Source organism: Streptomyces laculatispora (genome assembly GCF_017353455.1).
Taxonomy (GTDB): domain Bacteria; phylum Actinomycetota; class Actinomycetes; order Streptomycetales; family Streptomycetaceae; genus Streptomyces; species Streptomyces laculatispora.
This window is the reverse complement of the sequence record NZ_JAFMPZ010000051.1, coordinates 1-53,812: the sequence shown is the minus strand read 5'-3', so window position 1 is coordinate 53,812 and position 53,812 is coordinate 1. Positions and strand designations below refer to the sequence as shown.

47 protein-coding genes, 1 tRNA gene and 1 pseudogene are annotated in these 53,812 nt (G+C 69.7%); 29 read left to right on the top strand and 20 right to left on the bottom strand.

Going from position 1 to position 53,812, the window contains the following annotated elements:
* The 4 genes from J1C73_RS02120 to J1C73_RS02105 all read left to right on the top strand — a co-directional run.
* The coding region (locus J1C73_RS02120) for a carbohydrate ABC transporter permease (protein WP_207314801.1) at window positions 1-929 on the top strand (929 nt) is incomplete at its 5' end.
* Window positions 926-1,801, top strand: coding sequence for a carbohydrate ABC transporter permease (locus tag J1C73_RS02115; RefSeq protein WP_207314800.1), 876 nt, complete (start codon window positions 926-928; stop codon window positions 1,799-1,801). The genes J1C73_RS02120 and J1C73_RS02115, both read left to right, overlap by 4 nt.
* Window positions 1,802-1,839: 38 nt before the next feature.
* Window positions 1,840-2,871, top strand: coding sequence for a hydroxyacid dehydrogenase (locus J1C73_RS02110; RefSeq protein WP_207314799.1), 1,032 nt, complete (start codon window positions 1,840-1,842; stop codon window positions 2,869-2,871).
* Complete coding sequence (locus tag J1C73_RS02105; protein WP_207314798.1) at window positions 2,868-4,775, top strand: DUF2264 domain-containing protein; 1,908 nt, start codon at window positions 2,868-2,870, stop codon at window positions 4,773-4,775. Before J1C73_RS02110 ends, J1C73_RS02105 begins: the two co-directional genes overlap by 4 nt.
* Before the next feature lie 50 nt (window positions 4,776-4,825).
* On the opposite strand, the gene J1C73_RS02100 is transcribed toward J1C73_RS02105, so the two are convergent.
* The 7 genes from J1C73_RS02100 to J1C73_RS02070 form a co-directional block, all read right to left on the bottom strand.
* Complete coding sequence (locus J1C73_RS02100) at window positions 4,826-5,458, bottom strand: LutC/YkgG family protein (protein ID WP_207314797.1); 633 nt, start codon at window positions 5,456-5,458, stop codon at window positions 4,826-4,828.
* Window positions 5,455-6,993, bottom strand: a complete 1,539-nt coding sequence (locus J1C73_RS02095) for a LutB/LldF family L-lactate oxidation iron-sulfur protein (protein ID WP_207314796.1) — start codon at window positions 6,991-6,993, stop codon at window positions 5,455-5,457. Before J1C73_RS02095 ends, J1C73_RS02100 begins: the two co-directional genes overlap by 4 nt.
* The gene (locus tag J1C73_RS02090) at window positions 6,990-7,757 is read right to left on the bottom strand and encodes a (Fe-S)-binding protein (RefSeq protein ID WP_123464644.1); all 768 of its coding nucleotides are present in this window, start codon (window positions 7,755-7,757) and stop codon (window positions 6,990-6,992) included. Before J1C73_RS02090 ends, J1C73_RS02095 begins: the two co-directional genes overlap by 4 nt.
* A 207-nt stretch (window positions 7,758-7,964) precedes the next feature.
* Window positions 7,965-8,696 (bottom strand): FadR/GntR family transcriptional regulator, encoded by a 732-nt coding sequence (locus J1C73_RS02085; RefSeq protein ID WP_124285745.1) that lies wholly within the window; start codon window positions 8,694-8,696, stop codon window positions 7,965-7,967.
* 122 nt (window positions 8,697-8,818) lie between these two features.
* Window positions 8,819-9,862 carry a S66 family peptidase gene (locus J1C73_RS02080; protein WP_207314795.1) on the bottom strand — a complete coding sequence of 348 codons (1,044 nt, stop codon included), beginning with the start codon at window positions 9,860-9,862 and terminating at the stop codon, window positions 8,819-8,821.
* A 51-nt stretch (window positions 9,863-9,913) separates the two neighbouring features.
* Complete coding sequence (locus J1C73_RS02075) at window positions 9,914-10,291, bottom strand: nuclear transport factor 2 family protein (RefSeq protein ID WP_207314794.1); 378 nt, start codon at window positions 10,289-10,291, stop codon at window positions 9,914-9,916.
* A gap of 62 nt (window positions 10,292-10,353) precedes the next feature.
* Complete coding sequence (locus J1C73_RS02070) at window positions 10,354-11,094, bottom strand: class I SAM-dependent methyltransferase (protein WP_207314793.1); 741 nt, start codon at window positions 11,092-11,094, stop codon at window positions 10,354-10,356.
* Between the two features lie 192 nt (window positions 11,095-11,286).
* On the opposite strand from J1C73_RS02070, the gene J1C73_RS02065 reads away from it, so the two are divergent.
* Both J1C73_RS02065 and J1C73_RS02060 read left to right on the top strand, forming a co-directional pair.
* Window positions 11,287-12,180: a DUF2510 domain-containing protein gene (locus J1C73_RS02065; RefSeq protein WP_123464634.1), complete on the top strand. Its 894-nt coding sequence runs from the start codon at window positions 11,287-11,289 to the stop codon at window positions 12,178-12,180.
* A gap of 97 nt (window positions 12,181-12,277) precedes the next feature.
* Window positions 12,278-12,610 (top strand): hypothetical protein, encoded by a 333-nt coding sequence (locus tag J1C73_RS02060; RefSeq protein ID WP_242643574.1) that lies wholly within the window; start codon window positions 12,278-12,280, stop codon window positions 12,608-12,610.
* Here J1C73_RS02060 and J1C73_RS02055 read toward each other — a convergent pair.
* Window positions 12,595-13,173, bottom strand: a complete 579-nt coding sequence (locus tag J1C73_RS02055; RefSeq protein WP_207314792.1) for a tetratricopeptide repeat protein — start codon at window positions 13,171-13,173, stop codon at window positions 12,595-12,597. The genes J1C73_RS02060 and J1C73_RS02055 overlap by 16 nt on opposite strands.
* Window positions 13,174-13,237: 64 nt before the next feature.
* Here J1C73_RS02055 and J1C73_RS02050 point away from each other — a divergent pair, with 64 nt between their 5' ends.
* Both J1C73_RS02050 and fusA read left to right on the top strand, forming a co-directional pair.
* Window positions 13,238-14,239, top strand: coding sequence for a hypothetical protein (locus tag J1C73_RS02050; RefSeq protein WP_207314791.1), 1,002 nt, complete (start codon window positions 13,238-13,240; stop codon window positions 14,237-14,239).
* 573 nt (window positions 14,240-14,812) lie between these two features.
* Complete coding sequence (gene fusA / locus J1C73_RS02045) at window positions 14,813-16,912, top strand: elongation factor G (protein WP_207314790.1); 2,100 nt, start codon at window positions 14,813-14,815, stop codon at window positions 16,910-16,912.
* Window positions 16,913-16,973: 61 nt separating this feature from the next.
* Here the strand turns inward: fusA and J1C73_RS02040 are convergent, their stop codons facing one another.
* A complete protein-coding gene (locus J1C73_RS02040) occupies window positions 16,974-18,419 on the bottom strand; it encodes a glyceraldehyde-3-phosphate dehydrogenase (RefSeq protein WP_123464627.1) in 1,446 nt (481 codons plus the stop codon).
* Between the two features lie 183 nt (window positions 18,420-18,602).
* Between J1C73_RS02040 and J1C73_RS02035 the strand changes: the two genes are divergently transcribed.
* Both J1C73_RS02035 and J1C73_RS02030 read left to right on the top strand, forming a co-directional pair.
* The gene (locus J1C73_RS02035) at window positions 18,603-19,526 is read left to right on the top strand and encodes an LLM class F420-dependent oxidoreductase (RefSeq protein WP_207314789.1); all 924 of its coding nucleotides are present in this window, start codon (window positions 18,603-18,605) and stop codon (window positions 19,524-19,526) included.
* A gap of 144 nt (window positions 19,527-19,670) precedes the next feature.
* Window positions 19,671-20,414 carry a GntR family transcriptional regulator gene (locus J1C73_RS02030; RefSeq protein ID WP_207314807.1) on the top strand — a complete coding sequence of 248 codons (744 nt, stop codon included), beginning with the start codon at window positions 19,671-19,673 and terminating at the stop codon, window positions 20,412-20,414.
* Window positions 20,415-20,472: 58 nt separating this feature from the next.
* Here the strand turns inward: J1C73_RS02030 and J1C73_RS02025 are convergent, their stop codons facing one another.
* A complete protein-coding gene (locus J1C73_RS02025; protein ID WP_207314806.1) occupies window positions 20,473-21,621 on the bottom strand; it encodes an RNA polymerase sigma factor in 1,149 nt (382 codons plus the stop codon).
* 8 nt (window positions 21,622-21,629) lie between these two features.
* Window positions 21,630-22,037, bottom strand: coding sequence for a YciI family protein (locus tag J1C73_RS02020; protein WP_124286136.1), 408 nt, complete (start codon window positions 22,035-22,037; stop codon window positions 21,630-21,632).
* A gap of 441 nt (window positions 22,038-22,478) precedes the next feature.
* On the opposite strand from J1C73_RS02020, the gene J1C73_RS02015 reads away from it, so the two are divergent.
* Window positions 22,479-23,888, top strand: coding sequence for a DEAD/DEAH box helicase (locus J1C73_RS02015; RefSeq protein WP_207314788.1), 1,410 nt, complete (start codon window positions 22,479-22,481; stop codon window positions 23,886-23,888).
* Between the two features lie 247 nt (window positions 23,889-24,135).
* Here J1C73_RS02015 and J1C73_RS35855 read toward each other — a convergent pair whose 3' ends face one another.
* The gene (locus J1C73_RS35855; RefSeq protein ID WP_207314787.1) at window positions 24,136-24,309 is read right to left on the bottom strand and encodes a beta-N-acetylglucosaminidase domain-containing protein; all 174 of its coding nucleotides are present in this window, start codon (window positions 24,307-24,309) and stop codon (window positions 24,136-24,138) included.
* Between J1C73_RS35855 and J1C73_RS02005 the strand changes: the two genes are divergently transcribed.
* The 12 genes from J1C73_RS02005 (at window position 24,288) to J1C73_RS01950 (ending at window position 36,340) form a co-directional block, all read left to right on the top strand.
* Window positions 24,288-24,548: a hypothetical protein gene (locus J1C73_RS02005; RefSeq protein WP_207314786.1), complete on the top strand. Its 261-nt coding sequence runs from the start codon at window positions 24,288-24,290 to the stop codon at window positions 24,546-24,548. The genes J1C73_RS35855 and J1C73_RS02005 overlap by 22 nt on opposite strands.
* 379 nt (window positions 24,549-24,927) lie before the next feature.
* A complete protein-coding gene (locus J1C73_RS02000) occupies window positions 24,928-25,833 on the top strand; it encodes a LysR family transcriptional regulator (protein ID WP_207314785.1) in 906 nt (301 codons plus the stop codon).
* A gap of 422 nt (window positions 25,834-26,255) precedes the next feature.
* Window positions 26,256-27,821: a 4-hydroxyphenylacetate 3-hydroxylase N-terminal domain-containing protein gene (locus J1C73_RS01995; protein WP_207314784.1), complete on the top strand. Its 1,566-nt coding sequence runs from the start codon at window positions 26,256-26,258 to the stop codon at window positions 27,819-27,821.
* A gap of 96 nt (window positions 27,822-27,917) precedes the next feature.
* Window positions 27,918-28,853, top strand: coding sequence for a VOC family protein (locus J1C73_RS01990; protein ID WP_307797585.1), 936 nt, complete (start codon window positions 27,918-27,920; stop codon window positions 28,851-28,853).
* Window positions 28,850-29,602 carry an RraA family protein gene (locus tag J1C73_RS01985; RefSeq protein ID WP_307797584.1) on the top strand — a complete coding sequence of 251 codons (753 nt, stop codon included), beginning with the start codon at window positions 28,850-28,852 and terminating at the stop codon, window positions 29,600-29,602. Before J1C73_RS01990 ends, J1C73_RS01985 begins: the two co-directional genes overlap by 4 nt.
* Window positions 29,603-29,605: 3 nt before the next feature.
* Complete coding sequence (locus J1C73_RS01980) at window positions 29,606-30,028, top strand: cupin domain-containing protein (protein ID WP_207314783.1); 423 nt, start codon at window positions 29,606-29,608, stop codon at window positions 30,026-30,028.
* Between the two features lie 57 nt (window positions 30,029-30,085).
* A complete protein-coding gene (locus J1C73_RS01975) occupies window positions 30,086-31,636 on the top strand; it encodes an aldehyde dehydrogenase family protein (protein ID WP_242643573.1) in 1,551 nt (516 codons plus the stop codon).
* 11 nt (window positions 31,637-31,647) lie between these two features.
* Window positions 31,648-32,049 carry a RidA family protein gene (locus J1C73_RS01970; protein ID WP_207314781.1) on the top strand — a complete coding sequence of 134 codons (402 nt, stop codon included), beginning with the start codon at window positions 31,648-31,650 and terminating at the stop codon, window positions 32,047-32,049.
* Between the two features lie 150 nt (window positions 32,050-32,199).
* Entirely contained in the window at window positions 32,200-33,579 is a 1,380-nt protein-coding gene (locus J1C73_RS01965) for a purine-cytosine permease family protein (protein ID WP_207314780.1), read from the top strand.
* A 96-nt stretch (window positions 33,580-33,675) separates the two neighbouring features.
* The gene (locus J1C73_RS01960) at window positions 33,676-34,272 is read left to right on the top strand and encodes a flavin reductase family protein (protein WP_207314779.1); all 597 of its coding nucleotides are present in this window, start codon (window positions 33,676-33,678) and stop codon (window positions 34,270-34,272) included.
* Window positions 34,269-35,474 (top strand): acyl-CoA dehydrogenase family protein, encoded by a 1,206-nt coding sequence (locus J1C73_RS01955; protein ID WP_307797583.1) that lies wholly within the window; start codon window positions 34,269-34,271, stop codon window positions 35,472-35,474. The genes J1C73_RS01960 and J1C73_RS01955 overlap by 4 nt, the downstream gene beginning before the upstream one ends.
* A 41-nt stretch (window positions 35,475-35,515) precedes the next feature.
* The gene (locus J1C73_RS01950) at window positions 35,516-36,340 is read left to right on the top strand and encodes a fumarylacetoacetate hydrolase family protein (protein WP_207314778.1); all 825 of its coding nucleotides are present in this window, start codon (window positions 35,516-35,518) and stop codon (window positions 36,338-36,340) included.
* Between the two features lie 577 nt (window positions 36,341-36,917).
* On the opposite strand, the gene J1C73_RS01945 is transcribed toward J1C73_RS01950, so the two are convergent.
* Together J1C73_RS01945 and J1C73_RS01940 are read right to left on the bottom strand one after the other, a co-directional pair.
* Complete coding sequence (locus J1C73_RS01945; protein WP_123464614.1) at window positions 36,918-37,253, bottom strand: MerR family transcriptional regulator; 336 nt, start codon at window positions 37,251-37,253, stop codon at window positions 36,918-36,920.
* A gap of 1,692 nt (window positions 37,254-38,945) precedes the next feature.
* Window positions 38,946-39,019 (bottom strand) — tRNA-Pro (locus J1C73_RS01940).
* A 128-nt stretch (window positions 39,020-39,147) separates the two neighbouring features.
* Between J1C73_RS01940 and J1C73_RS01935 the strand changes: the two genes are divergently transcribed.
* The 4 genes and pseudogenes from J1C73_RS01935 (at window position 39,148) to J1C73_RS35845 (ending at window position 42,400) form a co-directional block, all read left to right on the top strand.
* Window positions 39,148-39,849 carry a thiamine pyrophosphate-binding protein gene (locus tag J1C73_RS01935; RefSeq protein ID WP_207314777.1) on the top strand — a complete coding sequence of 234 codons (702 nt, stop codon included), beginning with the start codon at window positions 39,148-39,150 and terminating at the stop codon, window positions 39,847-39,849.
* A 55-nt stretch (window positions 39,850-39,904) separates the two neighbouring features.
* Complete coding sequence (locus J1C73_RS01930; RefSeq protein WP_207314776.1) at window positions 39,905-40,807, top strand: transketolase family protein; 903 nt, start codon at window positions 39,905-39,907, stop codon at window positions 40,805-40,807.
* A 148-nt stretch (window positions 40,808-40,955) separates the two neighbouring features.
* Window positions 40,956-41,591, top strand: a pseudogene (locus J1C73_RS35850) (PKD domain-containing protein); the annotation flags it as partial.
* Window positions 41,592-41,950: 359 nt separating this feature from the next.
* Window positions 41,951-42,400 (top strand): carbohydrate-binding protein, encoded by a 450-nt coding sequence (locus J1C73_RS35845; RefSeq protein ID WP_207314775.1) that lies wholly within the window; start codon window positions 41,951-41,953, stop codon window positions 42,398-42,400.
* A gap of 18 nt (window positions 42,401-42,418) precedes the next feature.
* Here the strand turns inward: J1C73_RS35845 and J1C73_RS01915 are convergent, their stop codons facing one another.
* The 6 genes from J1C73_RS01915 to J1C73_RS01890 form a co-directional block, all read right to left on the bottom strand.
* The gene (locus J1C73_RS01915; protein WP_207314774.1) at window positions 42,419-43,396 is read right to left on the bottom strand and encodes an NAD-dependent epimerase/dehydratase family protein; all 978 of its coding nucleotides are present in this window, start codon (window positions 43,394-43,396) and stop codon (window positions 42,419-42,421) included.
* A 272-nt stretch (window positions 43,397-43,668) separates the two neighbouring features.
* A complete protein-coding gene (locus J1C73_RS01910; protein ID WP_207314773.1) occupies window positions 43,669-45,882 on the bottom strand; it encodes a right-handed parallel beta-helix repeat-containing protein in 2,214 nt (737 codons plus the stop codon).
* Complete coding sequence (locus J1C73_RS01905) at window positions 45,879-47,345, bottom strand: M1 family metallopeptidase (RefSeq protein ID WP_207314772.1); 1,467 nt, start codon at window positions 47,343-47,345, stop codon at window positions 45,879-45,881. Before J1C73_RS01905 ends, J1C73_RS01910 begins: the two co-directional genes overlap by 4 nt.
* Window positions 47,342-49,015, bottom strand: coding sequence for an extracellular solute-binding protein (locus J1C73_RS01900; RefSeq protein WP_207314771.1), 1,674 nt, complete (start codon window positions 49,013-49,015; stop codon window positions 47,342-47,344). The genes J1C73_RS01905 and J1C73_RS01900 overlap by 4 nt, the downstream gene beginning before the upstream one ends.
* Before the next feature lie 52 nt (window positions 49,016-49,067).
* The gene (locus J1C73_RS01895; protein WP_207314802.1) at window positions 49,068-49,928 is read right to left on the bottom strand and encodes a carbohydrate ABC transporter permease; all 861 of its coding nucleotides are present in this window, start codon (window positions 49,926-49,928) and stop codon (window positions 49,068-49,070) included.
* An 82-nt stretch (window positions 49,929-50,010) separates the two neighbouring features.
* On the bottom strand, window positions 50,011-51,024 hold the full coding sequence (locus tag J1C73_RS01890; protein WP_123464576.1) for an ABC transporter permease: 1,014 nt from the start codon (window positions 51,022-51,024) through the stop codon (window positions 50,011-50,013).
* A 341-nt stretch (window positions 51,025-51,365) separates the two neighbouring features.
* Between J1C73_RS01890 and J1C73_RS01885 the strand changes: the two genes are divergently transcribed.
* Window positions 51,366-52,352, top strand: coding sequence for a hydroxyacid dehydrogenase (locus J1C73_RS01885; protein WP_207314770.1), 987 nt, complete (start codon window positions 51,366-51,368; stop codon window positions 52,350-52,352).
* Between the two features lie 62 nt (window positions 52,353-52,414).
* The gene (locus J1C73_RS01880) at window positions 52,415-53,509 is read left to right on the top strand and encodes a LacI family DNA-binding transcriptional regulator (protein WP_123464572.1); all 1,095 of its coding nucleotides are present in this window, start codon (window positions 52,415-52,417) and stop codon (window positions 53,507-53,509) included.
* The last annotated feature ends 303 nt before the right edge of the window (window positions 53,510-53,812 follow it).

The following is a 53,812-nucleotide window of genomic DNA, read 5'->3' as shown; positions in this document are numbered from 1 at the left end:
CCACACCCCCGGGCACCCCCCGCAAGTCCGCCAGACGTCGTGAACTCGGCGCGGCCGGCGCCCTGATGACCCCCTTCTTCATCCTCCTGGTGACGGTCTTCCTGATACCGGTCGCGACCGCCGTCTGGCTCAGCTTCTTCAGCGACGACCAGCCGGGGCTCGGCTTCGGTCCGGAGCGCACGGTCTTCGTCGGGCTGCGCAGCTACACCGCCGTGCTGAGCGACCCGACGTTCCTCAGCGGCCTGGGCACCGTCGTCCTGTACTGCCTGATCTACATCCCGGTGATGGTGATCGGCGCGCTCGCGCTGGCCCTGCTGCTGGACTCCGGAGTGGTGCGGCTGCGCTCCTGGGCGCAGCTCGGGCTCTTCCTGCCGCACGCCGTGCCGGGCATCATCGCCGCCGTCATCTGGCTCTACCTCTACACACCTGGGCTGAGCCCGGTGATCGACCTGCTCGGCAAGGCGGACATCACGATCGACTTCCTCGGTGTGCACACGGTGGTGCCGTCGATCGTGAACATCGCCCTGTGGAGCAATCTCGGTTACAGCATGGTGGTCTTCTACGCCGCCCTGCAGGCCGTGCCGCGCGAGGTCATCGAGGCGTCCGTCGTCGACGGTGCCGGACCGGTCCGGACCGCGCTCCAGGTCAAGACGCCACTCGTGCGCTCCTCGGTCGTGATGGTCGCGATGTTCACCCTGATCTTCGCGCTCCAGCTCTTCACCGAGCCGATGCTGCTGAGCCAGTCGACCCCGATGATCAGCTCGCGGTTCTCGCCCAGCATGTACATCTACGACGCCGCGTTCACCCGTAACAACTACGGCCTGGCCGCCGCGGCCTCGGTTGTCCTGCTGGTCCTCACGATCGCGCTCTCCTACGGCGTGACCCGCTGGACCAACCGCTCCAACGCCCCCGAGGAGGACGTCCGATGAGCGCGACGAGTCCCGGCCGCACGGCCGCCGTCCTGCGTCCCCGCCTGCTGGGCCGCTCCGTCGTCAACCTGGTCGTCGGCATCTCCGTGCTGTACACGCTGCTGCCGGTGCTGTGGCTGGTGCTCGCCTCGTCGAAGGACCGCGACGCCCTGTTCGGCAGCGACGTCCTCTCGCTCGACCACTTCTCCTTCGCGCAGAACCTCAAGGACCTCTTCGCGATGGACGGCGGTGTGTACGGGCGCTGGTACGGCAACAGCCTGCTGTACGCGGTCCTCGGCGCGGCACTCGGCGCGCTGATCAGCATCGCCTGCGGGTACGCCTTCGACAAGTACCGCTTCGCGCACAAGGAGAAGCTGTTCGGCCTGGTCCTCGCCGCGGTGATGGTGCCGCAGACCGTGCTGGCGCTGCCGCTGTACCTGATGGCGTCCGGCACCGGACTGGTCAACACCTTCTGGTCCGTGTTCATCCCGGTGCTCTTCAACCCGTTCGGCGTGTACCTGGGCCGGATATTCAGCCAGGGCTACGTGCCCGACGAGGTGCTCGAAGCGGCCCGGGTGGACGGTGCCGGGGAACTGACGACGTACTTCCGGGTCGCGCTGCGGATGCTCGGGCCGGGTCTGGTCACCGTGTTCCTGTTCCAGCTCACCGCGATCTGGAACAACTTCTTCCTGCCCATGGTGATGCTCTCCGACCAGGACCTGTATCCCGTCAGCCTCGGTCTGTACATCTGGAACAGCTCCGCCACGGTCTCGCCCGAGTACTACCCCGTGGTGATCATGGGTTCGCTGCTCGCGGTCCTGCCGCTGATCCTCGCCTTCGCGCTGCTCCAGCGCTTCTGGAAGTCGGGGCTCTCCGCGGGCGCCGTCAAGTAGCCGTACCGCCTCCACCTCATCCCCGGACCAGGAGAAAGATGCCCACCACCACCCCTGCCGCGCGGCGCCGGCCGCGCGCCGCCGTCGCGATGAAGCCGGATGCCGCGGCCGCCCTGCTGGACGCCCGGTCGCTGGACGCGCTCTCGGAGGTGTGCGACCTCGCGCCACTGCCCGTCCTCGACGACTTCACCACCGACCGGGCCCGCGCCGTGCTCGCGGACACGGAACTGCTGGTCACCGGCTGGGGCTGTCCGCCCCTCGACGAGGCGGCACTGACCGCGGCGCCCCGGCTGCGCGCCGTCGTGCACACGGCCGGAAGCGTCCGCGGGCACATCACCGAGGCCTGCTGGGAACGCGGCATCGAGGTGTCGTCGGCCGCCGCCGCCAACGCCCTGCCGGTTGCCGAGTACACCGTCGCGATGATCCTGCTCTCCGGGAAGCGGACCCTGGAACGGGCCCGCGACTACCGGGTCGAGCGCCACCGGGGCAACTGGCTGGCCACCTCCCCGCAGGTCGGCAACTACGGCCGGACCGTGGGCATCCTGTCCGCCTCGCTCATCGGCCGGCGGGTCATCGAACTGCTGCGGCCCTACGACCTCCGGGTGCTGCTGCACGACCCGTACGTCTCCGACGCCGAAGCGGCCGCGCTCGGCGTCCGGCCGGTGGGGCTCGGTGAACTGTTCGCGCTGAGCGACGTGGTGAGCGTCCACACCCCGCTGCTGCCCGCCACCCACCGGCTCGTCAGCCGTGAGCTGCTGATGTCGATGCGCCCGGACGGTGTGCTCCTCAACACCTCGCGCGGCGCCGTCGTCGACCAGGACGCGCTGACCGACGTCCTGCTGCAGAACCGTATCCGGGCGGTCCTCGACGTCACCGAGCCCGACACCCTGCCGGCCGGCCACCCCCTGTGGGACTGCGAGAACGCCCTGATCACCCCGCATCTCGCCGGCTCCCAGGGCAACGAGTGGCGGCGGCTGGTCGATCTGGCCGTGGGCGAGACCGAACGCTGGGCCGCGGGCGACGGATTCGCCCATCCCGTACGACGCGAAAGGCTGGCATTCCTCGCATGAACCGACCGCACCCGAACTCCCCGGTGGAGCTCCCCGCCGACGACCGGTCGACGAGCCCGGTCACCGGATACACCCGCGCGCACTGGGAGGCGGCGGCGGACGGACTGCTGAAGGCGGCCTGGCAGTGGGCCACCCCCGGCAGCGCGCTGCTCGACCTGCCGGGACGCCCCTCCGCGTCCGGGGTCCGCTCCGACGGCCTCGAAGGCTACGCGCGCACCTTCCTCGCCGCCGCCTTCCGGGTCGCGGGCGCGGGCGGCAAGGACCCGCACGGCTGGCTCGACCGGTACGCGGACGGGCTCGCGGCCGGAACCCGTACGCCCGGCCGGGACGACACCGAGTCATGGCCGCTGATCCGCGACCACTCCGTGTTCGGCCAGCCCATGGTGGAGTCCGCCTCGGTCGCCATCGGGCTGCGGCTCACCCGGCCATGGCTCTGGGACCGGCTGGACCCGGCGGTGCAGGACCGCGCCGAGGAGTGGCTGCGCGGCGCCCTGCGGCACACCCCCGCGCCGAACAACTGGTACCTGTTCCCCTACTCGGTGGCCGGTTTCCTGGAGTCGGTGGGCCGCGGCGACGCGGAGACGGCCCGTGCGCGGGAGCGGGCACTCGACCTGCTGGAGAGCTGGTACCGCGGTCAGGGCTGGTACGCGGACGGCGACGGCCGCGCCTTCGACCACTACAACGGCTGGGCGCTGCACCTCTACCCGGTACTGGACGCCCATCTGTCGGGTGACTCCGAGCTGTCCGCGCACTACGGGGCACGGCTGCGCGAGCACCTGGAGAGCTTCTCGCTGCTGTTCGGCGGGGACGGTGCGCCGATCCACTTCGGCCGTTCGCTGTCCTACCGCTTCGCGGCCGGTTCGGCCGTCGGACTCGGCGCGCTGACCGGGCACACCCCGCTCGCTCCGGGCACGTCGCGGCGGGTGATCAGCGGGGCGCTGCGCTACTTCCTGGACCGCGGCGCGACCGGCACCGACGGGCTGCTGAGCCTGGGCTGGCACGGGACGCACGACGCGACGCTCCAGCCCTACTCGGGTCCGGCCTCCCCCTACTGGGCGTCCAAGGCCTTCGTCTCGCTGCTCGCCCCGGCGGACCACCCGCTGTGGACGGCCACCGAGGAGCCGGCCCCGAGCGAGGGGCCCGACCGGGTGCTCGCACTGCCCGCGCCGGGACTGCTCGTCCAGTCGACGCGGGCGGACGGGATCGTCCGGCTGCACAACCACGGAAGCGACCATGTCCGGCCGCACGAGGGCGAGTCGGCGGTGCAGGACGATCCGCTGTACAGCCGGCAGTCGTACTCGACGGTCACCGGCCCGACGGCGCGCGGGAACGCTGCCGACAACCATCTCGCCGTCGTCGTCGACGGGGCCCGCAGCGGCCGCCGTGCCATCCGCCCGCTGGGCGCGGGCGGCGGCGACGGCTGGGGCTGGGCCGCCTCCTGGCACCGCCCCGTGTTCGCCGGCGGTGCGCCGATGGTGCCGGGGCTGCGGGTGGAGAGCGTGACCGTGGTCCGCGGCCGGTACGAACTGCGGGTGCACCGGGTGCTGGGTGCCCCGCCCGGCGCCCGGGTGGAGCAGACGGGCTGGGCGACCGGTCCCGGGTCCGCGGTGGCGTCGGCCCTGCACGGTCTGCACGGCTGGGAGTCACAGGACGAGGTACGGGCACCGCAGGGCACGGCGTACACGCCCTGGGCGGTGCTGCCCCGGCTGGGGGCGGAGGCGGAGGGCACGGTGCTCCTGGCCGCGCTCGCCTCGCTCACCGCGGAGCCCGGCGCGGCCGTGCTCGACGCGGTGGTGAGCGGGGTGAACGCCGACGGGGACACGGTCGAGGTGTGCTGGGCCGAGGACGCGGCGACGACCCGCATCGGATTCGGGCCGGTGGAGGTGACGGTCGAACACGGCTGAGGACGGAACGGGGACGGTACGGGGGTGCGCGGTGGCGCACCCCCGCCTCCTCATACGTCCGTGCGGATCACGACGGCCAGGGTGCGGGGGCCGTGTACGCCCTCCACCCGTTCCAGTTCGATGTCGGAGGTGGCCGACGGTCCGCTGATCAGCGTCGTCGGCCGCTCGGGCACCAGCTCGGCCACCGCCTCCGGAACGCCCACCCGCACGGTCGACAGATCGACGACACAGACATGGAGATCGGGCACCAGGGACAGCGCGCGACGCCCCTGGTCGGGCGATCCGTCCAGGAAGATGGTGCCGGTCTCGGCGCAGCTGACGGCCGACGCCGTGACGACGCCGTCGAGGGCGTCCAGCCGCGGCGGAGGAATATCGGCGGAGTCCTGCCGCACCTCGCCGTCGTAGGCGGTGAGCCATTGCGGGTCGAGTCCGGCGGGCACCCCGATCCTTTGGGCGCCCCGCTCCCGCAGCACCTCGGCGATGACCTCGGCGGTCCGGTCGGCGGTGCAGGGGTGGACCTGGGCCTTGTAGTCGACGAGCCGGTCGGTGAACAGGGCCAGGCGCTCCGCGTCGGGGAGGGTACGGCCGGTGCGGTAGGCGCGCGGGACCGGGGTGTCGGCGGCGGGCGCGAGGGCCAGGGCGTCCCGGACGCGGCCGAGCACCGTTTCGCGAGCGGTCGTCACTTCTCCTCCTCCTGCTGGTTGCGCGTGTGTTCGTCGGCGGCCGCCCGCATCGTCGCCGCGCCCTCGGCCGAGGAGAGCCAGGAGCGGAAGGTCTGCTTGGGCGGGGCCGGGGTGTCCCGGCTGTCGCTCCAGCCGTTGAACGGCGGCGGCAGGTGGGAGATCTTCTGGTCCCGTCCGGCGATGACGCGGCCGATCCCCGATGCCTTCTGCGCGGCGGTGAAGAGCTTCGGCTTCCTCATCACTCCGGCCGCGGCCTTCATGGCGAGTTTCTCGGCCGTGGTGCCGGACTGCTCGGTGTGCTGGTGGCGCAGCTCGACCAGCAGCGACGGGATGTCGATCTTGACCGGGCAGGCGTCGAAACAGGCCCCGCAGAGGCTGGAGGCGTACGGCAGCGAGCTGTTGGGATCGTCCTTGGCGGCGTGCATTCCGGCGAGCTGCGGGGTGAGGACGGCGCCGATCGGCCCGGGGTACGTCGATCCGTAGGCGTGGCCGCCGGCGCGTTCGTACACCGGGCAGACGTTGAGACAGGCCGAGCAGCGGATGCAGTTGAGCGCCTCGCGGCCGATCCGGTCCGCGAGCGCGGCGGTGCGTCCGTTGTCCAGGAGCACCAGGTGGAAGGTCTGCGGCCCGTCGCCGGGGGTGACTCCGGTCCACATCGACGTGTACGGGTTCATCCGTTCGCCGGTGGAGGAGCGCGGCAGCAGTTGCAGGAAGACTTCCAGGTCCTGGTAGCGCGGCAGCACCTTCTCGATGCCCATGACGGTGATCAGGGTGTCGGGCAGGGTCAGGCACATCCGCCCGTTGCCCTCCGACTCGACGACGGACAGGGTGCCGGTCTCGGCGATGCCGAAGTTGGCTCCCGACACGGCGACCTTCGTCGTCATGAACTTCTCGCGCAGATAGGCGCGGGCCGCGGCGGCGAGATGCGCGGGAACATTGTCCAGCGACGGGTCGACGCCCGGGATCTCCTTGAGGAAGATCTCCCGGATCTCGTCCCGGTTGCGGTGGATCGCGGGCACCAGGATGTGCGAGGGCTTGTCGTGGGCGAGCTGCACGATGAGCTCGGCGAGGTCCGTCTCGTACGGGGTGATGCCGATGGATTCGAGGTGCTCGTTGAGACCGATCTCCTGGGTGGCCATCGACTTGACCTTGATGACCTCCTGACTCCCGGTCTCCTTGACCAGCCGCGCCACGATCTCGTTGGCCTCGGCGCCGTCCCGTGCCCAGTGGACCGTGCCGCCGCGTTCGGTGACCTTGCGCTCCAGCTCCTCGAGGAGCTCGGGGAGCCGGTTCATGGTGTCGGTCTTGATGGCCGATCCCGCGTCACGCAGCTCCTCCCAGTCGGGCAGCTCGCCGGTGACGTTGAGGCGCTTGGCGCGGATGGTGTGGGTGGCCCGGCCGAGATTGCGGCGCAGCTGTTCGTTGCCCAGGTCGTCGTGGGCCGCCGCGGGGAACGTCCGGTCGCCGCGCAGATTGCCCGTTCCGTACGGGGAGCGGGGCGGCGTCGCGGGCATGCCGAGAAAGGTGCTGCTCATCGGGCGGCCTCCATCGGGAGATGCGGCGAGGTGCGGGTGGCGGAGAGGATCTGCGCCAGGTGCAGGGTGCGGGTGCCGGAGCTGATCCGGGAGAGCCCGCCGCCGATGTGCATCAGACACGACGAGTCGCCGGCGGTGCACACATCGGCCCCGGTGGTGGCGATGTTGCGCATCTTGTCCTGGAGCATCGCGGTCGACGTGTCGGCGTTCTTCAGGGCGAAGGTGCCGCCGAATCCGCAGCAGGCGTCGGCCTCGGGCAGCTCGACCAGGTCGATCGAGTCGACGGCCCGCAGCAGCCGCAGCGGCTTCTCACCGACTCTGAGCATGCGCAGGGAGTGACAGGTGGGGTGGTACGTCACCCGGTGCGGGAAGTACGCGCCGACATCGGTGGCGTCCAGCACGTCGACGAGGAACTCCGAGAGCTCGTACGTCTTCGCCCTGACGGTGGCGACACCCGCGCGCAGCGCCGCGTCGCCGTACCGTTCGGCGATGAGCTCGTGCTGGTGGCGGACCGAGCCGGCGCACGATCCCGACGGCATGACGACGGCCTCGATGGAGGCGTCACCGAACTGCTCGGCGAAATTGCGCACCAGCGGGACGGGTTCGCGCTGGTAGCCGGTGTTGACATGCATCTGGCCGCAGCAGGTCTGCCCCGGCGGGAACACCACGTCGTGTCCCAGGCGTGCCAGCAGCACCGCGGTGGATTTCACCGCCTCGGGGAAGAGCGTGTCTCCCAGACAGGTGGCGAAGAGTCCGATGCGCATGGGTCTCCCCGATCATTTCTCTGCGTGATGTTCGGCGCTTTTTATGGTCCGACCATACTATCCTCAAGCCGGAACCGGAAAGAGGCCGACGCGCGCGGCGGACGGCTGATCCCCGCTCGCGCCACTCCACGCAAAAGCCGCCGCGGCGCCCGGGGCAGCGGGCATCGCGACGGCTCGGGTCAGGCGTCAGGCGTCAGGCGGTGGACGTCAGGCGGTGGGCTTCTCGTCGACCAGCGTGCCGTGCAGTCCACGGATGTGCGCCTCGACGGCATCGGCCGCCCGCACCCCCTCGCCCGCGCGCACCAGGCGCAGCAGCTCGATGTGGTCGGCGTTGAGCGCGGCGGCCGTGGCCGGCCAGTCCTCCGCCGCCTCCAGGGCGCGCAGGATCAGCGGCCGGACCGACTCCCGCACCGCGGAGGTGAGGGTGGAGGTCAGCTCGTTGCCGGAGCTGCGGGCGATCCTGACGTGGAACCGGGTGTCCAGGTCGTTGAACTCCGGCACCTCGACATCCGGCTCCCCCATCCGTACGACCAGCGCCTCGGCCTCGTCCAGATCGGCCGCGGAGGCGTGCCGTGCGGCGGCCTCGAAGCTGGACCGCTCCAGGGCCACGCGCGCTTCCAGCACGTCCTGAAGGCTGTAACTGCCGAGGGCGAAGTGGAGTCGGAGCAGCCGGCCGAGGGCGCCTTCGGGGTTACGGACGATCCGCGCCCCGGCGTCCGGGCCCCGGCCCGGCTGGGCCACCAGGACGCCGATGGTCTCCAGCACCCGCAACGCCTCGCGCAGCGCCGACCGGCTCACGCCGAGGACCGGCGCGAGCTCCCGTTCGGGCGGCAGCCGGTCGCCGGCCTTGAGCTCGCCGGCGAACACCCGCTGCTCGATGCTCTGGAGCACCAGCTCATGCGTGCGCGACTGCCGTACCGGCTGCCATTCGACGGGCATCCGTCACCCCCTGCCGCGGCCGGAGCCGTTCCCCGGGCCGGCCGCTCTTGTCCGAATCTCCAACTATGTCACACATGGCATGTGGTCGGACCAGAACAGACGCCGCCCCCTGTGGGCGTCCCTCAGTACGTCACGACGATGCGCCGGGCCACACCGTCCACCCGCACCTGGCCGCCGTAGGGAATGATCAGCTGAGGGTCCGTGTGGCCCAGGTCGACATCGAGGACGGCCATGGTCCCGGGGGCGTACTCCGCCAACGCCCGGAGCACCGACTGCCGTTGCAGCACCCGGTACTCCTCCCCCGCCTCGGCTCCCAGCGGACTGTCGAAGGACCAGTTCTTCGCCCGCGCCATCAGCAGCGCCGGGAACTGCTTCAGGAGTCCCCGCTCCCCCATGTTCCGCAGGATCTGGTAGACCGCGTCGGCACCGGGCATCTCCTCCGACGTTTCGAGGAACAGCACCCGGCCCGCGTACGCGGCCGCGGGCAGTATCTCCCGGTCCGCCATCAGCAGCCAGGACAGGATCTCCAGATTCCCGCCCCAGCTCGCCCCCTGGACCACCCGGCCGGCGTTGTGCCAGATCCAGTCGTCGGCGGGCAGCATGCCGGGTTCGCGGTCGAAGGTCCGCGGATCCTCCCAGCGGTCATTCACGCTGCCGGTCTCCTTCGCCGGGGTGAGCTCGCGGGCATCGTGGGTGAAGAGCGCCGCCCGCAGCGAGTCGGCCGTCAGGGGGTGCATCGCGCCCGGGCGTCCCAGCTCGACCATCACCGATCCGCCGTGGTAGGCGACGATGCCCAGATTCCCGAGGAACACCAGCAGATTGGTGCAGTCGCTGTAGCCGAAGAACGGCTTGGGGTTGGCCCGCAGCAGCTCCCGGTCCAGGTACGGCAGCACGGTGATCTGGTCGTCTCCGCCGATGCTGGAGATGACGGCCTTGATCGCGGGGTCGGCGAAGGCCGCGTGGATGTCGGCGGCCCGCTCCTGGGGCGATGAGCCCATCTTCCGGGTGCTCGGGTACTCCACCGGTTCCAGCCCGTACTCCTCGCGGAGTCTGCGCAGTCCCAGCTCGAACGGGAGCGGAAGGATGCCGGGAAGCCCGGATGAGGGGGACAGCACGGCGACGCGGTCACCGGGCCGGGGCTTGGCGGGATAGCTGGGGGTCGTCATTTCAGGAGCCTAGACGGCACGCCGCCGGTCGGCCGCCGAATACCCGTGTGACTAGGGGGCGTTGACCGGTGTGCCCTGGTGGAAGTACAGCCGCCAGCGCGAATCCGTCCGCCGCCAGATCGAATTGCGCCGCACTGTAAGGCCGTTGCTCTCCGTCGTGAACGTCAGGTGGACGAGGCCGGGGGCCAGCAGTGCGCCGGACATGCCGGTGGCGGCGATCGGGGCGGGGGCCTCCTCGCCGACGGCGGAGGTGACGACGAGGACCGACGCTCTGTCATAGCGCCGCCCGGACGCACCGAACTCGGTGAACTCCTGGTCGAGGAGTTCGGTCACCGCGTCGGGCGAGGCCCGCACCTGCGGATCGAGCAGCCGCAGCTCCCCCTCGACGGCGGCCCGCACGGACCGCTCCTCGTCATCGTTTCCACTCATGCGGAAACCCTAAAGCCCTTCGTCCGGATCGCCGTGGGCCCGCACGGCTGTTTCCGGTGCGGTCAGGCCAGGACCAGCAGGTCCATCCAGCTGACGGCCGGCCGGTCCGGCTCCTGCTCCGCGGCCCGCCGCAGCCGCCGCATCCCGCACGCGAACTCCTCATCAGTGAGGGCCCGGAGCTTCGCATCGGTGTCCCGCCGGATCCGGTCGGCGAAGCCGGACAGGCTCGGTGCACTCTCCTGCGGCACCGCGTGCAGCGCGACCCGGGTGAAACCGGCGGCGCCGAACGCCGCGCAGGTCTGCTCGACGGTCGGATAGCCGTCGACGATGCGCGCGGTCCCGGGGAAGAACCGCACCCGCAGGTCCCGCGTGCACCGGCCGGGAAACGAGTTGCGGATCAGCACCGGCGCCCCCGGCTTCAGCGCCCTGCGTATCTCCCGTGCCGCGGCGGGCAGATCGTCGATGTGGTGGACGACCGAGCCGAGCCAGGCGGCGTCCGCGCATCCGTCCGGCACCGGCAGCGCCTCGGCCCGGCCGTCCAGCACCTCGATGTCCGCGGTCCGCGGGATCAGCGCGCGCATGGCGGCGGCCGGCTCCACCGCCAGCACCCGCACCCCGAACCAGTCGGCGAACGCGGCCGAGAAGGCCCCCGTACCGGCCCCGACATCCAGAACAACCTCCCCCGGCGCCAGCGGTACCTCGGCTGCGACGGCCGCACGCCATGCGGTGAGCCCGTCGCGCGGTATCTCCCGGGCGATCCGGTACTCCTCGGCGAACCGACGGTCTGGAGCAGTCGCTTCCATGTGCCCTCAATCCTGCCGTGGCCGACGGACCGGGCGAACCGCTGCCGCAGGACCACCGCGCTCCGTCGCGGATGCTAGCGAGCTTCGTCATCAATTGTCTAGACCAGAATCAGGTCCGGAGCAGGGCCGGAACCGCTCATCCAGCTCATCCGGTTCATCGGATTCTCACGCAACCCGGCTACGGTGGCTGCCGTGACGCAGACGAGCCCGCCCGGCTGGCATCCAGACCCCGGGTACACAGGATTTGGCCCCATCCAGGAACGCTGGTGGGACGGCAGTCAGTGGACCGATCACCTCCGCGTGCCACCGGCGACCGCGCGCAGCCGCCGGATACGCATCGGTGCCGGCATAACCGCCGGTGTGGTGCTGCTCGCCGCCATCGGCGGTGGCGTGTACCTGCTGGCCGACGACTCCGGCAAGAAGACGGACACGGCCACCGCACCGTCCGCCTCGCCCTCCCCTGCGCCCAGTCGTCAGCCCGGCGCACCGGGCGGCAGCGGTGGCGATGGCGGCGGGAACGAGAGCCCCGAGCAGCAGCAGCCGCAGACCGAGGACGGTTACGCGACGGACCTGGCGAGCGGAATCAGCATCCCGGTCCCTGACGGCTGGAAGGGCGAGTCGGGCATGGGCGCGGGGGTGACCACAGGTTCGTACGCCTGCCCCGGGGACACCAAGCAGAAGTGTGTCCGCGGCGGAGTGTTCTCCGTCCCGGCCAAGGCGCTGAAGCTGAACACCACGACCGCGAGGGCCACGGCCGAGAAGGACATCGCCGCCAACGCGAAGGACTCGTACGGCGAGCAGATCTACGGCGGCATCACCTCGCACCAGGAGCTGAAGTCCGAGCCGGTCACCGTCGCCGGCCAGAAGGGCTACCGGGTGCGCTGGAAGGTCGTGACGAAGAACGGCGACGACGGGTACGTCGAGTCGCTGGCCTTCCCCGCCCCTCGGGCCGAGAACATGCTGGTCGTCGTCCGTTCGGGCTTCGACATCAACACCAAGGCACCGGCCCTGTCCGTCCTGGACGACATCACCAAGGGCATCAAGGCCGCCTCGGGCACGGGTTCCGGCCCCGGCACCACGGCATAGCCACTGCCGCCGGGGCGGCCCGGGTGAGTACCCGGGCCGCCCCGGACTGAGTACGCCGCCCGATCCCGCACCGGTCCGTCGCTGCTCGAATGGGACCATGGCTCCCGACGCACCGCGCCCCCGCATGCAGCACGTCACCAGTGCCGGCACCACGCTGGCCGTCACGCTGGCTCCGCTGGTGATCGGGGTCCTGCTGGCCCGGACGATGGCCCTGGACCCCCATACGCCGGTGAACGCACTGATCACCCGGGGTGGCCGGGGCGCGGGCATCTCGCCCGCCGAGTGGCGCGGCTGCGGCCAAAACGCGCTCCGGCGGTGCCGCAGGACATGGCAGCCCCGAACCGGCCGCAGTCGGCCCGGGGAACTCGCTGCCAGTACCCCGGCGCCGGCCCGGGGGCCCTCCCGCGGCCGTACTCAGCCGATCCGGTAGACGAACGAGGGCCACGGCTCCCCCGTCACCCGCTGCCAGGCCTGCCGGATTCCTTCCGGTTCCCGGGCGCGCGCACGGGCGAACGCGGTGACGCAGGCCGCGTGCACGTCACTGCGTCCGGTGCGCCCGGTGAGCCGGTGGATACGGTCCAGAGCCGCCGCGGCCTCGGTCGCGCGGCCCGCGTCGAGGTGGACGTCGACCGCCGCGCCCAGAGCGGCGGCGAGCCCCGACAGCGCGGCGTCCAGATCTGCCGCGTACCGCTTGCGGCCTCCCGTCTCCATGAGCGCCCGCAAAATGGTCTCGGCCTCCGTGAAGCAGGCCTCCGCCTCCTCTTCGTCCCCGGTGCGGTGCAGGGCCCGGCCGAGGAGCCGCAGCCGCTGGGCGATCCGTGACCGGTGCTCCTGACCGTCGGGTTCCGCCGAACGCCGCGTGATCTCCAGCGCCTCGCGGGCGGCGGCCACCGAGCCGTCGCCTGAGTCCGTACGAGACAGATGGGCACTGAGCGCGGCCAGCGTCCGGGCCAACTCCGGCTCGTGGGGCGGCGGGATCACGTTCGGCGGCACGCCGGTACAACGCCACACTGCGCTCGGCGGCTGCCACGGACTCGCTGAAATCTCCGTCCCGCGCATGGCACAGGGCGAGACCGTCGAGGGCCTCGGCGAGCGCCGGCTCGTAGACATCCGGACTGGAGATGGCCAACCGGGAGCAGCGGGCGGCGAGTTCACGCAGCACGACCCGTTCCTCGTCGTGATCCTCCAGCCTGTCGAGGTGGTGCGAGAGGCACCGAAGGGCGATCACGAGCCGCGGCTCACCGGCTGCGAGGTCGTACACGATCATGGCGCGACAGGCCGCCACCGCCTCCGTGGCCGTCTCGCGCGCCCGGTCGACTTCACCGGTGGAGCCCAGGCACCAGGCCAGGTCGCTGAGCAACCGGGCGTGCAGGGACAGGCCTTCCGGGTTGAGCCGGGGCAGCACCACGCCGGTGCGCTCCCGTGCCTCGTCGCCCGCCTCGATCGCTTCGTCGAACCGGGCGAGCGTGCGCAGCACGCCGGTCAGCTCGACCAGCGTCCGCGTGTACAGCAGTTCCACGGGGAGTCGCCGCCACGGGGACAACTCCCTTATCAGGGCGACACATCGCCGGTAGACATCGGCGGACTCCGCCGGCCGTCCGGCCCACTCCAGCACGCATGCGTATGCGCGCAGCGCCTGGGCCCGGCTGCCCGACGAGCGGCCGACCGGACCCGTCGCGACGCCCCCGTACGCATCCGCATGTTCACGGGCGACCACCAGCGCCTCGTCGAGTCTGCCGACCCCCGCAAGCGCGAAGGTGAGCGTCACCCGGCGGTCGACGGCCGGCGTCCTGAGCGCGCGGGCCTCGGGAACGGCCAGGGACTCCTCCACCGCGGCGAGCGCCTCCGCGTACCGCCCCGCCTGACGCAGCAGTTCGCCACGCAGCGCGAGGGATCGGGCCAGCCGGCGCCGGTGGCCGCCGACGGAACGCCGGCCGGTGGCCGGGGCACGGAACAGGGCGACCGCTTCCCCGCTCCACTTCAGTCGACTCGCCAACGGCTGCGGAGGGATGAGCAACGTACGGGGCGACGAGCAGCGCCGGAGTGCGGCCCCGAGTAACGCGGGGCCCGGCCGGAGCCCGGCCCCGGCCGCAAGACGCAGCACCGGCAACAGTGCCCGGGCGACCCCCATGGACTCGCCTCCGTCTCTGTGTGAATGGCGTAGCGAACGTAGTAATGACAGCGGGGGACGCCTCTTGGTTCCCTTCGCCGTGACACGGATCCGCCCCCGACGGCTAAGGCCGGGCAACGGCATCGGCTTCCCGGGAAATCCGCTTCTCTCCCCCGTACCCGCTTCCCTAGACTCGCCACGAACTCGCGCGCCGCCATCACGGCATGGCGCGCACCGTGACCAGTGAGGGGAGACCTGCCGTGCGCTACCGCACCGCTGTCGTCGTTCCCCTGTCGCGGTACGAGGTGATCCTGGTGTCTACCTCCGCCCGGCGTCGGCTGCGCGGCCGGCCCCGGACACCCGTGACGAACAGCTGAGCCCTGTCCGTTCATTGACGAACCGTCATCGCCGCGGCGCCCTGTGCGGCGCGCCGCTGCCAAGGGTTCCGCGGGCCTGGACACAGGCCTCCTCGTCCGGGCATCGCGCCGTCTTCTTCCGGATCACCCCGAAAGGCCACGGACCGTGCGTACCGAACTGCACCGTCATCTCACCAGCGCACTGAGCGGCGTTCGCAACCTGGGCATCCTCGCCCATGTCGATGCCGGCAAGACCACCGTCACCGAACGGATCCTCTACGCCACCGGCACCACCCACAAGCGCGGCGAGGTCCATGACGGGACGACCATCACCGACTTCGACCCGCAGGAGCGCGACCGGGGCATCACCATCTTCGCCGCTGCGGTGAGTTGTACGTGGGCGGACCACCGGATCAATCTGATCGACACTCCGGGACACGTCGACTTCGCCGACGAGGTCGAGCGTTCGCTGCGGGTGCTCGACGGTGCGATCGCGGTGTTCGACGCAGTCGCGGGCGTGGAGCCGCAGAGCGAGTCGGTGTGGCGCCAGGCCGACCGGCACGCCGTGCCGCGCATCGCGTTCGTCAACAAGCTCGACCGCGTCGGCGCCGACCTAGACGCGGCGGTCGCGTCGATCCGGGAGCGGCTGCACACGGTCCCGTTGGTGGTCCAGCTTCCGGTCGGGGACGAGGAGCGGTTCACCGGAGTGGTGGATCTGCTGCGCATGCGGGCACTGCTCTGGACCGATGGCTGTGACACGTACGAGGAGGGGGAGGTCCCCGAAGCGCTGCGGGAGGAGGCACAACGGCGCCGACGGCTGCTGGAGGAGACGGTGGCGGAGCTCCACCCGGTCGCCCTGGAGGAGTTCTGCGCGCGGTCCACGCTCTGCGCGCGGACGCTGGCCGAGGCGTTGCGCGATCTGACCCGTACCGGTGAAGGGGTCGTCGTGCTGTGCGGTTCGGCCTACCGCAACCGCGGTATCGAGCCGCTGCTGGAGGCCGTCGTGGCCTATCTGCCCTCCCCGCTGGACGTGCCACCGGTGCGCGGCACACTCGGCGGCGAAGTGCGGGAGCGAGCCGCCGATCCGGCGGCTCCGCTCGCCGCGCTGGCGTTCAAGGTGACCGCGACCGCGACGGGCCGGCTGACCTATCTGCGGGTGTATTCGGGCACGCTCAGGAAGGGGGAGACGGTGCTGGACGCGGGCGCCCGGCGCAGCGAGCGTGTCGGCCGCATCCTGCGGGTCCAGGCGGACCGGCACGTCGATGTGGACGAGGCGGTGGCCGGGGACATCGTCGCGGTGATCGGTCTCAAGGCCGCCCGGGCCGGCGCCACTCTGTGCGCGCCGGGTGCCCCGTTGGTCCTCGAACCGCCCACCGTGGCGGATCCGGTCGTGTCGGTCGCGGTCGAGGCCGGCCGGAGCACCGACACGGAGCGGCTGATGTCCGCACTGGCGCGGCTGGCCGAGGAGGACCCGTCGCTGGCGGTGCGGACGGACCCCGAGACGGGTCAGACGGTGCTCTCGGGCATGGGCGAACTCCACCTGGAGGTGGCGGCGGAGAAGATCCGCCGCGCCCACGGGCTGGAGGTCCGGGTCGGCCGGCCGCAGGTCGCCTTCCGGGAGACGGTCGTGCGCGGTGTGTCCGCTCTGGTGTACCGGCACGTCAAGCAGGACGGAGGGGCCGGGCAGTTCGCCCATGTCGTTCTCGACGTCGAACCGTTGGAGTCGACCGACGGTCAAGACGGCGCGGGCGGGGCGGAGTTCGTGTTCCGCTCGGCCGTCGTCGGCGGCCGGGTGCCGCAGGAGTACGTCCGGGCGGTGGCGGCCGGCTGCCGGGACGCCCTGGTCGAGGGTCCCGTCGGCGGGCATCCGGTGACCGGGGTGCGGGTGACGCTGACCGACGGCGCCACCCATCCCAAGGACTCCTCGGAGATGGCGTTCCGCACCGCCGGGCGGTTCGCGCTCCGGGAGGCGCTGCGCGCCTGCGCGATGGTGCTGCTGGAACCGGTGGCCGAGGTCACGGTCACCGTGCCCGACGACGCCGTCGGCGGGGTGCTCGGTGACCTGGCCGCACGGCGTGGCCAGGTGTCCGGTACCACCGCGCGGCCCGGTACGGCGGTGATCACGGCGACGGTGCCGCTGGCCGAACTGTTCGGCTACGCGACCCGGCTGCGCAGCCGGACCCAGGGCCGGGGGACGTTCACCACCCGGGCCACGGGCTATGCCCCGGCACCGAACACGGTGTCGGGCCCGGCACCGGCCCGGTAGTCCTCGGTACCGGTCCCGTGTGCGGGCAGCCTCCGGGCTGCCCGCACACGGGACGGCGGGGTCAGAGCACGGGGACGGGGAAGGTCGGGTACTCCACCCCGGAGACGTGCTGGACGACCCGGACGACCTGGCAGGAGTAGCCGAACTCGTTGTCGTACCAGAGGTAGAGGATCGCGTTGTCCCCATCGACCTGAGTGGGCCCGGCATCGACGATGGAGGCATGGCGCGAGCCGATGAAGTCGCTGGAGACCGCGTCCGGGGCGGTGGTGAAGTCGATCTGGCGCTTGAGCGGCGACGTGAGCGACACCTCGCGGAGGTGGTCGAGGACCTCGGTGCGGGTGGTCTCGCGCCCGAGCTTCAGGCTGAGGATCGCGATCGAGACGTCCGGCACCGGTACCCGGATCGAGCTGCCGGTGATCGTCGCGTCGAGGTCGGGCAGCGCCTTGGCCACGGCGGACGCCGCACCGGTCTCGGTGATGACCATGTTGAGCGGCGCCGAGCGGCCGCGGCGGTCGGAGCTGTGGTAGTTGTCCAGCAGGTTCTGGTCATTGGTGAACGAGTGGATCGTCTCCACGTGACCGCGCAGGACGCCGTACTCGTCCGCCATCGCCTTCAGCGGCGGGACGATCGCGTTGGTGGTGCAGGAGGCACAGGAGATGATCTGCTCGTCCGGCTTGATCATGTCGTGGTTGACGCCATGAACGACATTGGGGACGTCGCCCTTGCCCGGCGCGGTGAGCACGACCTTGGCGACGCCGGGGCGCAGGTGCTGCGACAGGCCCTCGCGGTCGCGCCACCGGCCGGTGTTGTCGATGAGGACGGCGTCCTTGATCCCGTACGCCGTGTAGTCCACCGTCGTCGGGTCGTCAGAGTAGATCACCTTGATCTCGTTGCCGTTGGCGATGATCTTGTTGTTCGCCTCGTCAACGGTGATCGTGCCCTGGAACTGTCCGTGGATCGAGTCGCGGCGCAGCAGTGAGGCGCGCTTGACGATGTCCTGGCCCGCCGCCTTGCGGACGACGATGGCACGCAGCCGCAGGCCGTTGCCGGAGCCCGCCTTCTCGATGAGCAGCCGGGCGAGGAGGCGGCCGATGCGGCCGAATCCGTAGAGGACGACATCGCGCGGCTCGCGGCACTCGATCTTGTCGGCCCCCGTGGCGCCGGCGACGGCCCCGGCGGTGAACTCCGCCATGGACAGACCGCGGTCGTCGGTCCGGTACATCGCGGCGAGCATCCCGATGTCGATCTGGGAAGGGCCGAGATCGAGGGTGGTGAGAGCCTTCAGGAACGGCAGCGTCTCGGTGACCGAGAGCTCCTCACCGGCGATCTGCCGGGCGAACCGGTGGGTCTTGAGGATGCTGACCACCGACTTGTTCACCAGGGAGCGGCTGTGCAGCAGGACGGTGACGTCCCGCTCCCGGTGCAGCTTCCCGATGATCGGGATCATCGACTCCGCGATCTCCTCGCGGTTCTTCCAGTTGGTGAACGAGTCGTCATTGACAGTCACAGGTTTATCTTTCGAGCTAGGAGGCGCTCATATGGTAACCCGCTGCTGTTTTGATCATTCAAACGGTGTCGCCCCGGGGCCGCGCCCAGGCCGCAGACAGCCTCAGCCGCGTACACACGGCAGACATGAACTCGTCACACACAAGGTGGAATGCTCGCCCAACTCACCTGGTTTCGACATGACATGACTGTTGGAGTAGCAATCAGCCCGACCGACGCCGACAACCAGATCGACGCCACCGTGCGCCTTGCCCAGGAGGCCGCGGCCGCGGGGCTGCGGTCCGCCTGGTTCGGGCAGACCTTCGGGGCGGACTCTCCCCAGCTCGCTGCGATCGTCGGGCGGGAAGTGCCGGGCATCGACGTGGGCACGTCCGCGATCCCCGTCTTCGGCCGCCACCCGCTGCTCGTCTCCAGCCAGGCCCAGACCGCGCAGGCGGCCACGCACGGCCGCTACCACCTCGGACTCGCGCTCGGCACCAAGCTGCTGACCGAGGCGGGCTTCGGCATCCCCTTCGAGCGGCCCATCGCCCGGCTGCGGGAGTTCCTCACCGCTCTGAGGCAGCTCACCGAGACCGGCAGCGCGGACTTCCACGGCGAGCTCCTCACCGCGACCACACCGGCCCCCGCGCGTGTGCCCGGAGCGGAGGCGGGCGTGCCGCTGCTCGTCGCCGCGATGGGCCCGCAGGCGCTGCGCGTGAGCGGCGAGCTGGCCGACGGGATCCTGCCCTATCTCGCCGGGCCCCGGGCCCTGGCCGAGCACATCGTCCCGGCGGTGACCTCGGCCGCGCGGAACGCGGGCCGTCCCGCGCCCCGGATCGTGGCGCTCGTGCACGGCGTGGTCACCAGTGATCCCGACGCCGCACGCGAGACGGCCGCCGGACAACTCGCGTTCTACGAGCAGATCCCCTCCTACGCACGGGTCGTGGAACTGTCCGGCGGCCGGCGCGCCGCCGACGTGGCCGTGATCGGCGACGAGCGGACGGTCGCCGCCGAGGTGCAGCGATACCGGGACGCCGGGGCAACGGAGGTGGTGTTCTCGGGGACGGACCTGGCCGGGGACGCCGGCCGGCGCCGGACCTGGGAGCTCCTGGGGGAGCTGGCCGGCTGACGGCGTCAGCGGGGCGGGGCCGTGGTGCGACCGGCGTCGAAGCGGCACCGGAACCGACACATTGTTATGACATATATACGTACAGAGCTTGAGTCGAATGTGCTGCATACTGACTCCGTGGCACAACGTCTTGAGGAGCCCGACATGGAGTCGATCACCAGGCTGATCACCATCGACCGGAGCAGCCCGGTGCCGCTGTACTTTCAGGTCGCACAGCAGCTTCAACAACTCATCGAGTCCGGCACGTTGGCACCGGGAACGCGGCTGGAGAACGAGATCGCCCTGGCGGACCAGTTCGGGCTCTCCCGCCCCACCATGCGCCAGGCCATGCAGCATCTGGTGGACAAGGGGCTGCTCGCACGCAAGCGGGGCGTGGGCACCCAGGTCGTCAACAACCGGGTACGCAGGCAGATCGAGCTGACCAGCCTGTTCGAGGACCTCAAACGCGACGGCCGGCGGCCGCGCACCACGTTGCTGTCCATGCAGACCGTGCCCGCCTCCGCCGAGGTCGCGGCCGCCCTCAAGCTCGAACCCGGCACGGACACCCTGGCCCTGCGCAGGCTGCGTTACGCGGACGACGAGCCCATAGCGGTCATGGAGAACCATCTGCCGACGGGCCTCCTGGGGCTGACCGAGGACGAGCTCACCGGGCATGGCCTCTACGAACTGCTCAGGCGGGCCGGAATCTCCCTGCGGACCGCCGACCAGACCATCGGGGCGCGCCGGGCCACCGCGGCGGAGTCCCGGCTGCTGGACGAGTCCCGGGGCGGCACCCTGCTCACCATGGAGCGCACGGTCCTCGGCGACGCGGGGCGCCCGGTGGAGTTCGGCTCACACCTGTACCGGGCGTCCCGGTACTCGTTCGAGATGACGCTGACCGCGCGCTGAACCGCGCAGCCAGGCGGCCCGCCGGGCATCGGGATCCGCCCTCGCGCGGCCACTCGCGTCAGCGGCCGGAGCGGCGGGCGTTGAGCCGGGCGGCCTGGCGCGTCAGGTGGTCGCGCTCGGCGAGGTCGGGTGCCTTCCGCGCCGCCTCGGCGTACAGCCGCGCCGCCGTCGCGTGGTCGCCGTCGCGCTCGTGGAGGTACGCGGCCACCGCGGCGTACCGGGGCAGCGAGTCGTCCAGCGCCGCGAGCGCCGCCAGGCCTGCCCCCGGTCCGTCGGCCTGGCCGACAGCCACCGCACGGTTGAGCCGGACGACCGGGCTGTCGGTCAGGCGGGCGAGCTCGTCGTACCACTCGACGATCTGCACCCAGTCGGTCTCCTCGGCGGTGGGCGCGTCGGCGTGGAGTGCCGCGACGGCGGCCTGGGCCTGGAACTCGCCCAGCCGGTCACGGGCGAGGGCTGCCTGCAGGATCTCGACACCCTCGGCGATCGACTCGGGGTCCCACCGGCCGCGGTCCTGTTCGGCGAGCGGCACCAGACTGCCGCCCGGCGCGACCCGGGCGGCACGCCGGGCATGGTGGAGCAGCATGAGGGCGAGCAGCCCCGCCACCTCGGGGTGGTCGATCGCGGCCGCGAGCTGCCGGGTGAGCCGGATGGCCTCGGCAGCGACGTCGACGTCACCGGAATAGCCCTCGTTGAAGACCAGGTAGAGGACGCGCAGCACGGTGGCGACATCACCGGGCCGGTCGAACCGCACGCCGGAGACAGTGCGCTTGGCCCGGCTGATGCGCTGCGCCATGGTCGCCTCGGGCACCAGGTAGGCCTGGGCGATCTGGCGGGTGGTCAGCCCCCCGACGGCGCGCAGCGTGAGCGCGACGGCGGACGACGGCGTCAGCGACGGATGCGCGCACAGGAAGTAGAGCTGGAGCGTGTCGTCCACCGCGGACGCGGGTCCGGGCACCGGCTCCTCGTCGACGAGGTCCTCACGCCGGCGGCGGGCGGTGTCCGCCCGGGCCGCGTCGAGGAACCGGCGCCAGGCCACGGTGACCAGCCAGCCCTTCGGGTCCCGGGGCCGGTCGCCCGGCCAGACGCGGACGGCCTCGGCCAGCGCGTCCTGCACGGCGTCCTCGGCCGCCGCGAAGTCGGCTCCGCGGCGGACGAGGATCCCGAGCACGCTCGGTGTGAGGCTCCGGAGCAGGACCTCGTTCACCTGAGAGGTCACTCCGTGATGGTGTGCGACGCGGTCAGGAACGGGCGCAGCTCCAGCCACTCGTGGATCGGCTTCCCGCCCGCCCCGGGGGCGGCCGACAGCTCCCCGGCCAGCTCGACGGCGCGCTCGTAGCTGTCGACGTCGATCACCATCCAGCCTGCGATGAGGTCCTTGGTCTCGGCGAACGGCCCGTCGGTGACCGGCGGGCGGCCCTCGCCGTCGTACTGGACGAACGTCCCACCGGGGGCGAGCGCCTGGCTGTCGACGAACTCGCCGGTCCGCTCCAGCCGGTCCGCGAAGTCGTTCATGTACTGAACGTGGGCCGAGATCTCCTCCGGCGTCCACCGGTCCATCGGCACGTCGTTGACCGGGGCCGGGGCGCCGCGGTAGTGCTTGAGAAGCAGGTACTTGGCCATGGTGTTCTCCTCGGCGCTGGTGCGAACCATTCCGGTCGCGTTCACTACGGGGACGGAGCCGGTCACGGGTTCTCGACATGGCCGGCCGAGTTTTTTTCTGGCTCTCATGGAGAGATCACCAGCGACCAGCCAACTGAATCATGAGGAGGCCCGGCTCGAAGCCCTCTCACCTCGCCCGGATGACAGGATTTGAACCGCGCCCCCTGGCGGCCAGGAGCGCGGCTTAGCCAGACTATCTGGACAAATGGCAGATTCTGCGGGTGCGGGGAGAACGGGGAACCCTCTCGGCGATCGGCAGACCACCCGCGGCGGTTCCGTCCGGCGCGAGGCCTCGGGGCCCACTGGTAAAATGGGGCGACGCTTGCGGTATCGCCGGGGCCCGTGCCGAGGGGTACGGGCCTCTGCGCGTTACGGAGGCCCCACCCTGAGGAAGGTTCCCCCATGAACGCGAAGCCGCCCGTCTCCGGGCACTCCGGTGCCCGCAGGAACCAGCGGGCCGAATCCGCGCGGGACGCGCTCGGCACGCCCACGGCGGCGGATACGGGGCTGCCGCCTGCCGCGACATTCGCCGAACTGGGGCTGCCCGACGCGCTGCTGACGGCGATGACCGATCTCGAGGTCACCGAGCCCTTCCCGATTCAGGCGGCGACGCTGCCCGACGCGCTGGCCGGCCGGGACGTGCTGGGGCGGGCACAGACCGGGTCGGGCAAGACCCTGGCCTTCGGGCTGGCCCTGCTCGTCCGGACCACCGGGCGGCGCGCGGAGGCGAAGCGGCCGCTGGCACTGGTGCTCGTCCCGACACGGGAGCTCGCCCAGCAGGTGGGCGATGCGCTCGCGCCGTACGCGCGGGTGCTGGGGCTGCGGATGACGGCGGTGGTCGGCGGGCTGTCGATGGGACCGCAGGCGGCCGCGCTGAAGGCCGGCACCGAGGTGCTCATCGCGACCCCGGGGCGGCTCAGCGATTTGATCGCGCGCCGGCACTGCCATCTGGACCGGGTGGGGATCACCGTGCTCGACGAGGCAGACCAGATGTGCGACATGGGCTTCCTGCCGCAGGTCGCGGAGATCCTGGACCAGGTCCGCCCCGACGGCCAGCGGCTGCTCTTCTCGGCCACGCTTGACCGGAACGTCGACCAGTTGGTGGAGCGCTACCTCGACGAACCGGTGCTCGCCTCGGTGGACCGGGCCCGGGCCGCGGTGACCACGATGGAGCACCACGTCCTGAACGTGCACGCCGCCGACAAGTACGCGGCGGCGACCGAGATCGCCGCCCGCGAGGGGCGGGTGCTGATGTTCCTGGACACCAAGGCGGCGGTGGACGCCTTCACCCGCCATCTGAAGAGCAGCGGAATCCTGGCGGCCGCCCTGCACAGCGGGAAGTCGCAGCCGCAGCGGACGCACACGCTGGACCAGTTCAAGCGCGGCGACATCACCGTCCTCGTGGCCACGAACGTGGCGGCCCGCGGCATCCACATCGACGCGCTCGACCTGGTGGTGAACGTGGACGCGCCCGCGGACCCGAAGGACTACCTGCACCGGAGCGGCCGCACGGCGCGGGCCGGCAATGCGGGCAAGGCCGTCACACTCGTCACCCCGGGCCAGCGGCGGGACGTGAACAAGATGATGTCCGAGGCCGGGGTCCGGCCGACGGTCACTCAGGTACGGTCCGGCGAGGCCGAGTTGACACGGATCACGGGCGCGCAGCGGCCACCGGCGGCCAAGCCCGTACAGACCGGCAAGCGACCCTTCCGGGGCATGGGGACCCAGGCCCCGAAGGAGAACCGGCGCGCCGCCCAGGCCCGCCAGGCCGCGGAGGCCCGCAAGGCGGCCCAGGTGCGCAAGAGCCGATGAGGGCCGCGGCCTCCGGCTCCGGATGCGGCAGGCAGTCGGCCCGACGTCCGTCAGCGGGGTGCCGGCGTCGCCGTCAGTGCTGCTCCCAGGAAATGCGCAGGCAGTACGGCCGCCCGGTGCGGCGACACCCCGCACGGCCCCAGCCTCGACAGGCGCGACATCTCCGACCTGTGCCCGCCTTCGCCGTCCAAGGCGTACGCGGCCGCCCGGTCCGCCGAGATCTGCCCGGAGGCGGTCACCGGACGGTTCAGCGCCAGGCCGGGCAGCCCGATGCCGGGTCGGTCGGCGGGCCCAGGTGGAGGCGGTCGGGCGCGTAGTCGTTCACGGGGTAGTTGTCGAAGATCAGCGTGCTGCGGTGCCGCCGGCCGCGGCCGGTTCCAGCTTGTCCCCGTTGGACACATGTACAGCGAGTCCGCTGCATTGCATCAGCGGCAGGACCGTGTCGACTATCGCGTCAGCGACGTCCTGCACGTGCAGGGCCGAGGCGAGGGCTTCGGCCGCGCGCGGATCAGACTGCGGCGCGCTTCGTCGGTGGCGCAGTCGCGCGCGATGCCGGTCAGTGCCATCGGGCACCTCGGCCCGTCGAACCGAACCTTGCCCTTCGCGTCGATCCACCTGACGGTGCCGTCAGGCCGGATGATGCAGTGGCACGCCGCGTAGTCGCCGATTTTACCCTATTGAGGAGAATAACGGACTCGCCACAGTAGGACCGCTGTCCAACCCAGGCTGCACCATGCGCACCTTGCTGAACGCATGTTCGAGTCATGGCTTGAGCCTCACCACCGCCCTGTGACCGCAAGCCCCCACCGCAGTGGTTCGCGGGCTCGGACACGGCGCGACCGAGTCGTTTTACCGGTCCCCCTCGGCCGGCCACCTTCACTGGCTTCGGCTTGTCACTCCGACCGGAAACGCGCGGCTCGACCGCACCCACACGGGAAAAGGGCACCCGCAATAACGAGCCGCCGAGGGATACACGCCACATCATGGCCGGCCTTCCGGCTTGCCGGCGCCCGCCAGAGACCATGGAAGGCAGAAAAGAATGGACTTTCGCCAAATCGAGTACTTCAGAGCCGTCGTCGAGGCCGGTTCGGTTTCGCAGGCTGCCAAGAATCTGAACATGACGCAACCACCGGTGAGCCACGCCATCGCAAAGTTGGAGGCAGAGCTTGGGGTGCGGCTGCTTGAGCGCACGGCGAAGGGCGTCCACCCCACCCAGGCAGGGTTCTACCTCCTTTCCAAAGCAGGGCGTCTGGTGGCTGACCGAGATCGCACGGTCGAGACGCTGAAACTGATGGGCGAGGGCGCCGTGGGAGACCTGCGCGTCGGCGTGGAACCCATGGTCATCAACGAACTCATCGCCGACGTTCTGGCTGAATTCCTCGAACAGTCTCCAGGAGCTCGCGTCAGTCTGACCGACGTCACTCCCGATGTGATCATTCAGAAGATTCGGTCCGGCGAGTTGGACATGGGATGCATTCCCTTCGGCCCCAGCCAGTTCGCTGGATTCGTCGCCGACTTCTGCGATTGGTATCCAATTCTGGGAATCAACATCAAGCTTGCCGTTCCGCGGTACCGCGCACGCGAACAGCACCCCGACGGCAACGGATGGGGGCGCTGGATCCTTCCGTATCGACTCCCGGCGTTCGCGGGCATGCCCGACGCCGTCGAGCAGGCATTGACGGACGACGACTCCTTCGAAGTCCTCGAAGTCTCTACGCCGCAGACCGCACTCGCCTTTGTCGCCGCAGGGCTTGGCGTGGCTCCTGTGACCGATCGCATCGCAGGCAAGAACGATTCGGTGGTCCTCCTGGATCCTCCACGGTGGCTCGGCCCCATGCAGGCGACGCTGCTTTGGAGGCGCGATGCCGAGTTCACTCCACTGATGGAGGGATGGCTGCAAGCGACTCGAATCGTGGCCGAGCATCGACGCACGATCGGATCGTGATCCGATCCGCACGGCCGACCCATACAAGAAACTATGGCGCCCTCCGATGTCTCATGTATGGAAGGAAGCGGGAAAAGCGAATGGAGGGTCAGCAATTCAAGAAAAATATCATGTGATGCACGTCACTTCCGAGGCGGTTCCGACGCCCCTCCCTGCTCGCGTTGGGTCATGAACTGCCTGATCAGAGGCTGTTCGCGGTAAGGATCAGCGACACACCGGCCGGCTACCGACACACTCGCAAGAATCCGTATCCGCGGACACCTATTGCCCGCACCTGCCGCTCGTGCAAGTCTTCCTGGCAATTCAACACCGCAGGCAACTTCGGATCGACAAGCGAGACCCTCCTTAGTGGATCGCTAATCACGTATTGTCTGAACCGGTGACTTGACCCGTCCAGGGGTGGCAAGAAAGGTTTTCGGTTCATGAAGACGGAAAGCGCGAATCAGACGGCAAATGGCGCGGCCGGCCGTGAATACATCCCCTTCACCGGGGACGAGTATCTCGAAAGCCTCAACGACGGCCGCGAGGTCTGGATCTACGGCGAGCGGGTGGAGAACGTCGCCGAGCATCCGGCGTTCCGCAACTCGGCCCGCATGATTGCCCGCATGTACGACGCCCTGCATGATCCGGCGCGTAAGGACATCCTCACCGCTCCCACGGAGTGGGGAGGCTTCACCCACCGCTTCTATCAGGCGCCGAAGAGCGTCGAGGAGCAGGTGGCTTCCCGCGATGCGATCGCCGAGTGGCAGAAGATCACCTGGGGCTGGATGGGCCGCTCCCCCGACTACAAGGGCTGTTTCCTGGGCACCCTCGGTGCCAACGCGGAGTTCTATCGCGGGATCGAGGACAACGCGCGCAACTGGTACCGCAAGGCTCAGGAAAAGACGTGGTACATCAACCACGCCATCATGAATCCCCCGGTCGACCGGGGGATGGGCGCCGATGCGGGCAAGGACGTGTTTGTCCGGGTCACCAGGGAGACCGACGCCGGTTTCTACGTCTCGGGTGCCAAGGTGGTGGCCACCGGTTCGGCCCTTACGCATTACACCTTCGTCGGGCACGTGGGACAGGTCGCCATTCAGGATCCGGCCTACTCACCCGTGTTCATCATGCCCACGAACTCCCCCGGCGTGAAGCTGCTCTGCCGGACGTCCAACGAGTACCGTGCCGCCGCGCTGGGCAGTCCGTTCGACTACCCCCTGTCGAGCCGGCTGGACGAGAACGACGCGATTCTCGTGCTCGATGACGTGTTCATCCCCTGGGAGAACGCGTTCATCTACAACGACCTCGAGCAGGCCAACAAGTACAACATTCACTCGGGCTACCTGGAGCGGGCTTCCCTCCACGGGTGCACCCGGTTCGCCGTCAAGATGGACTTCCTCGTCGGCATGCTGTCCCGGGCTCTCGACGTCACCGGAGCGGGCCAGTTCCACGGCGTGATGTCGCAACTCGGCGAGGTCATCGCCTGGCGCAACACGTTCTGGGCACTGTCGGATGCCATGGCGAAGAGCTCGGTGCCGTGGAAGGGCGGCATGATCCAGCCCGATCCGCAGTTCGCCGGCGCCTACCGGGTGATGAACCAACTGGCCATGCCGAAGATCAAGAACATCATCGAGCAGGTGGTGGCCAGCGGTCTGATCTACCTCAACTCCCACGCCAAGGACTTCAGGACCCCGGAGATCCGCGGCTACCTGGACACCTACCTGCGCGGGACGGGCGGGATCGACGCCGAGGAGCGCGTGAAGGTCATGAAGATGCTCTGGGACTCCATCGGCACGGAGTTCGGCGCCCGCCACGAGCTTTACGAGATCAACTACATCGGCAGCAACGACGTGACGCGTCAGACCAACCTGTTCGGCGCACGGGGCAGCGGTCTTCTCGACTACTGCAAGAACTTCGCGCAGAGCGCCATGGACGAGTACGACCTGGACGGCTGGACCGTGCCGGACCTGATCGGTCCCGACGACGTCAGCATCCTCAAGGGCTGACCTGCCGTGCGGCTCCCCGTCGAGGGAGCCCGGCCCATCCGGCGGCGGCGAGTGACCGAGCTCGTCGGCGCGTTCCCACCGACCACAGGAGGACCCGTGGCTACGGCAATTGATGCTGCCCAAGTCACCTACGAGGCACCCGATCTCGACGTGATGGAGAAGTTCCTGACCGCCTTCGGCATGACGAAGGCAGCGGGCAGCGACGACCAGACCCTCTACATGCGAGGGACGGGCACGCAGCATCACATCCATGTGACGCGCAAGGCCGACAGGCAGCGCTTCGGCGGTGCCTCGATCGAGGTCGCCTCCTTCGACGACCTCGTCGAGCTCGCCGCGATGCCCGGGTCCTCGCCGGTCCAGGAGTCGACGGAGCCCGGCGGCGGCTACCAGGTCTCCATGACCATGCCCGACGACATCATCATCCGGGCGATCTGGGGCCGGGAGAAGGCCGAGCCGATAGCGGACCGGGAACCCATCGCGATGAACAACATCCGCGACAAGAACCGGGTCAACTCCTCCGTCCGCGTCTCCGTCGCACCGTGCACCATCGCGCGCCTGGGCCACTTCGTGCTCCACGTGAGGAATCACGACGAATCCATGGCCTGGCTCAACGAGCGCTTCAACTTCCTGCCCTCCGACTATTTCGTCCCGCCGGGCGAACAGGGCCCCATCGTGGGCACCTTCGTCCGGCTTGACCTGGGCGAGCAGCTCGTGGACCACCACTTCATGCTCGTCCTGCAGTCGGACTGGGTGGGAGTCCACCACAGCGCATTCGAGGTGACCGACATGGACGCGGTGATGTCCTCGCACGACTACCTCCTCCAGGAGGGATACAGCCTCGACGTCGGAGTCGGCCGCCACATGCTCGGCAGCCAGGTCTTCGACTACTGGAAGGACCCGTTCGGCTTCCGTATCGAGCACTACACCGACGGCGACACGGTGGACAGCGGCTACCGGCCGACCAAGTTCAACGGGACCGCGAGCGAGACCACGCAGTGGGGCAACCGTCCGCCTCTGGAGTTCTTCCAGTGACCGGCGACGTGCGCGTCGACCGCGCCGAGCCGCTGCCCGACTCCGTCCGCGCGCAGTTGGCGTCCGCGGGATCGGCCACCGTGGCCAACATGCTGCTCCGCCGCGGGCTGCGGAACGTGATCATGTCGGGCGTCCAGCCCCTGGCGGCCGGTCAGCCGCCCCTGGTGGGCCCGGCCTACACACTGCGGTTCATCCCCGCACGTGAGGATCTCGACACCCTCACCAACTACGCCGGCAGCGAGAACCTGCACCGGCGTGCGATCGAGGAGTGCCCGCCCGGCGCGGTACTCGTGATCGACGCGTTCGGTTCGACGGCCGCGGCATCCATGGGCGACATGATGGCGGCGCGTCTCAGGTACCGCGGTGTGTCGGGTGTGGTCACCGACGGCGGCTACCGGGACTCCGGGGCCATCAGGGAGACCGGCCTTCCGTGCTACCAGCGGAACAACGCACCGAAGGCGACCCCCATCGCCCTGCACCCGGTGGCTCTGGACCAGCCCGTCGGCTGCGGCGGAGTGGCGGTCTACCCGGGTGACGTACTGCTGGGTGACAGCGACGGCGTCGCCGTCATCCCCCGCGGTCTCGCCGCGGACATCGCCGTGGAGGCTTCCGAGGCCGCCGCGTACGAGGAATTCGCAGCCCTCGAAATCCAGCGCGGCAGGTCACTGTTCGGACTCTTCCCCGGCACAGCGGAAAGCCGCCAGGAATACGACACATGGGTGGCCGCCGGCCGCCCCGGTTTGGAGTGAGAAATGGACATCAACCCCGCGAGCATGAAGTCGCTCGAAGTCCTGATCCATGCCACGGATCTCAAGGACGAGGACTGGATCGACTACCCGGACTACGGGTTCCGGCAGTACTTCCTTTTCAAGAACCCGGACACAGGCGCCAGTATCGCCCTGCTGGAGTACGAAAAGGGCGGCACGATCCCGACCAGGCACACGCACGCCTCGAACCAGTTCATGTACTGCCTCGAGGGCGACTACGAGTACACCGATTCCGGCCTCCGGCTGAGTCCCGGATCGTTCTACATGAACCCGAAGGACCACCCCCACGGTCCGACCCTGGCGCACCAGCGCAGTGTTCTCGTCGAGATCTACGACGGCCCGCACTACTACGAGAAGCCCGAGTACCACACCGACGAGACGATCGGGGACTTCCTTGCGAAGGAATGATGCGCCGATGTCCTCTCCGTATTCCAGCCCAGCCCGCAATGTTGATGGGGAACGATGATGTCCGAGACCACCAAGACTCTGTTTGACACCGAGAAGGTGCTTGCCGAATTCGGCCTGGACCGCGTGCACCCCGGCACCTACACGGACTCGCTCGGCTGGGGAAGCGCCGAGGGTCGTCCGGTCATCGAGGCCCGCTGCCCGGCCGACGGTGAGCTTGTGGGCCGTGTCGCAGCGTCGGACGCCGGGGACTATGAGCTGATCGTGGCCGCCGCGGTCGAGACGCAGAAGAAGTGGCGGATGGTTCCGGCGCCGCGTCGCGGCGAATTCGTTCGTCGCATCGGTCAGTTGATCGAGGAGAACCTCGACAGCCTGGCCGCCGTCGTCTCGCTGGACACCGGCAAGTCGACGATGGAGGCCAAAGGCGAACTCCGCGAAGCGATCGACATGTCCACCCTGGCCGCCGGCCAGGCGCGGATGATGTACGGATTCACCCAGCAGTCCCAGCGCGCCGAGCACCGCATGTACGACCAGTGGCTGCCGCTGGGCGTCGTCGGGCTGATCAGCGCGTACAACTTCCCGGCCGCCGTCTGGGCACAGAACGGCTTCCTCTCCGCAATCGCCGGCAACACGGTGATCTGGAAGCCGAGCCCCAAGGTACCGCTGACCGCCATCGCTGTGCAGAAGCTGGTCAACAAGGCCGCGGCGGAGCTGGGATGCGAAGGTGTCTTCTCGCTGTTCATCCCCGAGGACAACGCGGTCGCCGAGAGGCTGATCGCCGACACCCGTGTCGCCATGATCTCGTTCACGGGCTCCACGACCGTGGGCCGGAAGGTCAGCGACATCGTCGGATCCACGCTCGGCCGCCGCTACCAGCTGGAGTGCTCGGGCAACAACGGCTGCATCGTGGACGAGACCGCGGATCTCGAACTCGCCGCGAAGGCACTGACCTTCGGTGTGGTGGGCACGACCGGCCAGCGATGCACGAGCACCCGCCGCGTCATCGCCCACGTGAGCATCGCCGACGAGCTGGTCGAGCTGATGAAGAAGTCCTTCGACCAGATCACCATCGGTGATCCGCGTGAGAAGGACACCGTCGTCGGACCCCTGATCGACGAGCAGGCGGTGGCGGACTACCAGCGGGTCCTGGCCGGCGCCGAACGCGACGGCGCCACCGTGGTGTACGGCGGCAAGGTGATCGAGCGTCCGGGCCTGTACGTCGAGCCGGCCATCGTCGCGGGTGTCGAACCGCACTTCGAGGTCGCCCAGTCGGAGACCTTCGTCCCCATCGTCTCGGTGCTGACCTACGACGCTCTCGACGAGGCCATCGAGATCCACAACGGCGTCGCGCAGGGGCTCGCCTCGGGCATCCACAGCACCAACCTGACCAACATCGAGACCTTCCTGTCGGCCCGCGGAAGCGACTGCGGCATCGTGCGCATCAACATGGGCACGACGGGCGCCGACGTCGGCGCCGCCTTCGGTGGCGAGAAGGAGACCGGCGGAGGCCGTACGGCCGGTTCCGACGCCTGGAAGGGATTCATGCGCCGCCAGAGCGTATGCGTGAACTGGGGCGGGACCTCCGCCTGGGACAGCCGGATCAACCTCTGAGGATCACCACCATGAAGAAGGAACGTTTCTCCTCTGCCGCCGTGCGGGAGCCGGCGGACAAGACCTGGTCGAACTGCCTCCGTGTCGACGACCTGATCCTGATCTCGGGAATGACCGCGCGCGGTCAGGACGGGGAGACCCTCCTCGGTGACACCGCCTACGAGCAGGCCAGGGTCGTCTTCCAGAAGATCAAGGACCTGGTCGAGGCGGCCGGCGCGCACATGGACGATGTCGTCAAGATGACGATCTTCGTCACGCACATGAGCGACAACACCGCCGTGTGGAAGGCCCGTCAGGATTTCTTCTCCGGCAACTTCCCGGCCTGCTCCCTGGTCCAGGTCGCGGCCCTCGCCAAGCCCGAGATCCTGCTCGAGATCGAGGCTGTCGCCGTGGCCGGCTGCAGCCGGGACTGACCCTTCGCGGCGACACGAAGCGTCCCCGCGGGGAACGCCGCCGCAGTGCTCTTCATCCGATGGGTAGGAACTGTGTCTTCACCAACAAGAAATCCAGGGTCCACCGATTCAACGCTGGCGTCCGCGGCGGAAGACCACTCCCTGGTCAGCGTGCCCACGTCGGAAAGAAGGAGCGGGTACCAGCTCGCCCTCAGTCCGATCAGCGTCGCCACCGCGCTCGTCGTGTTCGCCATCGCCGGCTTCACCGTCGTCCTGGCCGGATTCACGGTGGGCCTGATCGTCGGAGTCATCGTCGCGGGCTTTGCCGTGTTCCTCGGCAAAGCCCTCGGGCGGATGGCATTCGAGACCGGCATGTCCAGCACCGTCACCTCCCGGTTCTTCGGATTCGGCTTCACGGGCTCGGCAATCGGCTCGGTCATCTTCGCTTTCATGATCCTCGGCTTCCTCGCCATGGAGGCGGCGCTGCTCTACCAGGGCACGTTGCTGATGCTCGATCTGCCGGACTCCTGGGCCATGCGCATCCTCATCTACGGCCTCATGACGCTGCTGTGGATCGCGCTCGCCATCTTCGGCCTCAAGCTCGCGCTTCGTGCCTCCGGCGTGCTGACAGTCGTCACACTGCTCGTCACGATCTACATGATCATTCAGATCTATGTGATCCAGGGTGCCAACCCGATGGACGTCTTCACCTACGGGGGTGTCATCCCCGGAGGCGTCTGGCCCCGATTCGAAGCCGCGATATCGGTCATGGGCGCGACTGCGGGAACCATAGCCCTGGTCACGACGGACTTCGCCCGTTACTGCCGTACGCGCCGCGACGTCACCATCCTGGCTGCGGCCGGCCCGATCACCCAGAACATCGTCATGACCATCCTCGGTTCACTCGTCGTGATCGGCGGCATGCCCGACGTCATCGACTACCTCATAGACCACAACGCGGGCATGAGCCAGGAAGCGGCAGCCGCCGCGGGCAGCACGTTCGTCATGCAGAACACGGGGGCCTTCTTCGTCATCTACGCCGCCTGGATGGGCTTCATCACGATCTACGCAGCCCAGGCCAAGGCGCAAGCCATCAACGCGTACTCCGGATCGCTCTCGCTGGTCAACCTGGTGAACTCCCTCACCGGCAGGAAGCCGGGCCGGGCACTGATGGTGGTCGTTGGAAACATCATCGCCCTGGGCATGATCGCGGCCGGAATCCTGGAGCAGTTCAGCACCTACCTTGCCTATCTGGGCGCGATGACCCTCGGCATGTGCGGTGTGATGATCGCGGACTTCTACCTGGTGCGACGGGCACGGTACAACGCCGGCACGCACCGGGTGGAGAAGTGGAACTGGGCCGGAGTCATCACGCTGGTCCTGTCCGGCGCCGTCGGCATGGCCCTGATGGCCACCGATGTCTTCGCCCTCGGATTCCTGGTCTCGTTCGTTCTGTCGCTCGCGCTCTACCCGATGCTGCGGACATGGATGCCTGAAGGCACCGGTACCTCTTTCGTCGCGGGCGAGGAAGCCGTCACAGAGGCCCACTGACCCTGGCCGGCAGCCGCATCCGACACATGTGGCTGCCGGCCCCATCCCGGCCCTCATCCGGGGGCCGAACCGCACGACTCATCCAGGAGGTTCGGGATGACCGACATCATGTGGGACTCCGAGATCTATGAGAAGGCCGCTGACGCCAAGACCCTTGCGTCGAGCGCCGCGATCCCCTCGATCGCCGATCCCCGCCAACTTCGCAACACCCTGGGCAACTTCGCCACCGGCGTCGTCGTACTCACCTACCAGGCCGACGACAGCTATTACGGGGTCACGGTGAACTCCTTCACCTCGGTGTCCCTGGACCCGCCGCTCGTGCTGGTCTCCATGCAACGGACCTCGCGCGCACTGGCCTATCTGCTGGAACGCCCCTTCGCGGTCAACGTCCTCGGGGACAACCAGCTCGACACCGCCCTTCACTTCGCGGGCAAACCGCAGTCCCGGCCCATCGAATGGGTCGGGGACGACGTGGCGCCGCGGATCAACGGTTCGCTGGCGTACTTCCAGTGCACACCATGGGCGGGCTACGACGGAGGGGATCACGCCCTGGTGCTCGGGCGAGTGCTGTCCTACGGCCAGCAGGACGACACCCGGCCCCTGCTCTTCTACCGCGGCCAGTGGAGCGCTCTCGCCCAGGAAGCCGAAGACGACACCAAGGACGGTACGCAGTCCGAAGGGAGCCGACAGTGACCATCGACATCAAGGTGAAATCCGCCCAGGAGGACGACGCGTTCTCCAGGCTGCTGGCCGAACTGGACGAGATCTACCCGCTCCTGCAGAGCCAGGCCGCGGACAGCGAGCGGCTGCGCCGCCCGACGCCGGTGGTACAGGACGCACTCCGCAACAGCGGAATCCTCAAGCTGCACGTGCCGGCCGAACTCGGCGGCATGGAGGCTTCTCCCCTGCAGATCCTGCACGTGGTCGAGAAGCTGTCGCACGCCGACGCCTCACTGGGCTGGCTCGTGCGCGCCCTCACGAGTGAGACGGCGACCGCGGCCACGTACCTGAGCGACGAGGCGGTGGCCGAGCTCTTCGCCGAAGGCAGGTGCCCGCTCGTGGCGGGGCAGTCATCCTCGTTCACCGGCCGGGCCGTACGGATCGACGGCGGCTACAAGGTCAGTGGCACCTGGCAGTTCGCCCCCGGGGTGTCCATGGCCACGCATCTCAACCTCGCCGCGACGGTCGAGGGGACCGGGGAACGAGTCGTCTGCCTCGTGCCCCGCTCGGCCGTGCGAATCAGTGACAACTGGGACATGCTCGGGCTGCGCGCCACGGCCAGTCTCGACTACCGGGCCGCCGACGTGCTGGTCGAGAACGCGTACGTGTTCGGCATCGGCCCGGAGAACGCCAGACGAGGTCGCTCCGCACACTGGCCAAGCCCTGCTCTGCTGGCCGGTCTGCACCAGGCCGCCTGGTCGCAGGGCGTCGGGCGGCGCATGCTCGACGAGCTGGGCGAACTCACCCGGCGCAAGGACCCCGCAGACGGCTCACCGGTCACCAGTGACGAGTTCTTCGGAGAGTTCGCACGGCACTTCTCGCATGTGCGGGGCACCATGGCGCTGCTGCGCGACACCCTTCGCGACAACGAATCGACGCTCGCGACGGGAAGCCGACTGAACGACGAGCAGGAGACGATGTCGCGGCTCGCCTGCAGTCTCGCCACCCGGACCGCACTGGAGATCAGCCAACTCGTGCATCGTTTCGCGGGCGCGCAGGTCATGCGCGACGGAGTGTTGCAGCGCTTCTTCCGCGACAGCCACGCCGGAAGCCAGCACCGGGGCTCCTCACACATAGTGACGCAGAAGTGCGGACGAATGCTGTCTGGCACGCTGCCCGCCGGCTCGCACTGGGGCTTCTTCGACCTGGTCGTCCCCGAGCCGGCCGTCGCCTGACAGCGCAGGTCACTTCACACGGGACAAGGAAGAGCAGAGACATGAAACTGGTAACCCTGCGCACCCGAGGCGGGAGCGGGACGGCAGCGGCCCGCCTGGACGGTGAGACGCTCACGGAGATCCCGGGCCAGGCCGACGTGGGCGCCCTGCTGGCGAACGAGAACTGGCGGGAGATCGCGAGGAATGCCACCGGCAGCCGGCACCGCCTGGCCGAGGCCGAGCTGGAGACGGTGGTCCCCCATCCGTCGAAGGTGCTGTGCGCCGGCCTCAACTACACCAGCCACATCCAGGAGATGGGCAGAGACCTTCCGTCGTACCCCACCCTCTTCGCGAAGTTCGCCGACACCTTGACCGGCCCCACCGACTCCGTGGCGGCCGTGCCAGAGGACCCCGAGATGGACTGGGAGGGCGAACTGGGCGTCATCATCGGACGGACCGCGTACAAGGTGAGCGAGGACGAAGCGGAGGACTGCATAGCAGGCTTCACGGTCGCCAACGACATCTCGATGCGGGGCTGGCAGTACCGCACGACGGAGTGGCTGCAGGGCAAGATCTGGGCGCGCTCGACCCCGGTGGGACCGTTTCTTGTCACGCCGGATGAATTCGATCCCGCAACTGCGGTCCTGCGCACCACGGTCAACGGCGCACCCGTCCAGGAACACGGGATCGCGGATCTCCTGTTCACCCCCGCTCACCTGGTCGCGTATGTTTCCACCATCCTGCCGCTCCACCCCGGCGACCTGATTCTCACCGGAACGCCCGGCGGAGTGGGTCGGGCTCGCACACCTCGTGTGTATCTGACGGCTGGAGACGTGGTCGCGGTGACAATCGACGGAATCGGTAGCTTGTCCACGCCGATCGTCTGAATGACGTGTGGCTTGTCCGCGACCGCGGGCGAGCCACTTCACGTCCCCTTTGTCAGATGTTTGGGGCAGCCGGGCCGAAGACCTCCGGTGTGGCGCGTTCCGGGCCAGTGGCTCGTCTCCGTTTCCTGGGCGGGTAATTGGTCCTGCGTCCGTTGCGCGGCAGGCTGCTTCCTCGGCTGATCGTGGAGGTGGTTGCGGGGCGTCGTCCGGGAGTGTCCGTCCGTCCGGTGAGTATGGAGGAAGGCCGTCGGCTGCAGCCGATCAGCCGGACCGCGAAGGATCCGGTCCGGCTGCGGCGGGCGATCGTGGTGATGCCGCACGAGCAAGGTCTCCTGGCAGACCACCACGACCTGGAAGTCCTCGGCCGGACCGGACTTCCTCACCAGGATGCGCCGGGTCCTGGCGCTCTACGACGCCCCGCCGGCCGAAGGCGTGGGCGAAGGCGAAGGCGAGCTTCCGAACCATGCGGCCAGCCCGGGCAGTGCGTTGCCGCACACCCTGCACCATGGAAGGCGCCCCTGCGTCACACCCCGACATGCAGGTGCGGGGGTCCTCCGTACCCGGCGGACTTGCTGCCTCAAGCCACGGTCGGTCCCGCCGCTTCGGCGGCGCACCGGTATTCGGCGTGGATGCGCTGGGCTTCTTCGAGCTGGTCTTCGAGGATGACGATGCGGCAGGCGGCCTCGATGGGGGTGCCTTGGTCGACGAGCTCGCGGGCGCGGGCGGCTATGCGCAGCTGGTAACGGGAGTAGCGGCGGTGGCCGCCCTCGGAGCGCAGCGGGGTGATCAGGCGGGCTTCGCCGATGGCGCGGAGGAAGCCCTGCGTGGTGCCGAGCATCTCGGCCGCCCGGCCCATGGTGTAGGCGGGGTAGTCGTCGTCATCGAGACGTCCGAACGAGTCGTCTGCTGTCACTTGCACCTCTCTGGAACGCGTGGAGGGGCCCTGGTGCCACATGGCACCAGGGCCCCGAAGGAACTGCTACACCATCTGCCGACCCTATTACTGCGTCGGCCTCCTGTTTCCGCTGACCCGACCGAGATGCGGTCGGGGGTGCGGGGATCGCGGTTGCTTGACCGGAGACCACCTCACTATCGATGTCCTGCGGTACCCGGGCCCAGTGATTTCCGCCCGGGCGATCCTGATGGCGCTCACGTCCTCCGTTCTTTCCCTCGGATCTTGCTGAACGGGAACTGCGTACTGCTGGTACTGCCTACCTCTGAAACTGCGAACTGCTGGTGACCCTGAACAGCGCCACTCTTCGGCAGCCAGCCCCGTCGCCCCTCCTGCATCTGCTCTGGCTTGGAACCCCACTGCCGAACTTCCCGATACGCGCGCCCGCAGCCGACGCCTTTACCGAGGTGCTACTGACAAAACGCACTGCTATTCCTGCGAACCGCACTTGCTGTACCGCTCACGGCGTCCCCTGATCACTGCGGGCCACCCGGTCCGGTCGTCAGCCCCGTCGCCTTCCTGCAACCGCTCTGGCTTCGGGACTCCACCACCGCACCGCCATGCAAACCACCTGTACTGCTGCCCGGCAGTTCGTCTCTGCCGGGCCTCGCTCGATCTCGACTACGAGAGAAACCATAACCACACCGCCACCCAATGTCTACTCTGACCGACATAGATTTTCAGGGATCAGGAAGAGAGATGGTCGGCCGTAGTCGGAGCAGAGGTGCGCGACATCCCCACTTCAACCGGGGCACCCGGCCCGAGCAGCACCGATACGCAGAGTCGGTGCCGCGAAGACCACAGCTTCCCGGCGGCCGGCAGGTCGAGGAACACCCGCAGAAGGCGGCCGGGCAGACCGCTCATGAGGACATCACCCAGCAGCGCGGCCCACGATGACACGGCCGCCTACCCGGCCGTCCTCCATTGACGGCTTCACCTCTCACAACGCCGACCAGGCGGCCTCGGCTGCCGACTGGATCGAACAGGCGCTGGAACGCCGCAGGACGTGGCTGCACGGCACTCGCCAGCCCGCCCGGCTCCAACCACGCCAGGCAGCGGAGGCCGCCCGGTCCCAACTCCTCATCCGGCTGCGGGCCGCCGCGGAACTGTTCTCGGCCGACGCGTGGACGCTTCACCAGTGGCTGTCGGCCGGCCCCTGCACAGCGTGGTCCCGTGCCGCTGCTGGTGGCTTTGGGGGTGAGGTCGAGGATGAGGAGCTGCCCGAAGGGGGCGCCGTTGGCGTACTCGGCTTCCTGAGTCCGAGGACAAGTCGGTCAGCGGCCGCGCCGCAGGGACGGTGGCCGGCTGGCACATGACGGAACGCGGGCTCTCCGGGCGTCCGGCATCACCGGCGCGCAGGTCTGGAGGGTGCGACCTTCGGATCCCCGGTGCCCGCCCGAGCCATTCGGCGATGCCCGTGACAGACACACCCCTGACAGGTGGGCGGGTGCAGCCGCGAATCCGGCACCCGCAGAGGAGTCACACATACGCGGACCGCACGGCGCTCCGACCACATCGTGCGCGCCGGCGCGTTCGGTCGCCGTCACCCGCTGACGTCGGTCAAGGACGCCGGCCCCACCTGGTCCCCGAAAACGATCAAGGGCCGGTTTCGGATTTCTCCGAAACCGGCCCTTGATTCACGACTCTCACGAGTCGGGACGACAGGATTTGAACCTGCGACCCCTTGACCCCCAGTCAAGTGCGCTACCAAGCTGCGCCACGTCCCGATACCCGTCTGACCTGGGGTTTCCCCGTGGCCGAACGCGCATGAGAACAATACCGCACTTCAACGGGTGGTTACGAACACCTTTGGGTGCTTGACCTCAACCAAACTTGACGTTGAACGCTGTGGTCCATGACGAATTCGACCGCCGCCCCCACGCCCACGTACCGCGATCTGCACCGGCTGATGAGCCTGATGACCGGCGACGAGAAGCACGGCCCCGCCGCCACCTCGACGCTCGACGCCCTGTGGGTGCTGTACGACAGGGTGCTGCGGGTGACACCGGAAACGGCGGACGCTCCCGGCCGCGACCGCTTCCTGCTGTCGAAGGGGCACGGGCCGATGGCGTACTACGCCGTCCTCGCCGCGCACGGGTTCTTCGACGAGGAGCTGCTGGCGGGCTTCGGCTCGTACGAGTCGCCGCTGGGCCACCATCCCGACCGGCTGCTGGTGCCCGGCGCCGAGATCGGCAGCGGCTCACTGGGGCACGGGCTGCCGCTGGCCGTCGGGACCGCGCTGGGACTGCGGGCCCAGGGGCTGACCGGTCCTCGCGTGTGGGTGCTGACCGGGGACGCCGAACTGGACGAGGGCAGCAACCACGAGGCGATCGCCTACGCGGGTCCGGCGGGCCTCGACCAGCTGCACACCGTGGTGATCGACAACGCTTCGGCGTCCTACGGCCGCCCCGGCGGCATCGCCGCCCGGTTCGCGACCGCCGGCTGGTCGGTGGCCTCCGTGGACGGGCGGGACCACGAGGCGCTGTACGACGCCTTCACCGCGCCGCACCCCGGGCAGCCGCGGGCCGTGGTCGCCCGGGTTCCCGCCAAGCGCTGAGCCCTCGCGTCAGCAACCCACCGCAACGACGGACAGAAGAAGAGGAAGACCTCAGATGGACACGATGCGCGACCGATTCATCGCGACCACCACGCGCCTGCTCGACGAGGACCCCCGGCTGGCACTCGTGCTGGCGGAGATCAGCCGGGACGGCTTCGACCGGGCCGAGCGCACCCATCCGCACCGCGTCGTCAACGTCGGCATCCGGGAGCAGCTGCTCATCGGGGCCGGGGCCGGAATGGCGCTCACGGGACTGCGGCCGATCGTGCACACCTTCGCCAGCTTCCTGGTGGAGCGCCCCTTCGAACAGGTGAAGCTGGACTTCGGCCATCAGGGTGTGGGCGGGGTGCTGGTCAGTGCCGGAGCCTCGTACGACTGGCCGGCCGGCGGATTCACTCACATGGCACCCGGGGACGTCGCGCTCCTGGACACCCTCGACGGCTGGACGGTGCACGTTCCGGGACACCCCGACGAGGCCGAGGCGCTGCTGCGGGAAGCCGCCGCCGGGGACGACCGGGTCTATGTGCGGTTGTCGCTGCAGTCCAACGACCGGGCGCGCCCGGTCGGCGGGACGGGCGGGTTCACCACCGTGCGCGAGGGGACGGGCGGCGTGGTGATCGCCGTCGGGCCGATGCTCGACAACGTCCTCGCCGCGACGGAGGGGCTCGACGCGACCGTGCTGTACGCGACGACGGTGCGGCCGTTCGACGGGGACGGCCTGCGCCGGGCCGTGGGCGACCGGCCGGCCGCCGATGTCGTGATCGTCGAGCCGTACCTGGCGGGCACGTCCACGGCCGCGGCCAACGATGCGCTCACCGTACTCCCCCACCGGATCCTGGGGCTCGGCGTCGCCCGCGCGGAACTGCGCCGGTACGGACAGATGGACGAGCATCTCACCGCTCACGGCCTGGACCCGCGGGGCCTGCGGCAGCGGATCGGCGGGTTTCTCGGCCACTGACGAGTTTCTCGGCCAAGGAGACGACGGCGGGGCAGGCGGGTGGCACCGGCCCATTGACCGCGCGGAAGCCGTGAACCTAATCTGAGCGGCGTACTCCAGAAAGCGCTTTCTAACCTCCACGTCGGCATCTACCGCACAGGGAGCGCCCATGAGTCGCCACCCCTCGATCCGCCATGCCTCAGGGAGTCCGCGCCCGGCGCGCGGGCTCCTGCCGCTCGCCGCCCTCGCGTGCGGCCCGGCCCTGATCCTCACCCTCCTGGTCACCTCGCCGCCCCGGGCGCACGCGGCCGACCGTCCGCCCACCGGGCCGGCGGCGGTATCGCCCTCGCCGGCGGCCAGGACTCCCGCAGCCGGTGGGCAGAACGCGGTCCGGGACGAAGGGATCGTCGACGGATGCCCGGATGCCCACGGCCTCGCGGCCACCGAATCCGAGGAGGGACACTCCCGCAGACACCTGCTGGGCGACGTCGGTCCGGGCGCGATCCCCGCCAACTGCACCGAACCAAGCGGAAGTTCAACTCAGGGGACGCGGCACGACGTCCACATGTCCATCGGCCGGGACAATGGTCCGGCGCCCTTGACCGTCGCATTCTCCGGCACCGAACGCGGTGACGGTGCCGCTGCGCGGAACATCCGACACGTGGCGTACGCATGGGACTTCGACGGTGACGGCAGCACCGATTCGACGGAGGCGAACCCCTCGCACACGTACCGCGGCAAGGGCTCGCACTCCGCCCGGCTGGCGGTGACCTGGTCCGACGGCATCACGACCCGGGCCGTGCGGAAGATCACGGTCGGAAACAGCAGGCCTGTCGTGTCGATCGAACGGCCCCTGGATCACAGCGTGTTCGGGATCGGGGACACACTTTCACTCACCGTGGGCGTGGCGGACACGGAGGACGGACACAGCGGGGCAGTGGACTGCTCGCGGGTGGTCGTGGAGTCACCGCTCGGCCGTGTCCCGGCACTGCGCCGGATCGGCGGCCGTTCCGGCTGCGCCGGCACGCTGGTGACCGGTCGCGAAGTGGCGGGCGACGTCGCGTTCGGCCTCACCGCCCGGTACGAGGACGACGGGGCCCCGGGTGCGCCCGCCCTCACCGGGTCCGCGTCGGTGACGCTCCGGGCCGCCTTCTGCGAGGCGGAGTGGTTCACGGCGACCGGGGGGACGCACGGGGGCGCGGCGGCGGAAAGCCGTTCGGGCGACTCCGGCGGACGGCGGGCTGCGGAGATCGAGGACGGCGACTGGATCGGCCTCGGCACGGTGTCCCTGACGAACATCGGCTCGATGACGTCCGCGCGGCCTCCGGCGGCATCGGCGGCACCCTCGAACTGCGCTCCGGCTCTCCGGCCGGGCCACTCCTCGGAGAGGTCGCCATTGCCTTCACCGGCGGCTGGGACCGCCCCGTGTCACCGACAGTCGCGCTGTCCGTTCCGGGACACGGCGTGCGGCTCTTCGCCGTGTTCAGCAATCCGGCGTGGAGTGCGGACACGGCCGATCTGTTCACGTTGGACTGGCTCCGCTTCAACGGCCCGGGCGCCGGCGGCAGCCCGCGGGAACCGGATTCCCCCGGGGCGCCGGACAGCCGCCGGTGACCGCTGCGGCGGGCGCGCTCAGTGCGCGGCAGTCAGTTCCCCGTACCACGCGAGCGTGGCGTCGACGGTGGCGGAGAGCGGGTTCGGTACGAGGCCGAACGCCTTCTCGATGGCAGTGGAGTCGACGATCTGCGCCTCCGTGTGCTGGTAGAACATCTCGGCGTACTCCGCCATGAACACCTCGTCGAACGGCCCGAACGGCCGCGGTTTCGCGACTACGGCCAGGGTCAGCGGACGGCCGAGGCGCTCCTCGACCATGGCCAGGATCTGGCGGGTGGTGAGCGCCGGGGCCGTGGGCAGGTGCCAGACCCGCCCGTCACCGTCCGGGTTCTCACCCAGCGTCGCGAGGCCCGCCGCGACATCGCCGATGTACGTGTAGCTGTGCGGCAGGTCGATGTCACCGAAGGCCGGCACCTCTCCCCCGGTCAGCGCGGCCGGGAACACCGCGCCGCCGAGCGTGGAGTTGAGGACGCCGGGCCCCACGAAGTCGGCCGACCGGCCCAGCACGACCCGCAGCCGGCCCTCGGCGTGAGCGGCGAGGTAGCGGGCGTCGAGCTCGGCGCGCATCAGGCCCTTGCGGGTGGTCGCGTTCCACGGGGTGTCCTCGGTCATGACCGCACCGTGCGTCTCGCCGTACGGATAGAGCGTGTCGAGCACGACGAGGCGGGCGCCCTCCGCCTCGGCCGCCGCCAGTACGGCCTGCTGGATCCGCGGCATGACCTCGACCTGGAGGTGATAGGCCACGTTCACGCAGTGGTACACGACGGCCGCGCCGTCGACCGCCGCACGGGCACCCTCCGCGGTGGCGACATCGGCGGCGAACCGGCCGACGCCTTCGAGTGCCGGCCCGCTGCCCGACCGGTCGACGAGCCGGACCAGGTGGCCGCGACGGGCGAGTGCGACGGCGAGTGCCGTGCCGGCGGGACCGGCGCCCAGAACAACCTGAAGGGCGCAGCTGCACGGATCGGTGGGACTGGAGACGGCTGGGCAGTTCACCGGGATGGGACACAGCGTGGACACCCTGCTGGATGCTCAGATCGGGATGCTGGCGGACGCCTTCGGGCTGGAGTGAGTGCCCCTCCCCCGGCCTCCGCCACAAGCCCGCGCCGGTTCCTGCGGGCCACGCGGACCGCCGGACAGGCCGATCGCCGGACAGGCCAAGGGGCCGGTCCGGCGATCGGTGTGTCCTGTGCGGTGCGTGGTGTGCGTGGTGTGCGTGGTGTGCGTGGTGTGCGTGCGAGGGTGCGTTGCGTGGTGCGTGTGGTGTGTCAGGGGTGGACGAGAACCTGGGCGAGCGCCACCCGGCCCGTACCGGAGGACACGATCTTCACCGTGCGGGTCCGGCTGTCCAGGTTCACCAGCGTGGGACGCAACGCCTTCCCGCTGATGTGCACCGTCCCGTCGTCCGTGACGACGTCGAAGTCGGCCGTGGTGGAGGAGGCGTCGTTCCAGATCTCGATCTGCCGGACGTGCCGGACGGCGCCGAGGTCCACCTGCCACCAGGCACCGGCCTCGGAGAGCGTGCGGGTGTCCGTGTTGGTGTCGGCGTCCAGGGCGCGTGCCGCCGTTGCCGTCCCCTCGGTCGAGGACTGGGTGGCTGTGCCGGTGCGGGCCAGGTCGGTGCGCAGCTGCTCGACCGGGCCGCCTCGGGCGCCCGCCCGTGCGGCGACGGCGAGCGCCTCGGCGGGCAGCCGGTCCAGGCCGGTGAGGTTGTCCGTCATGACGGAGCCGCTGCCGCCGAGGGCGGGGGCCGCGGTGTCGGTCCAGTTGCCGCGTGCGGTGTTCTGGATTCCGTAGTCCGCCCAGTTCGAGACCCACTTGTAGCCGATGCGGGTGATGACGTTCCGCTCGACGGTGATGTGCGAGGACTGCTCGTCGAGGTAGATGCCGTTGCCGTCGCGTTCGGTGTTGCCGTACGCGGAGCGGTTGATGTAGTTGCCGCTGAGGACCGTGCCGGGCTGGGCGCCCTGGGTGTAGATCGCACCGCCGTCGTGCTGCTGCTGTGCGACCTCCATGACGTCGGTGATGCGGTTGCCCGTCACCTTGTTGTCGCGCAGCACGGACTTCTGGGCCTCGGGCTGGTTCCAGCCCCAGCCGACCGAGATCGCGGAGTACGGGAGGTGGTCCAGACTGTTGTGGTCGACGCTCAGCCCGGCCTCGTAACCGGCCCAGACGCCCACCGAGTCGGTGTACTCGACGCCGGAGCGGGTGATGGTGTTGTACGCGACGGTGTTCCGCTCCCCCGCGAGCGATGCGTCCGGCACCGGTTCGGTGTCGCCGACGTACACGGCGCCCGAGGACAGGTCCGTGAAGGCCGACCGGGTCAGGGAGCTGTCCTTGGTGCCGGCCTCCAGGATCGCGCCGGCGCCGCCGAGATGGCTGAACCGGCTGCTCTCGATGGACACCCGGCGTCCGCCGCGGACGGTGACCGCGGCGGACGGCTTCGTGTAGTAGCGGCCCGCGTGGTCGACGGGGCCGGTGGCTCCGGTCAGGGTGAGACCGGCCTGCATCCCCGCATAGCCCTCATCGGTGCCGGGCTGCCGGTACGCCGCGTAGGCGAAGCCGATCCCGCTGACGGTGACGTCGTGGGCGCCGTCGACGACGAGCAACTGCTCAGTGTGCGGAGTGACGGTCTGCGCGCGGCGCATGTTCTCGCCCTTGCGCGGCAGGTAGGTGACGGTGCGTCCCTTCGAGTCCCATACGAACTCACCTGACTGGTCCAGGAGTTCGGGGGCGTTCTCGAAAAAGGCGACGCCGCTGTAGCGGGTGGAGTCGACCGCCGTGGAGTCCCAGGCGGGTCCGGTGCGGTCGGTGCCGCCGGCCGAGTTGGTCCAGCAGGGCTGGACGAACGTCATGGTGTCGCCGCTGACGCCCGCGATCCGGCAGTGGTAGTTGCGCCAGCGGACCCGGATGACGGCTTCGGCATCGGTGGGGCGCTGCCACCGGTCGATTCCGGTCGCGGTGGCGCCGGTCATGCCGGTGGCGGTGGCGTCGCAGGTGCTCGCCGCGCAGGCCCCGCCGCGGGCGCGGGTGGCGCGCCTGCCGTCGACGAAGAGCTGGCGCGGGGTGACACCGGCGGGGACGCCGGCGCTCCAGGTGCCGTCGGCGTTGCGGTGCCAGCCGGTGATGTCCTGTCCGCCGGAGAGGACGGGGTGGGCGCCCGGGGCGGCGGTCCAGGTGATGGTGCGGCCGTTCTTCCCCGAGTCGGCGGCGCCCAGCCTCAGGGGCTCGTCGCGCTTGTACGTACCGTCCTTGAGGAGTACGCGGACGTCGCGCCCGGTCTCGGTGCGGGCCAGGTCCCGGGCGGCTTCCGGGGTGCAGGGCCGGGCGGCGGTGCAGGAGGAGCCCCGGCCGTCGGGGGACACGTACAACGAGCGTGCTCCGGGCGCCGCTTGGGCACCGGGGGCGGCGAGGAGTGCCGCCAGGAATGCGGCGGTGGCGGCAGCGGCGGTTCCACGTACGACGTTCACGGTGCGGTTCACGCGGTGGCCTTCCAGTCGGGGTGGCCGGGCATGGGCGGGTTGACGGCCCCGAAGAGCCAGTCGCGCAGGAACGGGTCCAGGGACCGGTCGCCGGTGACGTCGACGGTGTGCCGGATGAAGGCCTCGCTGGTGTACGTGGAGTCCTTGAACCGCTTGACCCATTCGCGCATGACCGTGTCGAACTTCCGTCGGCCGGCCCGCAGGCTCAGGGCGTACAGCACGAGTGCGCCGCCGTCGTAGATGTTCGTGCCGCCGAGCGCCTTCGGCAGTCCGGGCGGGCCGTCGGCGGCGCGGACGGCATCGAGCTTCTCGTACGTCGCCCTCATCTTGTCCTCGAGGACGGACCAGCCGCGCTCCTCGCCGTACAGACCGGCGTAGTACACGGCGGGACCCTCGTTCAGCCAGGCCTGCTGCCAGTCGTTCGGGGTGACGGAGTCGCCGAACCACTGGTGGACGAGCTCGTGCACCATGGTGGTCTCGTATCCGGGCCGGCCGTTGGCGTCGGGCTTGAACCAGTTGGTGGAGAACAGCGACAGGGTCTGGTTCTCCAGGGCGTCGGTGTAGCCGTCGTAGATGTGGACGCCGTAGACGGAGAACGGGTAGCGGCCGAACTTCGCCTCCAGCCAGGCCAGATGGTCCGGGGTGCGGGCCACGACCGGGCCGTACTTCTCCTCCTGGCCCTGGGGGACGATGTGCCGCAGCGGCAGTCCCCGGTGGCTCGTGCCGTACAGGTAGGTGCCCTTGACGACGGCGATGCCGATGAGTTCGGTCGCCATCCGCTCGCGCAGCGCGAAGTGCCAGACCGTGGAGCCGTCGGCGCGCCGGGACTTGTGGGTCAGCTCGCCGTTGGCGGTGGCGACGAAGCCCTTGGGTGCGCTGATGTGGAACGTCCACGTCGCCTTGTCGGACGGGGTGTCGTTGCACGGCAGGAAGGTGTCGGCGCGCGAGGACTGGGCCGCCGAGGCGAAACCGCCGTCGGTGCCGAACCTCCAGCCGGTGAGGCCGAGTCGGGGCGCCTTGCCGTTGCCGCGGTAGCGGACCTCGACGGTGAACGCCTGTCCGTCGTGGAGCGGGCGGGCCGGGGTGATCGTGAACTCCTGGCCGCTCCGGCCGGGGGTGAGCTCCCAGGTCGCGGGGCGGCCGGAGACGGTGACCGCGTCGATGGTGTGGCCGTCGGTGTCCAGGTTGAACGCGGAGAGGTCCTGGGTGGCCCTGGCATTGATCTTCACGGTCGCGGTGAAGTCGTACGTCACCGGGGTGAATTCGAAGGCCAGGTCGTAGTGGACGACCTGGTAGCCGCCGTTGCCGAGCGTCGGGAAGAGCGGGTCGCCGACGCCGTTCGAGCCGGGCTTCGGGTCGAAGCGGTGCGGCTGTGCGGTGGCGGCCGGGCCGAGGGCCGGTACGGCGGCGGCTGCGGCGACCGCCGCGCCGCCGAGTCTGAGGGCCGTGCGTCGTGTCGTCACTTCTTCCCCTTCTGGGCGGCTTCCTCGAATTCGCCGCGGGCCTGCTCGCCGCCCTTGGCCAGGTAGTCCTTGACCAGCCGGTCGTAGGCGGACATGGGCTTGCGGCCGGAGATGACGTCCTTGAGCGCGTCCTGCTTGAACGTGTAGAGGCTGCCGTAGCCCTTGGAGTCCCAGGTGGGCGAGGAGTACTGGAGCGTCGGGTCCTGCTCCATGATCGGGATCATCTTGGTGAAGGCCTCGTGCACATGGCGGACGCCGTCCTGCGAGTCGGCGCTGAAGACGGCCGGGACGGCGGAGGAGATGAACTTCCAGGGCACGGTGACGTCCTGGGTGCCCTGCTTGGTGAGCGCCGGGTTGCCCTTCGCGTCGCGGGTGAAGTCCTTGCCCTCGACGCCGTAGTTGATGAGCGTGTACTCCTCGCTTCCGAACGGTGACGCGGCGAAGTCGGCCAGCGCCAGGATCTGCCGCACGCGCTCCCCGGACGCGTTCTTCACATAGGTGTTCTCCAGCTTGACGTTGTCCATCCAGGCGACGGGCGAGGAGCCGAACGGCACGAAGGGCCTCGGGTCGTACTTCTTGTCGATCGCCTTCATCGCGGCGATGTAGCCGACCCCGGGCGCCAGATAGGTGGGCATTCCGTCGTAGACGTAGGCGCCCTTGCCGTTCTTGAACATGTCCGTGTACTGCGCCTTCTGCGCGCCGGACATCTGGAGGGTGCCCGGGTAGTAGCAGCCCGCCTTGTACAGCGACCGGGCGGTCTCCACCGCCTGACGGAATTCCGGGGTCTCCAGGTCGGTGGTGAACTTGCCGGTCTTGGGATCCATCCGCCAGGCGTACGGCGCGCCGGCCGACATGGCGAGGACGTTGGTGACGCCCGCGATGATCGCGTACTGGTCCTTCTTGGGGCGGGTCAGCTCCTTGCACGCCTCGACGAACCGGTCGAGGCCGGTGATCTGGTCGAGGCTCGTGATGCCGATCTCCTCGAACAGGTCGTGCCGGTAGAAGCCCGCGCCGCCGGTTCCGGTACGCGCGATCGGGATGCCGTAGAGCTTTCCGCCGAAGATGGCGGACTGCCAGGCACCCTTCGGGATCGCGGCCAGGTTGGGGTAGTCCTTGACCTTGTCCCCGGCGAGGTACGGGGTCAGGTCGGCACACTTGGCCCGCAGGAAGGCCGCCTTGTTGTCGACGCCGCCGACCTCGGGGTACATGAAGAGGTCCGGCAGGCTGTCGCTGGCGACCATGGTGGAGAACTTGGTGCCGTAGTCGTCCGCCGGGACGGCGGTGATGTTCACCTGGCCGCCGAGCAGCTTCTCGATGGCCTGCCAGGCGGCGTTCCTGCCGCGCGAGGGCGGCGGCGGCGAGAAGGTCTCCATCGTCGCGCTGACCGGCTCGGCGCCCTTGAGCGGCGCGCCCTTGGTGGCCCTCAGCGGCTTCGCCGGGTAGCTGAAGAAGCCCTGCGGAACGCCGGCTGCCGTGCCGGCGAGATCGGGCTTGAGACCGATGTTGCGGATCGCGGTGTCGGGGAGCAGCGAGGCGCTCTTGGCCTCGGCCTTGGCGGTCGTGCCGCCGTCGCCGCAGGCGGCGAGCAGCGGGGCGGCGGCCAGTCCCAGACCGATGCCCGCGCCCATGCGGAACAGCGCTCTGCGGTTGACGGGGGTTGAGCTCGGCACCTGAGTCTCCTTGGGAGAGGGGAAAGGAAGGAGTGGGGGGCGGTGGTTGCGCTCAGCCCTTGACGGCGCCGGTGAGCACGCCCTTGGTGAAGTAGCGCTGGAGGAACGGATAGACGCAGAGGATCGGTACGACGGCGATCACCAGGACCGCCATCTGAACGGCCTGCTGCGGGGCGAGCACCTCGCCGGCCGAGGCGGAGTTCAGGCTCTGGCCCTGGAGGACATAGGTCCGCAGCACCATGGGCAGCGGCCATTTGTCGGAGTCGTTGAGGTACAGGAGCGAGTTGAAGAAGGCGTTCCAGTACGTCACCGCGTAGAAGAGGCTGATCACGGCGAGGACGGCCTTGGACAGCGGCAGGACGATCCGCACCAGGATGCGGAAGTCGCCGGCGCCGTCGACCTTCGCCGCGTCGTACAGCTCGTCCGGCAGGTTCATGAAGAAGGACCGCAGGACGACCAGGTTGAAGGCGCTGACCAGGGTGGGCATGACGAGAGCCGCGTAGGTGTCGTACAGGCCGAGCCCCTTGACCAGCAGGAAGTTCGGGATGATGCCCGCGTTGAACAGCATGGTGAACAGGGCGATCATCAAGATGGGCCGGGAGCCGGTGACGTCGCGGCGGGAGAGTCCGTACGCCATGCCGACGGTGACGAGCAGGCTGGCGAGGGTGCCGAGGACGGTGATGCCGACGGAGACGATCAGCGCCCGGGTGACGACCCCGCCGGTGAAGATCGTGCGGTAGGCGTCCAGATTGGGGTGGTCGGGCCACAGGACGAGGCCGGAGGCCTTGATGATGTCGGTCTGCGAGGCGAAGCTCGTACCGATGACGCCGACCAGCGGGTAGGCCACCGCGAGGACGACCACGACGACGGCCACCGCCTTGGCGGTCTGCCCCATGCGGGTCGGGCGTTCCATCCACGGCGGTCTGCCGTCGGTCCTGTTCTTGCGGGCGGGCCGGGGCGCGGGCACGGTGGTCGCGGACGTGGCGCGAGTCTTCTCAGCGGTCAGCACCGCGGTACACCCCTTCGTGGCCGAGTCGGTGGGCGAGCTTGTTCGCGCCCAGCACGAGGACGGTGCCGATGACGGCCTTGACGAGTCCGACGGCGGCGGCGACGCCCCAGTCGTTGTCCTTGATGCCGTGGTAGTAGACGTAGGTGTCGAGGACCTCACCGGCGTCGGGGCCGACCGCGTCGCGCTGGAGCAGGATCTGCTCGAAGCCGACGGAGAGGATCTGCCCGAGGTTGAGGATCAGCAGCAGGATGAGTACGGGGGCGATGCCCGGCAGGGTCACGTGCCAGAGCCGGCGCCTGGGTCCCGCGCCGTCGATGGCGGCGGCCTCGTAACTCTGCCGGTCGATGTTCAGCAGCGCGGCCAGGATGATGATCGTGCCCCAGCCTGCGTCCTTCCAGGCGACCTGGAGGGTCAGCAGCCAGGGAAAGGCGTCGGGGTCGCTCATCATGTCGTAGCGCGGCAGCCCCAGACCCCCCAGGACATCGGGCAGCAGTCCGGCGCCGCCCAGGATCTGCTGGAAGATCGAGACGATGATGACCCAGCCGATGAAGTGCGGCAGATAGACGACACTCTGCACGAAGCGCCTGATGCGGTCGCTCGCGATGCTGTTGAGCAGCAGGGCCAGTGCGACCGGGATCGGGAAGAAGAACACCAGCTGGACGAGGGCGATCTCCAGGGTGTTGAACGTCGCGCTCCAGAAGGCCGGTTCACCGAACGCCGCGGAGAAGTTGGCGAAGCCGACCCAGACGCTGTGCATGTATCCGAGGTACGGCTGGTAGTCCTGGAACGCCACCACGTACCCGAGCAGCGGCACGTAGTGGAAGACGACGAAATAGAGCAGGCCGGGCAGGGTGAGCAGCAGCATCACCCGGTCGCGCTTGATCCGCTGCCCGAGCGTCAGCCGGCGCGGTGCGGCAACGGCCCGGGCGTCGGGCGGGGCGGGTTCGTCGGCCCGCTGCCGCCGCTTTTCCCGCGGCAGCGGGGGTGCTGTGTCAGCCATGGTGCGTCCTGTTCGGCCGGGTGGCGCGTTGTGAGCCTTCTGCGGCCGCAAGTTAGTAAGCGGTTAACCCAAGCGTCAAGAGATCCGAGCGAACGTCTTTGTTTCGCGGTGCTCTCTCAAAGGAAATCCGGGCCAGAAAATCGCCGTATACATGGACACAGCAGGATAGTTACCTGCGAGAACAGCTTGACGGTCGGCCATCACGCTCCCTAGCGTGCCGGTCATTCCATAGAACGCGATTACTGTCCGGAGGCAGGGTGCGAACCACCGAAGAGGCACCGGCTCGATCCGGTTCCGATGCCGCGACCCCGCCCGGAAGGCGGCCGCGCACGGTTCTGGTCATGAGCCCCGGACTGCTGGACGAGGTCTTCCCGCCTCCCGTCCGGGCCCGGCTGGAGGAGACGGCGGACCTCCTCGACCCGTCCGTGATCAGCGAGTTCGACTCCCCCGCCGCCACCGCGGCACTGTCCGAGGCCGAGGTGCTGCTCACCGGCTGGGGCTGCCCGCCGGTGAACGCCGCACTGCTGGACAGGGCACCCGGGCTGCGGGCCGTGATCCACGCGGCCGGCACGGTGAAGACGTTTCTGTCCCCGGACGCCTTCGACCGCGGGATCGTCGTCTCCTCGGCCGCCGCCGCCAACGCCGTGCCGGTGGCGGAGTTCACCCTGGCCGCGATCATCATGGGTGCCAAGCGGGTGTTCCCGCTGGCGGGGCTCTATCGCGCCCGTCGCACCCACCGCACCGGCGCCGACCTCGACCGGCAGCACTGGCTCGGCACGCACGGGCTGACCGTCGGCGTCGTCGGCGCCTCCCGGATCGGCCGCCGGGTCATCGAGCTGCTGCGGGTCCTGGACGCGGAGGTGCTGCTGTACGACCCGTACGTGGGCGCCGCCGAGGCGGAGCGCCTGGGCGTCACCCCCGCCGATCTGGACACGCTCGTGGCGACCAGCGACGTGGTGACCGTGCACGCCCCGGACACCCCCGAGACCCGGGGGATCATCGACGCCCGCCGGATCGGCCTGATGCGTCCCGGCACGCTGCTCGTCAACACGGCCCGCGGCCCGCTGGTGGACACCGAGGCGCTGACCGGGCACCTGGTCAGCGGGCGGCTCGACGCGGTCCTGGATGTGACCTCGCCCGAGCCGCTGCCGGCAGGCCACCCGCTGTGGGACCTGCCCAACGTCTTCCTGACCCCGCATCTCGCGGGCGCCCAGGGCAACGAGGTGGGCCGGCTGGGCGCGCTCGCCGTCGACGAGCTGGCCCGGTACGCGCGGGGCGAGCCCTTCGGCCACCCGGTGCACCGGGCCGACCTGGGGAGGATCGCATGAACCCCGTCCCGCCACAGGCTCTAGGCTCGGCGTCACACAACAGCCACCAGGGGGTGAGCCGGATGCGCCGGCAGAACACGGCCGCGGACGGACAGCGGCGGGCGACGGTCACCGATGTCGCGCGGCTCGCAGGCGTCTCGACGGCCACCGTCTCCCGCGTCCTGAACCGCAACTACCCCGTCGCGGAGGCGACCCGGGAACGTGTCGAGTCGGCGATGCGCGAGCTCGGCTACGTGGTCAACGCGCACGCGCGCGCACTGGCCGGGGTCTCCAACCGGACCGTCGGCATCATCGTCAACGAGGTCATCGACCCCTTCTACGCCTATATCGCGCGGGGCGTGGAGCGCGAGGCCGCACTCGGCGGACGGCTCTGCCTGGTGTGCTGCACCCAGGGCGACCCGCAGCGCGAGCTGGCCTTCATAGACCTGATGCACGAGCGCAGGGCGGACGCGGTGGTCGTGGTCGGCGGCTCCATCGCCGATCGCGGCTACACCTCCGAACTGGCCCGCCGGGCACGTGAGCTGGACGCGGGCGGCTCCAAGCTGGTGCTGTGCGGCAGGCCGCCGCTGGGCGAGGCGGCCCCGACCGCCGCGGTCGAGTACGACAACGAGGGCGGCGCCTTCGCCATCACCGACCACCTGCTGATGCAGGGCCACGAGCGCATCCTCTACCTCGGCGGCCCGCCCAGGCTCTCCACCACCCGCGACCGGCTGGCCGGGCACCGGCGGGCCCTGGAACTGCGCGGACTGCCCGCCGATCCCGAGCTGGTCCAGCCCGGCGCCTTCAGCCGTAACTTCGGCTACCGGCGGATGAGTGAACTGATCCGGGACGGACTGGAGTTCACGGCCGTCTTCGCGGCGAACGACGTGGTCGCCGCCGGTGCCGCACAGGCGCTGGAGGAGGCCGGGCTGCGGGTGCCGAAGGACATCTCGCTGGTGGGGTACGACGACATCCCGGTCGCCCAGGAGCTGCGTCCCCGGCTGACCACGGTCCACGTACCGCTGGAGGAGATGGGGCGCCAGGCGGTGCGGCTGGCCGTCTCGGGCGGCGACGAGGACGACTGGCGGGAGCCGACCACGGGTGCGCTGCGGCTCGGCACCCACATCGTGGTACGCGATTCCGTCGGGCCCCGGGCGGGCCGGCCCTCGCGCAAGTGACCGGTTACTTCCCGCCTGTCCGCAGTTGGCCATAGAAAATCACAGTAACTTCCCGACTCCCCTTGCGGCTCGACAGCAACCGCTTACATGCTGACGGCACGCCTCATCCCGTTCCGCACGCTTCCGCCCCTCATTCGTTTCTGCAGGGAGAGTTCCGCATGCGTAAGCACAGCCCCTCCGCCACGCCTTCCACCCCGGTCGGCCGCCGCTCCGTACTCGCCGCCGCGGCCGGTGCCGGAGCGGTGGCCGCGCTCGGCGCCACCGTCTCTTCGGCACAGGCCGCCCCCGGCCGGCCGCTCGCCC

What these genes read in the sequence shown, in the direction of transcription:
- J1C73_RS01975 (WP_242643573.1), top strand. Translation starts at nt 30,086, where the DNA reads ATGTCCGAGACCACCAAGACTCTGTTTGACACCGAGAAGGTGCTTGCC.
- J1C73_RS02000 (WP_207314785.1), top strand. Translation starts at nt 24,928, where the DNA reads ATGGACTTTCGCCAAATCGAGTACTTCAGAGCCGTCGTCGAGGCCGGT.
- J1C73_RS01950 (WP_207314778.1), top strand. Translation starts at nt 35,516, where the DNA reads ATGAAACTGGTAACCCTGCGCACCCGAGGCGGGAGCGGGACGGCAGCG.
- J1C73_RS02015 (WP_207314788.1), top strand. Translation starts at nt 22,479, where the DNA reads ATGAACGCGAAGCCGCCCGTCTCCGGGCACTCCGGTGCCCGCAGGAAC.
- J1C73_RS02050 (WP_207314791.1), top strand. Translation starts at nt 13,238, where the DNA reads ATGGCACAGGGCGAGACCGTCGAGGGCCTCGGCGAGCGCCGGCTCGTA.
- J1C73_RS02105 (WP_207314798.1), top strand. Translation starts at nt 2,868, where the DNA reads ATGAACCGACCGCACCCGAACTCCCCGGTGGAGCTCCCCGCCGACGAC.
- J1C73_RS02035 (WP_207314789.1), top strand. Translation starts at nt 18,603, where the DNA reads ATGACTGTTGGAGTAGCAATCAGCCCGACCGACGCCGACAACCAGATC.
- J1C73_RS02110 (WP_207314799.1), top strand. Translation starts at nt 1,840, where the DNA reads ATGCCCACCACCACCCCTGCCGCGCGGCGCCGGCCGCGCGCCGCCGTC.
- J1C73_RS01885 (WP_207314770.1), top strand. Translation starts at nt 51,366, where the DNA reads ATGAGCCCCGGACTGCTGGACGAGGTCTTCCCGCCTCCCGTCCGGGCC.
- J1C73_RS02070 (WP_207314793.1), bottom strand. Translation starts at nt 11,094, where the DNA reads ATGGAAGCGACTGCTCCAGACCGTCGGTTCGCCGAGGAGTACCGGATC.
- J1C73_RS01980 (WP_207314783.1), top strand. Translation starts at nt 29,606, where the DNA reads ATGGACATCAACCCCGCGAGCATGAAGTCGCTCGAAGTCCTGATCCAT.
- J1C73_RS02005 (WP_207314786.1), top strand. Translation starts at nt 24,288, where the DNA reads ATGTACAGCGAGTCCGCTGCATTGCATCAGCGGCAGGACCGTGTCGAC.
- J1C73_RS02115 (WP_207314800.1), top strand. Translation starts at nt 926, where the DNA reads ATGAGCGCGACGAGTCCCGGCCGCACGGCCGCCGTCCTGCGTCCCCGC.
- J1C73_RS35855 (WP_207314787.1), bottom strand. Translation starts at nt 24,309, where the DNA reads ATGCAGCGGACTCGCTGTACATGTGTCCAACGGGGACAAGCTGGAACC.
- J1C73_RS01895 (WP_207314802.1), bottom strand. Translation starts at nt 49,928, where the DNA reads ATGGAACGCCCGACCCGCATGGGGCAGACCGCCAAGGCGGTGGCCGTC.
- J1C73_RS01880 (WP_123464572.1), top strand. Translation starts at nt 52,415, where the DNA reads ATGCGCCGGCAGAACACGGCCGCGGACGGACAGCGGCGGGCGACGGTC.
- J1C73_RS02060 (WP_242643574.1), top strand. Translation starts at nt 12,278, where the DNA reads ATGGCTCCCGACGCACCGCGCCCCCGCATGCAGCACGTCACCAGTGCC.
- J1C73_RS02095 (WP_207314796.1), bottom strand. Translation starts at nt 6,993, where the DNA reads ATGAGCAGCACCTTTCTCGGCATGCCCGCGACGCCGCCCCGCTCCCCG.
- J1C73_RS01935 (WP_207314777.1), top strand. Translation starts at nt 39,148, where the DNA reads ATGACGAATTCGACCGCCGCCCCCACGCCCACGTACCGCGATCTGCAC.
- J1C73_RS01970 (WP_207314781.1), top strand. Translation starts at nt 31,648, where the DNA reads ATGAAGAAGGAACGTTTCTCCTCTGCCGCCGTGCGGGAGCCGGCGGAC.
- J1C73_RS02085 (WP_124285745.1), bottom strand. Translation starts at nt 8,696, where the DNA reads ATGCCCGTCGAATGGCAGCCGGTACGGCAGTCGCGCACGCATGAGCTG.
- J1C73_RS02080 (WP_207314795.1), bottom strand. Translation starts at nt 9,862, where the DNA reads ATGACGACCCCCAGCTATCCCGCCAAGCCCCGGCCCGGTGACCGCGTC.
- J1C73_RS01995 (WP_207314784.1), top strand. Translation starts at nt 26,256, where the DNA reads ATGAAGACGGAAAGCGCGAATCAGACGGCAAATGGCGCGGCCGGCCGT.
- J1C73_RS02020 (WP_124286136.1), bottom strand. Translation starts at nt 22,037, where the DNA reads ATGGCCAAGTACCTGCTTCTCAAGCACTACCGCGGCGCCCCGGCCCCG.
- J1C73_RS01930 (WP_207314776.1), top strand. Translation starts at nt 39,905, where the DNA reads ATGGACACGATGCGCGACCGATTCATCGCGACCACCACGCGCCTGCTC.
- J1C73_RS01960 (WP_207314779.1), top strand. Translation starts at nt 33,676, where the DNA reads ATGACCGACATCATGTGGGACTCCGAGATCTATGAGAAGGCCGCTGAC.
- J1C73_RS01890 (WP_123464576.1), bottom strand. Translation starts at nt 51,024, where the DNA reads ATGGCTGACACAGCACCCCCGCTGCCGCGGGAAAAGCGGCGGCAGCGG.
- J1C73_RS02075 (WP_207314794.1), bottom strand. Translation starts at nt 10,291, where the DNA reads ATGAGTGGAAACGATGACGAGGAGCGGTCCGTGCGGGCCGCCGTCGAG.
- J1C73_RS02030 (WP_207314807.1), top strand. Translation starts at nt 19,671, where the DNA reads ATGGAGTCGATCACCAGGCTGATCACCATCGACCGGAGCAGCCCGGTG.
- J1C73_RS02090 (WP_123464644.1), bottom strand. Translation starts at nt 7,757, where the DNA reads ATGCGCATCGGACTCTTCGCCACCTGTCTGGGAGACACGCTCTTCCCC.